Genomic DNA, 57,671 nt, shown 5'->3' on the forward strand with positions numbered 1-57,671 from the left:
ATGCCAGCTACCAGCGAGGCAACAATGTCTTTCAGGGCGAAGCCCAAGGCAACAGCAACAGCGCCGCCAACCGCAATCAGGAACTCCCGCGGAGGCTGCAGCACTCCGACTACCAAGCCGATAGTTCCAAAAATATACAGGGCAAAGCTCAACAGGGTAGAAATCTGCAGGATCAGAAAGCGCCGCGTGGGCATCTTATCCATTAGTTTCTGGCTGAATCTTGTCAGCCCGGTGTTGACCGCGATAATCAGCAAAATCCCTGCGATCAGTAGCACCAGCATGTAGATATTAAATATCTCAAACAGGCTGATCAGGTCATTGATAATGCCGTTATCATCATTCATGGAGCATATTCTTCCTGTTCAGATAGCTGATCACCGTGTTGTACCAAAGCGGTGTGATGCGATAGCGTCCTTCCTTGCTGCGCTGCATAAACTCTGCATCAAGTGCCGACTTAAGTGCATAGCGCACCACATTTTCCTGTTGGTTGGTTACTTTCAAAATCTCTTCGAAAGTGAGATTTTCGTGAGTAACAACCGCGGCATAGACAAACATCAATTTGGGGCCAAGCTTTTCCAGTACCCCGCTTCCAGGAACCTGCGGTAGCCCAACCGTAACAGTGCGCTCACCGGGACGGATAGAGGTGAGCCACATTTCCAGTGCGGTCATGGGAATGCCTCGGCAGCTGTCCCATAGAAGGCTGAAAAAACGCTGCTCCGCATTGCGTAGGTTGCCCGCATCAGGTCCCCGGGAAGTCAGCAGAATATCATCATACTGAAGCTTGAAGCCGCTTAGGTGATTGCGTGACAGGATCAATGAGCGGATCTCATTTTGACTCCAGCGCTTAACCCGGATTGCATTACGCATCTGGTATTCGCGCCCGAAAACGTTACATAAGTAGGCCCAGCTCTGGTTATTGATCGAGACAATCCAGAATAGATTTTCCACTCGCACGTTGGTCAGATTGAGCAGGCCTCGCCAGCCATCCAGATGCCCCACCTCCGCCAGAAACAGGTTTTGGGCTTCATCCAGCATAATGATAGTGGGAGTACGTTCAGCATCAGTACGGGCCAGCTCGCTGGGGCCATCACTCACATCCGTACCAATCAGGTCGCCAATTAGCTTGTACACTGCTTCGCGGCTTGTCGTTTTGGCTGGAATGGTTAGCCGATGAACTATCAGATCCGGCCTTTCCTTGCGGATAAATTTTTCCAGGCGGGCCAGGGCCGCACTTTTTCCGATACCCTTTTCGCCAGCAACCAGCAAGGCGTTTTCATCTGAGCGGCCATCGAGCCAAAGGTCCAGTGGCTTGCGCATTGCGTCCATCAGACCTGTGTCAATTACCGGGAAGTCCATTTCACCGTCACCCTCAGGGGTGAACCAGCGTTCATATTGCTGCGGTACTTCCTCGCTGCTGATTTCCTCGCCATCCTGCTCTACCAGTACCTTGGTGCGCATACGGAACCAGCGCGCGCTGAGGCTGCGATACCAGTCGAAGTCACTAAGCAGCATGTCCAGATACTGCAGCACAAAAAGCAGTATCTGCAGCGGCAGTAGCAAGGTGGCAGACCAGATAAAGCCTCTCGGCGATAGTACCCGTTCGACTATCGGATCAAAGCGCTGAGACAAAAGACGCTTCAGGTTAACCAGATAGTCCTGCCGGCGGACCTTCAGCAATGAAGCAATGGCAAACCAGTTCACCAGCCATGTAGCCAGCTCGGCGACCCGGTAGGTGAGTGAAGGGCCAATCCAGTGATCAATGATATACAGAATAATCCATGGCCAGATCATCCAGCGCGCATGACTGCGGGCATGGTTGGCAAGCTGCTTGTTTTGTTCACCGCCAAGAAATACTCCGGCACCGGTGCTGATACGTAGCAGCAGCCATTCGCCGCTCAGGCTAAGTAGTCCGTAGACGATGTATAGCTCAGCCAGCGGTGCCCACCAATGCAGTAGTGCCGCATTGCTGCCGGAGAAAAAGCTGGTAAAAGCAGTCAGTACCAGCCACAGAAGAATCCAGGGGGCCAGTGGAGCGATACCACTGAACGGTCGCGCCAGCGCTTTCACCCAGCGCTGCTTTGGCGCTCGGGCAATAATCAGGTTGTGGATATTGAGCAGTGTGGCGGTGCTGCGTTTGGCAAGTTTGTGCAGGCCGGCAAAAGCGCCGATGGCTAGCGCCAGAATCAGTATCGTGCTGATCAGATCGCGGTAGCGGCTCAGGCCTTCGCTATCGTCATCCAGGCGCGCCTGCCAGCGCTCATAGATGTCAGCCAGAGCTCTTCGGGCCAACCCATACTCAAGTTGCAACGTGTCTGGCAGGTTATCGCTGGCGGCTTTGTCGTTTACATATTGCAGCAGGGAGGTTTGCCGCCAGTAGTGCCGGTGCTGTACGTCGTGGCTGACAGCAGCTGGCGCAGGGGTGGTATTATCCGTGCCTCCTTCGATAGCCCTGTCTTCGGCCCATACGGAGGCCGTCCCCAGCCAGAACATCATTATTACCACCAGCAGCCTGCTGCAGACCATGTACTCCCTCCGTTGACGTCACTGCCAGCCTCAATCGGCCGCGCTGTGGTGCCATCATAACGCAGCAGCGCCGAATGAGAATTCTTGCTTTACGACCTTCTTCAAATAGTTAGGGAATGGCTATGGCGGGGCTTGTCCCGCCGGGCCACCCTGCTAGAATGCGCCCTCAGCAGCTTTCAGCCGCTGACGCCGCAATAGCTCAGTTGGTAGAGCAACTGATTCGTAATCAGTAGGTCGTAGGTTCGATTCCTATTTGCGGCACCAATAGATAAACGAAAAGGCCCGCATAAGCGGGCTTTTTCGTTATCTGGCTAAATTGGGGGCTGTTTCAGGAGTAGGTGGCTACATTCCCTGAGTCCGGCCATCACGCGCTTAAGTGCTATGCTCGGCATAGGTGTTATCTGATGGTTTGGTGCAGGAGAGCCGCAAGATGAGCAAGATCAAGGGTCCGGCCATTTCCGAGGATACCTTCAAGGTGTCTGGTCATTGTTGTGGGGTGCGCTTTGATCATATCGAGGCTGATCAGGGCTTCCCGTTTCAGTTGACGCCGGAAGCACGCAAGCAGCTGGAAGCGCAGGGCATGAGTCTGCCTCCGCAGAATGCTGCGGCTGTAGGGGCGAAAAAGAATTAACAAGGTATTCCGGTCTGCTTGTGTTACAGTGTGCCGCCAGCGTGGTTAACCAGTCTTCGCGCTGCCTCTCTATTCGCCCTTGTGCGTAACCTCGTCTGCCTTTGACTGGCGCCCCTGAAAAGCAGGTGCGACAGGCCGATGTTTTCTCGGAGTTCCATTTCTGATGTCTTTTGACACCCTCGGCCTGCGTGCCGATATTCTTCGTGCCGTTTCCGAACTCGGCTATACCCAACCAACCCCGATCCAGCAGCAAGCCATTCCGGCAGTGTTGAAGGGCGGCGATCTGCTTGCCGGTGCACAGACCGGTACCGGCAAAACCGCCGGTTTTACTCTGCCCATCCTGCAGCGCTTGATGGACAACCCTCGCACCACCACGGGCAAGCCGGTAATTCGCGTACTGGTGTTGACTCCAACCCGTGAGCTTGCCGCTCAGGTGGAAGAGAGCATTGCCCAATACGGTAAGTACCTGCCGCTGAAATCCATGGTCATGTTTGGTGGTGTTGGCATCAATCCGCAGATCGACAAGTTGCGTCGCGGCGTGGATATTCTTGTATCGACGCCCGGCCGTCTCCTCGACCACGTGTCTCAGCGCACCGTGGATCTGAGTAAAGTTGAAATTCTGGTGCTGGATGAAGCCGATCGCATGCTCGATATGGGCTTTATCCGCGATATTCGCAAGATTCTTGCGCTGCTACCCAAGCAACGACAGAACCTGCTGTTCTCTGCCACCTTTTCTAATGAGATCAAGGCGCTGGCGGATGGCCTGCTGAATAAGCCGGCATTGATCGAGGTGGCGCGTCGTAATGCCACCGCTGACACCGTGGCGCAGAAAGTCTATCCGGTGGACCGGGAGCGCAAACGTGAGCTACTGGCTAAATTAATTACCGACCATAACTGGTATCAGGTGCTGGTATTTACCCGCACCAAGCACGGCGCTAACCGTCTGGCCGAACAGCTGGACAAGCAGGGTATTCCGTCGATGGCAATTCATGGCAATAAAAGTCAGGGTGCCCGCACCAAGGCGTTGTCTGAGTTTAAATCCGGCAAGTTGCAGGTGCTGGTGGCCACAGATATCGCCGCTCGTGGTATCGACATCAATGAGCTGCCGCACGTGGTCAATTTTGAGCTGCCTAATGTGGCGGAGGACTATGTTCACCGTATCGGCCGTACCGGCCGCGCCGGTTGCGATGGTGAGGCGGTGTCACTGGTCTGTGTTGATGAGCTGAAACTGTTGGCTGGCATTGAGCGACTTATCAAGCGCTCTCTGCCAAAGGAAATTGTCCCTGGCTTTGAGGTGGACCCGCGCATTAAGCCGGAGCCAATCCAGAATGGTCGCAATGGCCCCGGTGGCCGTGGTGGTCAGCGTCAAGGTCAGCGTCAGGGTCAGCGTCGTGATGGCGCAGTGCGTGTATCTGCGGATGGCGGTGGTAACCGTCGTTCCAGCGGTAACGGCAATGGCAATAGTAATGGCCAACTTCGTCGCACTCCGGCCTGAAATCTGATCGGCTTTCAGTGAAAATTCCGCGACTGCACCACCAGCTGGTGTAGCGCGGCTTGTTGATCCTCGATGCGTCCTGCAACCAAATGAACAATGCCTTCCGGGCTGCGCTCAACTGTGCCGGTAATCAGCACCAGTGAGCTGCCAAGCAGTGGCCGGCGATACTTCTTCTGCACCGAGTCCCACACCACCACATTACTGTTACCGGTTTCGTCTTCAAGGGTGATAAACATCACCCCCGACGCTGTGCCCGGTCGTTGTCGGTTAGTAATTAGTCCTGCAACCCGGGCCAGCTGACCATGACGGGCGCGCTTCAAATTTGCTGCACTCATGGCGCGGTCGAAGGGGGCAAGATGACGTAGTAATGCCAGTGGGTGGCGGCCTGTTGTCAGCGACAGGGCGCGATAGTCCGCTTGCATGGTATCGAACTCAGAGGGTGCGTCCAGATACACGCCATCGCGGAGGTCCTGTTCATTAATCGCCTGCTGGTTAAATAGCGGTGGTGATTCTTCTACGGCCAGCACATCCCAGTAGCCCTGGTGGCGGTGACCGCTGAGACGTTTCACTGCGTTGGCGGCTACCAGACATTCACGCTCATGGCGGTTCAGATTTGCCCGGCCACACAGATCCTGAATGCTCTGAAAAGGGAGCTGTTGGCGGGCAGAATAAATTCGCTGCGATGCCTTGGTATTGAAACCATCAATTTGCCGCAGGCCGATGCGTAATGCAGGTTGTAGTCCAAGACTCAGCCTGTGCCTGTCTTCAAGTGTGTAGTCCCAATGACTGTGGTCCACATCCGGTGGGCGGATTTCTATGCCATGCCGATTGGCATCCTGAATCAGTTGCGAAGCGGAATAGAAACCCATCGGCAGGCTGTTTAGCAGGCCACAGTAAAATACAGCGGGGTGATGACGTTTCAGCCAGGCGGATACATACACCAGCAGGGCAAAGCTGGCGGCATGGGATTCGGGAAAGCCGTATCCACCAAAGCCCTTCATTTGCTCAAATATTCGCTGGGCGTAGTCATGGCTGTAGCCATTACGGAGCATGCCCTGAATCACTTTGTCTTCAAACTGCATGAGCTTTCCGGTTTTCCCCCAGCTGGCCATGGCGCGGCGTAACTGGTCCGCTTCGCCACCACTGAAGCCAGCCGCCACCATCACCAGCTGAATTACCTGTTCCTGAAAAATCGGCACACCAAGAGTGCGTTCCAGTACACCTTTTATTCGCTCATCGGGATAATCCACAGATTCCTTGCCGTCCCGTCGGCGCAGATAGGGGTGTACCATGTCACCTTGAATGGGGCCGGGCCGGACAATGGCAACCTCAATGACCAGGTCGTAAAACTGCTTTGGTTTTAGTCGCGGTAGCATGTTCATCTGGGCGCGGGACTCCACCTGAAAAACACCGACGCTATCGCCTTTGCAGAGCATGGCATAGGTGGCCGGGTCTTCCGCCGGAATATTCTGCAAAGTGAAGTTATCACCAATCAGAGACAGCATCTTATGAATGGCTGTTAGCATGCCTAGTGCTAATACATCCACTTTCATCAGGCCGAGGCTTTCCAGATCATCCTTGTCCCATTGGATGATAGTGCGATCCGGCATGGCCGCATTTTCCACCGGGACGAGGGTAAATAGTGGTTCATGAGTAATGACAAAGCCGCCGACATGCTGGGAAAGATGGCGAGGAAAGCCCAGTAGTTGCTCGACTAATGACAAGTAGTGACGGGTCAGTGATGTGTCGTGCAGGCCCGCTTCGCGAAAACGTTGTGGCAGCTCCTCCCGTTTATCCCACCAGGCAAGATTACTGCTGAGCTGGTCAAGTAATGCCTGATCGACACCCAGTGCCCGGCCGACATCACGTACCGCGGAGCGCATTCGGTAGCTGATCACTGTGGCAGTCAGTGCTGCCCGGTCACGGCCATATTTTCGATAAATATACTGCATCACCTCTTCCCGTCGGTGGTGCTCGAAGTCGACGTCGATATCCGGAGGCTCATCCCGTTCTCGGGAAATAAACCGCTCAAACAATAGCTGGCTACGTGACGGGTCGACCTCTGTGATAAACAGGCAATAACACACAGCGGAGTTGGCCGCAGAACCACGCCCCTGACAGAGAATGTTCTGGTTGCGGGCATACATGACTATGTCGTGTACGGTAAGAAAATAAGCTTCGTAGCGTAGCTCAGCGATTAGCTGGAGCTCTTTTTCCAGCAATGCCTGTACGCTGTCTTTTATGCCATCCGGCCAGCGTTGTAAGGCTCCCTGATAAACCAGTTGCCGTAGCCAGTCAGTGGCGCTAATTCCTTGTGGAATCGCTTCGCGGGGGTATTGATAGCGCAGCTCGGACAGAGAAAAAGTACATAGCCGGGCAATTTTCAGACTCTCGCTGAGAAGCTCTGCCGGGTAAATTTCTCGTAGTTTGGCAATGGGGCGCAAGTGGCGCTGATCATTAATAAATCGCCGCCGACCCAGCTCCTGTACGGTGCAGCGATGGTGTAGTGCGGTGAGCACGTCCTGCAGCGGCTGTCGTTCCGCAATATGCATATGTACGTCATTGCTGGCTACCAGTGGTAACTCCAGCTGGGTGGCCAATTGCCACAGGTATTGATAGCGAGCGCCATCGTTCTGTTCCTGCAATAGCTCACAGGCAATCCATAGCCTGTCGCCAAAGTGGGCCTTGAGTTTTGCGCCCTGATGGAGATCCTGTGCCATATCAAATGAAGGCAACCACAGACAAAGGCAGTGCTGTATCAGCCGACCGATATCCGCCCACTCAAGATGATACTGACCTTTCTCTGCGCGTCGCCGACCGCGGCTTATCAGGGCGCATAGTTCGCTATAGGCCTGTCGGTGCGGCACTAGTAGCACCATATGTATCGGCGTGTCTGCGTCGGGCTGATTAATCTGCAGCTGGCTGCCGATAATCAGTTTGACTGATGTGGCTTTGGCTGTTTGATAGGCTCTGACCACTCCAGCCATGGAGCACTCGTCGGTAATCGCCAGCGCCTTATAGCCCAGCTTTTCTGCCTGCAAGATCAACTCTTCCGGTTGGCTGGCTCCCCTGAGAAATGAAAATGCAGAACAGCAGTGCAGTTCGGCAAATGACATGGCGGGATTTTCTATGCCTGAGTAGTTCATGGTCAGAAGAAGCCATGCAGAAACCACGGGCCGCTTTCATCCGTGGTAAAGAATACCCAGCAGTGAATTCCAAGAGGGTGGCGGCCAATACGATAGTGACGCTTCAGTCCCTGTTGCCACCATGGTTCGTTTAACTGTCGAGCACCGGGCAGTAATTCCAGAGCGCTTCCCCGCCAGTAAGGCGTGCAATTCCGACAGCGCAGTGGTTGCGGTTGCTCCAGTAGCCACAGGGGAGCGTCGTCAAGTAATGCGGGCACGGCAAACTGCTGACGGGGAGGTGTGCCTAGAGGGTCGTCATTGATGTCGTTGTGTTCCGGTAGATGGCTGTCCGCCGGAGCTGGCCGATACAGTGATAGTCCTGGCAGGTTAGCCAGCTTTTCCAGTAGTTCATCAGCGGCAGGGCGTTCCAGCGATGCAAACAAATGCTCAGGGGGAGCATCCATAGGCAGGGGGCGACCGGTCTGCAAAGTTAGCTTGAGTACTGGTTGCAGAAGATGTTGCCGTTCCAGATGACGTAGCGACAGATCGAACCACTTGGCGGCCTGATGATTGGCGCTGGCACGACGTACCAGCAGGCGCTGGGCTTGTCCGCGTAACGGTAAGAAAAGCCAACGAATCGCTCTTACCTGTTGCTGATGATGCAGCAAATGCTGACTCATTTGCTTGAGCAGCTGCTGCATGGGGTGATGCAGGTGCTGGCTAACAGATACCGGTTCATCAAAAGATAGCGATGCAGTAAATCGTGGCTTGCTGACAATGGCCTGCCGCAGATCTGGCAGATCACCTCGTAGCTTTTCCAGCCAGACCGTAAGGCTCTTGCCAAAGCGGCGTTGTAGTGCATTTGTGGGCAGAGTGAAAATATCGCCGAGGCGGCGCAGGCCCGGGCCCAGAAGGGACTTCTTTAGTGCCGGGGGTAATGGCAAATCGGCAAGCGGGTGTTGCGCCAGTAGTGCCAGCATTTTTTGCCGGGTGTTGGCTTTATCAACATGGTGTGTGCGGTGATCAATAACCACGGCGGCCCGACTTTGCGCCAATGGGTAGTGACTTAGCAACTTGGCGGCAACAGGGGTATGGCCCAGACCGATCTGGTAAGGAGACTGGCTAGTGAACTGACCCCGCAGCTGTGCGATCAACGAATCGACACCGTGAAACAGGCGCAGTGATGGGCCAATCTCAAGCAGCAGGCAATCACCATCAATGCAGATCATTGGGGTGTAACTCAGTAGCGCCTGCGCATGGCGAGTCAGCAGGGACTGTTCGGCCTCGGCGTGGCGAGGGTAAATCTGCAGGCCTTCACATAACGCCAATGCGGTGCCGGGCCTCATGCCCGGTTGCACCCCCTGATCTGCCGCCGCTGTATTTACCGCCACCAGCCTGTGCTGATCGCGGATGGCACTGGGCTGAGGCGACTGTAATGCCGCTGCGTCTATCATCAGCTGCGGAAAACGCAGCGCCAGCCACAGGCTCATTGAACAGGCTCCGACTGGACATCACGGCGTTCAGAACGGCAGGTTCTGCAGGCCGGGGCGTGAGGGTGCCGGGCGCCTCCAGGCAAAACGACTATCCGGGTCCTGATAGTTTGCACCGCTGTCGCTTTTTGCCGGGATGGTCTGCTCGCGTTGTCTGGCTGGTGCCGGCATGTCGCGACTCGCGGCCAGTGGCTGACTGATGCGTGGTGGTAGTAGTGCCAGATTGACCTGTTGCCCACCCCAGCCACCAGGCTGCTTGATCACATCTACGGCCAGATGAGCCGGTGGCTGCATGCGCAGACGCAAGCGTAGTACCGCTGGAGAGGGGCGATCCGCCTGATTGACTGGACGTACTGCGATCAGTAGGCAGCGGCCTTCGCGCGCGGCCAGATGCAGGCGGCGCAGGGCAATCTGGTCGTCCATGTTCTCTGGTAGCCAGACCATCAGAGTGCTGACTGCGCCGCTGGCCAGGGCTTCATGGCAGGCCTGCAGCAGGGTGTCGTGGCGTTCGCTGCGCATGACTAGCAGCCGATGGCTTTTGATGCCCGCCTGTTGCAGGGTGTCAGCGCGGGGGCGGGCCGGCGGGTTGGCCAGAACCACCAGGCCATCCAGACGACCTGCCATGGCCGGCAACATCAAGCGCAGGGCCTGTGGGCAGGGGGCAGCGCATAGTAGTTCTACCAGACCGGCAGCTGGCCAGCCGCGCAGATGCAGAGTGTTGTTGAGATTATCAAAGCCACTGTCGATGGTTTCTTCGCAGGGGGCCGCAGGGCGCCCACGCCAGATACCAGGGCGCTCAAGCAAGCTATCCAGAGAGGGGGTGTGGTTGGCGGCAGAGGTAAGCGGAAGCATGGCGGCACCTGTACATAGGGTCAGTACAGGAGAGAATACTGTTCATCTGGACAGTATTGCAAGTGTTGTGTTGAAAACCAGCTCTAGCCTCCGCGGTGACGAGCCTCAAGCAGGCTGGCCCGGCCATACTGGCTCTCTGCGGCCAGCTTGCGGTAGCGGGCCAGCAGTTCACTGCTGAGTAGTTCCAGTTCTGTTTCAATGCGCTGCCGGCGCTGTTGGTTTTGCTGATCCAGCAGCTCAATCTGCTCGCGCAGTTGGTCATGGGCAAGGGCAGCCCCTCCGGGAAGTTGCTGCTGCTCGGCCAGCAGGGTTTGCCGGCGGTTGAGAAGGGCTTCCAGTTGCTGGCTGATTTCTGCGCGCTCCTGAGTGGCATCGGCCTGACTGTTACCCTCTAATTGAGCGAGGCGCTGCTCCAGCATTTCCTGCTCTCTTTTCAGCATGGTCAGAAATGGGGTGATGCGGGCTTGCTGGGCGGAGTTTTCAAATGCTGTCCGGGATAGCTGCTGCAGTTGTTTTTCAAGGCAGTGGCGTTGTTCGCTACTGCGGGCCAGAGCGCCAAGTTCGCTCAAGAGCTGGCTGTCGGTATTGTTGATCATCTGTTTGAGCATCTGGCTTTGCGCCGCCCGGCTTTCATCCAGACGGGTGCGTAGCAGCTGCTCAACCAGACGATCGGTGGCGCTGCGCAGTGAGTTGACCTGCTCTGCATTATTGAGGATCTGACCCTGAACCATGTTGTAGATGGCGAATGCTTGTGCCAGCTGCCCCTGCTGGCGCAATTCAGAGGCTTGCTCCAGCAGGCCGCGCAGGGCTTCCGGGTCGGCCCCATAGCGTTGTCCGGTGCGCAGTAACCACTGCGCTGCCCGCTGCGGATCCCCTTCGAGTCGGAAAGACTCCGCCAACAGCAGGGAAGCTTGCACCGCTACGGTGCTATCCAGTTCGATGGCGCTGAGCAGCTGACGTGCTTCGATAAACCGTGATTTGCTCAGGTACTCAGCTGCGAGAGTTAATCTGGCCCGGTTCAAGGCCACGCGATCAACGGCCCCCGCCGTCCCGGGAGGGGCTGCCAGATATTGCTCCAGCACGGTTTGTCGATCTGTTAGATCATCCTGAGTCAGTGCTTGCAGTACCTGACGACTTTGCGCATGACTGTGTACTGTTTTGCTGGTTTGGCACTGCTCTTGCTCTGCCGCCTGAGCAGGCTGCATTAGCAGGCAGCTGCTGAGCAGCAAGGATAGGCAAAGGCTGTGATGTGACATGGCGGATAAGTCTCCCCGGCTAAGTAGCTTTATGAGCTGCTTGAATTTTTATTGCACTGTTATAGGGATTTTCAGAAAGGTTAGGTGCGTGTTGCATCACAACAGTGAGAAATTGACCCCCTCGCCTGAGTCGACTGATCAGTAAAACCCATGAGTGCTGGGCTGTATCTGTCTGGCGATGACAAAAAATGCCGGCAAATGGAAAAACAACATACTTATTGTGGGCTTGGCAAAGTATTATCAGGTCATTCGTGCGTCACATGGCGCAGTCGGGGCGAATAGCAGGGCAGTGATGGAAAACCATTTTGAAGTCGTGATTGTTGGCTCTGGGCCGGCAGGTTTGAGTGCTGCTGGCCGCGCCGCAGAGCTGGACCTGTCCCATGTGCTGCTGGAAAGCACTTCCCATCTGGCTAATACCATTCAGCGTTATCAAAAGGGCAAGCACGTGATGGCTGAGCCTGGCTTCCTGCCATTGCGCAGTAGCCTGCCATTCGATGCTGGCTCCCGTGAGGATATTCTGGCTGCCTGGCAGCAAAACGCGGAAACCCTGTCCATCAATGTGGATTGGCAGGCGGATGTGGTGTCGATTAGCGGGCAGCGTGGCGATTTCACCTTGCAGACCCGCGCTGGTAAAACCATACGAGCCGCTAATGTGGTGCTGGCCATTGGCTTGCAGGGCAACCCCCGTAAGCTCGGAGTTCCGGGTGAGGATCAACCATTTGTCCAGTATCAGCTGGATGATCCGGATGAATATCAGAATGAATCAATCATGGTGGTCGGTGCCGGTGACTCTGCCATTGAGAATGCGCTGGCCTTGTCACGGAATAATCAGGTTTCCCTGATCAACCGTCGTGATGAATTTGCCCGCGCCAAAGAGGGCAACCTGAAACTGCTTGAGGATGCCATTGAGCGTGGCCGCATCAAGGTGTTCTTCAATAGTAGTTTGCGCCAGATCGAAACACTGACTAATGGCGATCATCTGGCTCAGGTGACATTGACCACCGGCGAAGGGGAAGTGCAAGTGCCGGTGGACCGGATTATTGCCAGACTCGGTGCTATTCCACCACGGGACTTTGTTGAATCTTGTGGCATTAATTTTCCTAATGATGCTGTCAATGCGGTGCCTGAGCTGACGCATCAATATGAGTCAAATGTGCCCGGTTTGTATGTTATCGGTGCTCTGGCAGGGTATCCGCTAATCAAGCAGGCCATGAATCAGGGCTACGAAGTGATCGAGCATATTCTCGGTCACGATATAAAGCCGGTGGATAATGATCTTCTGGCGGAAAAATTTTCTGGCTTGCCATTTGATCTTGATGTCGAACAGACCCTTGAGCTCATTCAGAATAATGTGTTGTGCTTTGGTCCGGTCAATAGTCTGCGTTTTCGTGAACTTATTCTGGAAAGCGAGATGCACACGCCGGCAGAAGGCGACGTGATCTTCTCCCGTAACGACTACACCAATTCATTCTATTCAGTAGTTGAAGGCTCGGTAGAAGTTGTTATTGATGAGGCTACCGGAAAACGAGTGCGTATCGGGGAGGGACACTTCTTCGGTGAGATGGGACTGATTTCCGGCCGCCGTCGTAATGCAACTGTGTATGCGGGACGCCACTGTGTACTGGTGGAAACGCCGCGGCGCACCATGCTGCGACTACTCGCATCAGCAGATGAAGTGCGCCGGCGTATTGATCAGGTGTTTATTCTGCGGGCTATTCATTCCCAGTTTGCTCCCAACTCCAGTCTTGAGGACCTGTCTGATCTGGTGAACTCGGCAGAGTTACGTCAGTACGCTCCAGGGGAGGTGCTGTTTGCAGAGGGAGAGAGTGGTGATGAGCTGCATCTGGTGCGGCGTGGCTCACTAACGGTGTCCCGCTATCTGCATGGCCGCGAAGTGGTGCTGTCCTATGTGCCGGCAGGCAAGTATGTGGGCGAAATGGGGTTGCTCGGTAATACCCGGCGTACTGCCTCGGTGCGAGCTGTGGTGCCCACTGAAACAGTAGTGATGAAGAGCGGGCCATTTCTTGCCCTGCTGGATAGAGATCCACAGTTGAAAGAGCAGGTGCAGCTACAGCTGCAGGCTCGGCTGCGCGCCAATGCCTCCATGGAGGCCTCAGAGGAAGGTGGTGAGTTGCTTTCGTTCCTGATGCGTCAGGGGCTGGGCGAAGCCACGGATGTGTTGTTGATTGATGAATCCCTGTGTGTGCGTTGTGACAACTGCGAAACCGCCTGCGCTTCAACTCACGGCGGCACTTCTCGTCTGAACCGTGAAGCAGGGCCAAGTTATGCTTCTATTCATGTGCCCACATCCTGCCGCCATTGTGAACATCCACATTGCATGAAGGACTGTCCGCCTGATGCGATCAGTCGTAATGCCAGCGGCGAAGTGGTTATTGCTGACAACTGTATTGGTTGCGGTAACTGTGAAAGCAATTGCCCCTATGGGGTTATCCAGATGGCTCAGGTGGGCGGTTCTCAGCCTGGCCTGTGGAGCCGTGTTCTGTTCGGTGCCGAGCATAAAAAAATCAAGGACAAGGACGCGCCCAAGCGGGCAGTGAAGTGCGATATGTGTACCAGTCTTAAGGGCGGGCCTGCCTGTGTGCGAGCCTGTCCCACAGGTGCTGCAGTGCGCATTAGTCCGGAACAGTTTATTGAGCTGGTGCAGGAGAACTGATTATGCACGGCTCTTTTCTTTCTCACCGTGGTGGCTTCTGGTTTTGGGTTGCATTAGTGCTGGTGCTGTCCAGTGTGCTGGCTTATGTCTGGCACGAACCACTGGGGCAGCCTAATGGTGGCACCTGGCTGGGCTACACACTGGGTACTGTGGCCGCCTTGCTGATTGTCTGGCTGACATTCTTTGGTGTGCGCAAGCGTGCCTATTACTCTCGCTTGGGCACTGTCAAAGGCTGGCTATCAGCTCATGTCTATCTTGGTGGCAGTCTGCTGGTGCTGGGAACCTTGCATAGTGGTTTTCAGTTTGGTCTGAATATCCACACCCTTGCCTGGCTGCTGATGGTCCTGGTGATTGTCAGCGGCTTTTACGGCGTTTGGGTTTACTGGCGTTATCCCGAGCGGATTACCCGTAACCGTGATGGCATGACCCGGCAGCTAATCTTTCGCGAAGTGGCTGATATTGATCGCAAGGCCAGTGTGATTGTTGAGGGGCTGGGTTCGCCTGCAGACCGGATGGTGATCTCGGCAATTCAGCTATTCAGTATTGGTGGTGGTGCCTGGCACCAGCTAACCGGTCGGGATCGTTCGCGCATCATGGTGGCTGCGAGCAAGGGCTCCGCTAAACGCTGGGTGCAGGTAGCCAATCCAACCCAGCAGCGCTTGCTTGATGAGCTAACCGGGCTGCTGTCGCGATCAGCTGATCCGCAGGAAGCGGCATTGTTGCAGGAGCTGATTGATTTAATTTCGCGCAAAGCCAAACTGATGCGGCAACTGCTAGCGGATATTCGTTTGCAGGGGCTGATGGAAGTCTGGTTGTACTGCCATATCCCGTTGACCATGGCTCTGCTGGCAACGCTGATGGCTCATATTGTCAGCGTGTTCTTCTACTGGTGACGCCATGTATGTATTGATCCGACGACTTGGCGCCGGTAGCGGCCCAACCAGAACTTTCAAAGACGAAGAGCTGGCCGTTGACAAGTTGTCTATCGGCCGCGGTACAGATCAGGAGCTGTTGCTGCCCGGTGATCGGGTGGCCTACCAGCATGCGGAAATTTCTCTTGCTGCTGGACAGTTCCGGATTCGCGCTCTGGCCAGCTCTGGCATCACGGTCAACGGTCGTAGTTGCAAAATGGCGGTGCTTAACAGCGGCGACCAGATTCTGATTGCCGACTACCGTTTGATTGTGTTGCCGGCGTCAGAGGGCGTTGATCTGGCGCTGAGTCTTGAAGTGCTGGAACAGCAAGACGCGCCATCAGTTGATCCTGCGAGTTTCACTATTCGTCTTGATGTATTGCAAAATTGGCGGCCGCGACGTTGGGCCTGGCTATTGTTTACCGTACTGCTGTTAGGTGGCTTGTTGCTGCCAGCGTTGGTGGCGATGGTTCCAGGCTGGCAGAACACTTTTCGTAGTACACCGCTGCCGGATGACAGCTTCTGGCTAAGTGGCCCGCTGCACTCCATGCATAGCACCATTGGTAAGGACTGTCAGGCATGTCATACCAAGCCATTCGCGCCGGTAACGAACGAAGCCTGTATGGATTGTCATGCTGATACGGCTGTTCATGTGTCTGAAGTTCATCCAGATACCTCCATGTTCGAAGGCGAACGCTGTGCTTCCTGTCATCATGAGCACAATGGCGAGCAGCGCATGGTGTTTGATGATCAGCGTTTTTGTTCTGACTGCCATGGCAATCTTGAGCAACGGATGAGCGATGCGCCGGCAGTTGAGCGTGCCACAGATTTTCATGCGGACCATCCGGATTTTCGTCTGAGCCTTTTGCAATGGCAGCCGCAGTCGCAAAGTCCGCGGCAGGCGGTCGATGCGTCTTTGCAGGAAAGCAGTCACCTGACATTTGACCATGCCACTCACCTTGATCCGCAAGGTATCAAGAGCGATGACGGCGACTGGCAAGTGCTGAACTGTGGCGATTGCCATCAGATGACCGTTGGTGGTGTAAACATGGCGCCGATCAACATGGATCAGCATTGTGCCAGTTGTCATGCCTTGTCATTCGATCTGCAAGACCCGCAACGGGTTGTGCCCCATGGCAAGCCGGATCAGGTGCTGGCCAGTTTGCGAGAATATTACGCTGCACAGTTTGTCCAGAATCGAGCCGGCGCGGGGGATATTCGTGCATCTCGTCCGGGTGGCCTGAACAACCTGAGTGAGCTGCAGCGCGAAGGCCTTGTCTGGGTGGAAAACAAGAGCAGGGCGGTAGCGGAAGATCTGTTTGAGCGCCGTGCCTGCGCGACTTGTCATGAGGTGGAGCGTAGCGCCGAGGATCCGGCTCAGTGGTTGGTCAAACCAGTACGACTCAATGAAGAATGGTTTGCTTCCAGCGAGTTTCCCCATGGGCGCCATACCCAGAGTGAGTGTATCGACTGCCATGCTGCAGATCAGTCTGCTCAGGCTGAAGATATCCTGATGCCGGACATCGCCATATGTCAGGAGTGCCATAAAGGCCAGCAGGCTAACGAGGGATTGCGTTCTGGTTGTATCAGCTGCCATAGCTACCACCAGTTTGATGTACATGCGGAGCTTGCGCCTTGAGTCGCGTCGGTGGGTTATGTCTGTCGTTGCTATGTTTGTTGCTTGGCAGCTGCGGTGGCGATTCACCTCCGTCCGGGGGATGTGATGGTAGCTGTGTTACCGGCACCAGCTTTCTTGCTGTGACGGATGTTGAAAATATTATTGCTGCAGCCGCGCTGGAAGCTGATCAGCGCGGTGTTGCCGCGACCATTGCAGTCTCTGATCGGCTTGGCAATGTGCTGGCAGTTTATGCCATGGCTGGCGCGGTTGATTCAGTCACTATCGCTTCTCCCTATCCGGTTAGCGGTGGGCTGGAAAATATCAGTTTTATTCCCGCCTCTCTGGCGGCCATCAGCAAGGCTATTACTGGTGCCTATCTGTCCAGTGAGGGCAATGCCTTTAGCTCGCGTACGGCCAGCCAGATTGTTCAGGAGCATTTCAACCCGGGAGAGCGTAATCAGCCCGGCGGGCCATTGTTCGGTGTGCAGTTTTCTCAACTTTCCTGTTCCGACCTGACCGTACGTCGTAGCGCTGGCCAACATGGCCCAAAGCATGCGCCACTGGGCCTGGCAGCAGATCCCGGTGGTTTTCCCCTGTATCGGGATGGCACCGTGATTGGTGGCATCGGCGTGGTGGTGGATGACCAATACAGTTTCGATGCCAATCCGGCGGATACGGATATTTCTCTGGATGAAGTGGTGGCATTGGCTGGCGGCCGTGGTTTGTTAGCGCCGGCTGATCGTCGTGCTGAACGTATCACCGTTGACGGTAAGCAGCTGCGCTACAGCGACATGAGTCCATCCATGGTGCAAAGCCGGGCTCAGCCCTTGCCCCCGTTTGCTGCTCTTGGTGGTGCGCTGCTAACCGTGCCCGGTTATTTCGATGCGGGTGTCGGAATTGTTTCCGGGCAAGTATTTGGTCAGGCAGTTTCTGGCATCAGGCCAGACACGGAGAACTTTTTCCCCGGCCGTGATGCATTTGTCCTGGTGGATGGAGCCAATACGCCACGTTTTCCACCAGTGGCGGCTAATGATGGTGTCGGCGCGCTCAGTCAGCTGGAAGTTACCACTTTGCTGGATCAGGCTCTGGCTGTGGCCAATCGTGCTCGGGCGCAGATTCGTCGTCCGCTGGGCAGTCAGGCGCGGGTGACTATTAGTGTGGTGGACCGCAACGGTGTGCCACTGGGTTTGGTGCGTACCCGTGATGCTCCGGTATTCGGCATCGATGTGTCGTTGCAGAAAGCGCGCACGGCGGCATTTTATTCTGGCAGTCAGGCTGCCGCCGAGCTGCAGTCATTAGCCACTGCGGATTATCTTGGCCCGGTACTGGTGGCGGGCGTACCCACCGTTGAGCGTAGTATTGATATTGGTGATTACGTCGATGCCTTACGCGCGGCACTGGATAATCCCAGCGCGCTGGCGGATGGTGCGGTAGCCTTTACTGACCGGGCAGGCGGTAATATGTCGCGGCCCTATTTTCCGGATGGTTTGCGTGATGCCCCGCCCGGGCCGTTGTCGAAACCGGCAGGAGAATGGAGCCCGTTTTCAACTGGTCTGCAGCTTGATCTGGTCTATAACCAGCTGATCGGCCATGTTGCCTTTGCCGCAGGCTTGGCTGCAGGTGACGTCAGCACAGGATGCAGCACCATCAGCCGTGTAACGCCGGGAGGAAATGCAGATCCTCTGGCAAATGGCATGCAAGTCTTTCCAGGTAGTGTGCCGGTGTACCGCGGCAGCACATTAGTCGGCGCCATAGGTGTGTCCGGTGACGGCGTTGATCAGGACGACATGATCTCCTTTCTTGCCATACATCAGGCCGGTGAGTTGCTCGGCACTATTAATAATGCGCCAGTAGCCATGCGCGCTGATCAGCTCACTCCGCAGGGAGTGCGGTTGCGTTATGTGCAGTGTCCGCAAGCACCGTTTCTGGATAGCGCAGTTCAGACCCCCTGTGGAGGCAAGTGATGAGGCGTTATCTTGCATCATTGCTGCTGGTGCTTCCGCTGACCTTGCAGGCTGCCTGTCCTCCGTTGGATGACACTCCACCGGTACGTCTGCCTGGCAAGCAGACAGTTGATCGCTATCAACAGCTGTGTGATGACGATGGTCTGCCTGCTGCGCCCCTGTTTCAGGATCAACCGTTGCAGGCGGTTCCGGATCGTTGGCGTATCGTAGACAGTCTGCCCGGGTATAGTCACAGTCTGTGGAATCCCTATCAACGCAATGTTCTCAAGGGGGATAAGCCAGTCTGGGGTGAGTGGTTTTTTGCTCTGGCGGCGGTATCCGATACGGTAATCGAATTACGTGAGTTGCCTACTCCGGTAGGTAACCAGACCACTGCCAATGCTGGTGACATTGATGTTTTTGGCAGTGGGGAGCAGAGCACTTTCAATCAGAATCTGCTGATCGAGCTGGTCTGGTTGCGGGGAGATACGGTGTTCCGCCCGCCGGACTGGGAATTTCGTTTTATACCAGTGTTCAACTTCAATCGTAGCGAAGTGGAAGAAGCTCGAGCGCTGTATATCGATCCCCGTGAGGGCACTACCCGGAATGACGACCATATAGGCATTCAGGGTGCCTTTATGGATTACCACATTCGTAATGTGTCGGACCGTTATGACTTTGACAGCATCCGCGTTGGTATTCAGCCGTTTAACGCAGATTTTCGTGGTTTTCTTTTTCAGGATAGTCCGTTCGGTATCAGATTGTTCGGCACCCGCGACAATAATATCTTTCAGTACAATCTGGCCTGGTTCCGCCGCCTGGAAAAAGATACCAACAGCGGCTTGAATGATATCGGCGCGCAGTTGCGTAATGACGATATTTTTGTCGCCAATTTGTATTGGCAGGACTTTCTCAAGAAGGGCTTTATTAGTCAGTTGACCCTGCTGCATAACCGTAACCGGGAAGATGATTTCTTTTATGACAATAACGGTTTTATTGCTCGGCCCGCCTCGCTCGGTCGCGAGGTGCCGCGTAGTTACGATGTCACCTACCTTGGCTATAACGGGGATGGCCATCTTGGTCGACTGAACCTGACGGCATCGCTTTATGCCGCTGCAGGCACCAATGAGCCTGGGGTAATGAACGATGAACGCACCGAGGTAAGGGCAACCTTTGCCGCCTTTGAGGCAGGCCTGGATATCAACTGGATTCGCCTGCGTGCCACCGCAGTGCATGCCTCCGGTGATCGTAACCCGTTTGATGATCTGGAAACCGGCTTCGATGCGGTGTTTGAGAATCCGATTATTGCTGGAGCTGATACCAGTTTCTGGATTCGTCAGGGTGTGCCATTTATTGCCGGTGGCGGGGTTACCTTGTCCACCAGAAATGGATTGTTGCCGAACCTGCGTTCCTCCAAGGAGCACGGCCAATCAAACTTTACCAATCCAGGCCTGCGTTTGCTTGGCGTTGGCGCGGACCTCGATCTGACACCCACCACACGACTCAGCTTCAATGCCAATCATCTTTCATTTGATCGCACCGAAGTGATTGAGGTGCTGCGTCAGCAGGAGAATATAGACCGGGAGATCGGCTGGGATCTTTCCGCGGCGCTGATCTGGCGGCCCATGGCGATCCAGAACATTGTCGCGCGACTTTCCGTGGCAACTTTGATGCCCGGTAACGGCTTTGATGAGCTATTCAAGACAGAATCGAATTACTCGGTTCTTGGCAACCTGATACTGACTTACTGAGGCGATATGGGACGGGGACTGCACCAACAGAGATTACTGCCGGCAGCACTGTTTATGTGGTTACTGTGTGGCATGTTGCAGGCTGCTGAGGCGCCGGTAGAGAAGATCGAAAATCGTGTTACTGCTCCCTCCGCTCCATCTTTCCAGACACTGCTGCAGGCGGAAGAGAAAAGTGCTGGCTGTGGTAGCTGTCACATTGAATCTGATAGCAAAACCATGCATGCCAATCCGGCGGTGGTGCTTGGCTGTGCGGACTGCCATGGCGGTAATGCCAAGGTCTTCAAGCCCGACCAGTCCGGGCGGGATGACCCTGCCTATATTGAGGCAATGAAGCAGGCCCATGTGATGCCGGACTATGCCGCCAAATGGCACTGGCCCAGCAGCGCCAATCCCAAGGGCAGTTATGCGCTGCTGAACAAGGAAGCACCGGAGTACCTGCGTTTCGTTAATCCGTCCGATTACCGTGTGGTGCGCGAAGCCTGCGGCGCCTGCCATATGCCGCAGATTCTTGCCGCTGAACGTTCCATCATGGCCACCGGGGCGATGCTCTGGGGGGGCGCCTCGTATAACAACGGCATCTTGCCGTACAAGCGCTACATTCTTGGTGAAGCCTATACACGCGATGGCCAGCCCGCTGCTATTACACCGTTGATGATGCCGACTGAAGATATGACCCACCGCTTCGGCACTTTGAAGACCCTGCTGCCCTTGCCAGCTTGGGAAACTATCAAGCCGGGGGATGTGTTTCGGGTATTTGAAGATGGTGGCCGCAATATCAATAGCCTGTTTCCAGAAGTCGGTATCCCCAACTCTCTTGGCCAGATTCAGCGCCTGGAAGAGCCGGGTCGACCGGATGTAAAGCAGTCCAATCGTGGTCCCGGTACCGGGGGGCGCATTTCTGTGCCGGTAATCAATATCACTAAAACCCGGCTTAATGATCCGCTGATGTGGTTTCTGGGCACCAATGACCAGCCGGGGGACTATCGCAGTTCAGGCTGTGCTTCCTGCCATGTTGTTTATGGTAATGACCGTGATCCGCGCCACAGCGGTAATTATGCAAAGCATGGTCATTGGGGCACCAGTGCCAGCAAGGATCCATTGATTCCCAAAGATGAACCGGGCCATCCGATTACTCATCAATTCACCCGGGCAATTCCAACCAGCCAGTGCATGGTGTGTCATATGCACCAGCCGAACATGTTTATGAATACCTACCTTGGTTACACCATGTGGGACTATGAGGCCGACGCGCCTTTTATGTGGCCGGAGAAGCAGCACTATCCCAGCGATGAGGAAATGCGCCGGGTTTACGATCGCAACCCGGAAGGGGCGGTGGCTCGTGGCAAGTGGCGTGATCTGGATTTCCTTTCCTCCGTCTGGGAGCTGAACCCGCAGTTAAAGGACACCCAGTTTGCGGACTACCACGGCCACGGTTGGAACTTCCGCGCAGTATTCAAACGCGACCGAGAAGGCAATCTGCTTGATGCAGAGGGTGGTCAGGTGTCCTCTGATGATCCGGAGAAATTCAAAAAGGCGGTGCACCTTTCCTCCATCCATGTGGATGTCGGTATGCACTGTGTTGACTGCCACTTCAGTCAGGACAGTCATGGAAATGGTCACCTATATGGCGAAGTGGGCCATGCGGTGGAGATTGGCTGCAAGGACTGCCATGGTACCGCCGATAATTACCCGTCCTTGCGCACCAGTGGTGCCGCCGCGCCTTCTGGTGGTCAGGACCTGTCGCTGCTGCGTAACCCGGATGGTCAAAAGCGCTTTGAGTGGATCAATGGTGAGTTGATTCAGCGGTCTCTGGTGACTCCGGGGCTGGAATGGAAGATGAGCCTGGTTAAAGACAGCGTTGACCCGAAAAGTGGCCACTACAACGCCAAGGCAGCGCGGGCCAAGTTGATGAGCAGTGACACCAATTCGCTGGAGTGGGGGCTGTCGGTGAAGGCCGATGGGCGAGCCCACAAGGACGATGAGTTTGAGTGCTATACCTGTCATACATCGTGGACCACGTCCTGCGGTGGCTGCCATCTGCCCATTGAGGCCAACTGGAAAACAGAGCGACATCACTACGAAGGCGGTGAGACGCGAAATTATGCTACCTATAACCCGCAGGTGGCCCGCGATGAGATGTTTATGCTTGGCAAGCGCGGGCCCGTACATGATGAGCGCATAGCACCGACCCGATCCACTTCTGCACTGGTGTTAAGCTCTACCAATGCCAATCGGGAGCGTATTTATATTCAGCAGCCGCCGGTTGCCGCCAGTGGCTTTAGCTCGCAGGCGTTTAATCCTCATTACCCGCATACCGAGCGTCGCACCGAGACGAAAACCTGCACGGACTGTCACCTTTCGCAGGAAAACGATAACAACGCCATCATGGCTCAATTGTTGATGCTGGGGACCAACTACATCAACTTTGTTGGCCGTTTCGCATGGCTTGGCGGGGAGGGTGGCGTACAGGCGGTTGCCGTCACTGAGTGGGATGAGCCGCAGGCTGTGTATGGCTCCTATCTGCACCGCTACGCTTATCCGGACTGGTATCAGGAGCATCTGAAGCGCGGTCTTGAGTTGCCGGAGCAGTACTCCCAGTCCGGTGATCGTGCCGGTTGCGTGCAAATGCGTGGCGAGTATCTGTATGTGGCAGAAGGGAAGAACGGTTTCCGTGTCTATGACATTGCCGGCATCGACAACAAAGGTGTGTCCCAGCGAGTTATTACCGCGCCATTCAGTCCACTTGGTCACAATGCCAGGGTGCCCAGTTCTAATGCCACCTGCATGGCGTTGGCGACTACCCAGCCGGTGGCGCCGCAACGTAATGTTGGCGACCTGATGCGTATCGAAAATCTTGAGCAGCCCATTCACCCGATCTACTCCTATGCAGTGATTACGGATGCCAAGGAAGGTTTGATCCTTACTGACATCACTACCTTTGCAGATGGAGAGTTCCGCAATAATTCACTGGAGCGGGCGGTGACCTGGAATGAGGGTGGCGTCCTTGATGAAGCCCGTCATGTCATTCTGGGTGGTTACTACGCCTATGTCGCCACGCCCAAAGGGCTGGTGATCGTCAATCTGGATAATCCGCTGGAGCCGCAATTGGTGACCACGATTGTCCTTGATGATGTTCGTGCCAGTGCTTTGCAGTTCCGCTACTTGATCGTGACCCATGGCGCGGGAGTCAGCGCGATCGATATCACTCTGCCAGAACAGGCCAGACTGATTGCAGGTAACACTATTGCTCTGGACGACGCCCGTGGCCTGCATTTGGCTCGTGGTTATGCCTACGTTGCTGCAGGTAAGGACGGGTTGGTGATCGTTGATATGGAAAACCCGGAAAAGCTTCAGCTGTTCCAGCGCTTTACCGCCGGCGGTGCGCTAGAAGACAGTCACGATGTGATTGTTGCCAGCACTAACGCTTCTGCCTTTGCCTATGTGGCGGATGGCGTCGGTGGCCTCAAGGTGTTGCAGCTGACATCACCTTCCAGTCAGCCCAATTTCTATGGATTTAACCCGTCACCGGTACCGCAGTTGATTGCTCGTGCTGACACTCGCTTTCCGGCGCTGTCGTTGTCCCGTGGTCTGGAGCGGGATCGCGGTGTGGATGAAACCGGGGGGCAGGTTGCCGTTTTTGGCCGCCATGGCTCGCGGCCTTTCAATCTTGAGGAAATGCGCAGGCTATTTCTGGATAAAGATAATAAGCCGTGGTTTGTCAGTGATGCCATTACCGACGGCCCATCTGCGGCGAAGGGAGGCAAGCAATGAACAGAGTATGGCTGATTGGTTTGCTGGCATTGAGTGGTGCCCTATGGGCTGCAGATAAACATATGGGCGTGGCCACCTGCGCTTCGTCCGTGTGCCATGGAAGCAGTTCGGAGCGCAGCGAAGCCAATATTCTGCACAGTGAATATGTGATCTGGGGGCAGCGTGACCCCCATGCGGGAGCCTATAAAACCCTGCTCAACGAGCAATCGCAAAGGATTGCGAAGAATCTTGGTGTCGGTCCAGCTCATGAAGCCAAGGCATGTCTTGTCTGCCACAGCGATTATGTTCCGCAAGCGGAGCGTGGACCTCGTTTCCAGTTAAGTGATGGTGTCGGCTGTGAGTCCTGTCATGGTGGTTCCGAGCGCTGGCTGTCGTCGCACACTGAGCGGGGTGTGACCCATGAAGACAATCTGCAACGAGGCCTGACCTTGTTGCAGGATGCGGATGTTCGTGCAGAGCTGTGTGCCAGTTGCCATGTTGGCGACAGTGAACGGATGGCGGACCATGACATTATGGGCGCGGGTCACCCACGACTACAGTTTGAGCTGGCGACATACAGCCGTCTGTGGCCATCGCACTACCGCGATGACGAGGCTTATAAGGAAAGAAAACATTCTCCTGAATCACTGGAGTTGTGGACGGCAGGGCAGCTGCGCAGTGCTCGTAATCTTCTGCAGGGTCTGGGCAGTAAGCGGTTTATGGCGACACCGATGTGGCCGGAGTTGGCATTTTTTGACTGTCATTCCTGCCATGCGCCGATGGACTCCGAAAAGTGGCAGCCACGGGCAGCGGGCAAGCTGCCTCCTGGGGCAGTGCGATTAAATGACAGTTCCCTGCTGATGGTTGGCTGGTTGCTGGATGCTTCGGATCCAGCCGCTGCAAGGCAGTGGCGTCAGGGCATTGCCAGCTTGCACGACGCCAGCCAGCAGGGCAGCGCGGCGGTTAAGAAAGCCAGTGGCAAGCTGCTTGTTCAGTTGGATGATTTTTCTTCGCGTCTGACAGAACAGCCGCAGTTGCGGCCGCAGCCGACAGTGTTATTCAAGCGCATTAGTGAGGATGCCTTGAGGGCTACTTTCAATGACTACATGACAGCTGAGCAGGTGCTGATGGTGCTGGCCTTACTGGCAGAGAAGCAGGAAGCAGATCCAGCCATGCTTGATGGCTTGTATAAAAGCATGGCGGACCAGCATCACTTCCGTTCAGCGGAGTTCCTCCGTGCGTTGCGACAGTATCAGAACAACGTTGCCGAATAAGACTAAATAGAAAAAGAACGCCCCGGTTATCGGGGCGTTCTTTTTTTAGGGCTGCGAACTGCAGAAGGAGACGCTGAGCGCCCGGTGGGGCGAGCAGGTCTGGCTTTGCCAGAAGTTTGTTCACGAGGCGGCAGGCCTGTGTGCTGTGTCAGAATTTTTCCTTTGCTCGCAGCGCTACTCTTGCCGGTTGTGCGGCGCTGATGAGCGTCAGCTGAGTTCTTGCGACGCGGCGCTTGATAGTCACGGCCATCGCTGGGTTGAGTTTTGGGAATTAACTGGTGTTTGCCATCACCAATCAGATCCGCTCGACCCATTCGTTTTAATGCGTCGCGCAGCAGTGGCCAGTTTCTTGGATCATGATAACGCAAGAAGGCCTTGTGCAGTTTGCGCTGTTCCGGGGTTTTCGGTGTTTCTATGTTGTCACTCTTGTAGGTTATTCGGCGCAGAGGATTCTTGCCCGAATAATACATGGCTGTAGCGCTGGCCATCGGTGACGGATAAAAAGCCTGTACTTGATCTGCGCGGAAGCCATAGCGCTTGAGCCACAATGCAAGATTCATCATGTCTTCATCGCTGGTGCCTGGATGGGCAGCAATAAAGTAGGGGATCAGATACTGTTCCTTGCCGGCTTCCTTGCTGAAGCGCTCGAACATTTCCCGGAACGTATCGTAGGAGCCGATGCCCGGTTTCATCATTTTTGACAATGGACCCTGCTCGGTATGCTCCGGAGCAATTTTCAGATAGCCGCCAACATGATGGGTGACCAGCTCACGGACATACTCGGGATCTTTTACCGCCAGGTCATAACGCAGCCCGGAAGCAATCAGAATTTTTTTCACACCTTTGATGTTACGTGCGTTGCGATACAGCTGGGTCAGATGCGAGTGATCGGTGTTGAGGTTTTCGCAGATGCCGGGATAGACGCAGCTTGGCTTGCGGCAGGCAGCTTCGATTTCCGGGCTCTTGCAGGCAATCCGATACATATTGGCGGTGGGGCCACCAAGGTCAGAAATTATCCCGGTAAAGCCTTTGACCTTGTCACGGATTTGTTCGATCTCTCGCAATACAGATTCTTCCGAACGGTTCTGTATGATGCGGCCCTCATGCTCGGTGATTGAGCAAAAAGTACAGCCACCGAAACATCCACGCATGATATTCACTGAGAAACGAATCATTTCCCATGCCGGGATTTTCGCATCGCCGTAGATCGGGTGTGGTGAGCGCGCATAGGGCAGGTCGAAGACGTAATCCATTTCTTCCGTGGTCAGTGGAATCGGAGGTGGATTCAGCCAGACATCAATTTCCGCATGGCGCTGAACTAGCGCGCGGGCATTGCCCGGGTTTGTTTCCAGGTGTAGCACCCGACTGGCATGGGCATAGAGCACCGGGTCGTTGCGTACTTTTTCAAATGATGGCAGCCGGATCACGGTGTGATCCCGCTTTAGTTTTGGGTGCGGCAGGATCTGCACTACCTGCTCACCTGCGTCATTAATGTCAACGCCAAGCATGGGGTTGTTACGTCGCTCGACTTCGCACTCGTCCAGTTCCTGAGTGTTAACGTAGGGATTGATAATCCTGTCGACCCGGCCAGGACGGTCAATCCGAGTGGAGTCAATTTCCCAGTAATCCTCTGGAGTATCGCGGCGAATAAAGGCGCTGCCGCGGATATCAGTAATAGAGTCCACTGACTCGCCCCTGGCCAGGCGGTGAGCCACCTCGACGATGGCTCGCTCGGCATTGCCATAAAGCAGCAGGTCAGCGGTGGCATCCAGCAGGATCGAGCGCCGTACCTTATCCTGCCAGTAATCGTAGTGGGCAATGCGGCGCAGCGAGGCCTCGATGCCGCCAAGAACAACCGGCACCTCTGGCCAGGCTTCTTTACAGCGCTGGGAGTAGACCAGTGAACTGCGGTCCGGCCGTTTTCCGGCCTCCCCTCCGGCGGTGTAGGCATCATCAGAGCGAGGTTTGCGGTCCGCAGTGTAGCGGTTGATCATGGAGTCCATGTTGCCGGCGGCCACCCCGAAGAACAGGTTCGGCTGGCCCAGTGCCATAAAGGCCTCTTTTGAAGTCCAGTCTGGCTGGGCAATGATGCCCACCCGGAAGCCCTGAGCCTCTAGCAGGCGGCCGATGATAGCCATGCCGAAAGAAGGGTGGTCAACATAGGCGTCGCCAGTGACAATAATAATGTCGCAGGAGTCCCAGCCAAGTTGGTCCATTTCCGCCCGGGACATGGGCAGGAACGGTGCGGTACCAAAGCACTCAGCCCAGTAACGTGAATAGCCGAACAGGCTGGTGCGGGGACGGGGAATAGACAGGGCAGACATGGGGTATCCGGAAACTGCTGAGTGGCGCATTGTACTCTCTGCAAGGGCCAACAGCGACCGGCCAGCCGCTGATAGGAGGGCGGTTGCTGGGGCTGGTAGCGCCGCCAGCCCGGTGACTGCTCCGTCATTTGTAAAAACAAGTGTTATTCGGGCTGCGGGCAGGGGTTACCTGATACAAGTCATGAAATGTGAGCCGCATCACGCTAAGATAATGTCACCATGAGATTGTTAAAGGGAAGTCGGCCATGTCCATGATCAGCGCTGCCGCCATTGACCTTCAGTCAGACGAGAGTCTGATCTGGAGCTTGAGCGAGTTCGACGATCATCGCCGGGCGGTTGAGTTTGTACGTCACTTTCGTGACTCTCTTTGCATTTACTCCAATAAAGTCGGCCAGATATATGCCTGCTACGACGTCATTGTACCGGCCGGTGATGTCCCGGACTTGGTAGTTGTGCCTGATCTTGAAGCATTTACCGAAACCTGGTACGAGGTGGCGGAGAAGGCCATTCTGCCGACGGGCTATACCATCGTCCCTGGTGGCGTGGTTGGTCGTTCTGGCCTGTACCTGCATATGAAAGATGCTGACGGTAAAGGTAAAGCCGTGCCGTTGGCCGCAGGATTGCAGGCGGCGGCGGAGGAGTTTGAGGCCCGTGGTGAAGAGTTTCTGCCCATTCTGACCAAGGGTGATTTGCGGGCCTTCAAGAAGCAGGCGCCGATGTTGCATCTGCACCGCCTTGACCCGCATATGATGTCGGAAAAATCCCGATTTGAGCTGAATGACATTCGCAGCAGCATGAAGAAAAAGCTGCGCGCTTGTTGTTAAGCATTGCTGGAAATAGAAAGGGCGCCTATTGGCGCCCTTTTTTATTGCTTTTTTCAAGCGGCAGCGGGTTGATCCAATATCTGCCGCCATTCATTTATTAATGCACTGTTGTCATGTTGCCAGGGGTGGAAGTCCGGGCGCAGATACTGCAGATATTCAGGTATGACGGGTAGCAGCAAGCCGTTGATGCCGAATAATTTCCACAGCCCTTTGGCCACCTTTAGTGGTCTGCGATGCATTTTGTCATGTTTCAGAAAGGCAGCTGTGTAGGTGGTGGTGTAGCTGGCTAAAGCAAAGCTGGCGCTGAGGAAAATGCGCACGCGCGTGGCGTAGTCACCGGATACATCCTGATAGAGGTCGTAGGCCACGCCTTTATGTTCAGTTTCTTCGATTGCATGCCAGGCCCACAGGTCACGCACACTTGGATCGATTTTCTCGAGCAGCGCGGGATCACTCAGCAGACGATGGGCCAAAATGGCTGTGATGTGTTCCAGACCAGCAGTAGCCGCCAATTGCTGCAATTTCGACAGTCGCTTGCGGCCAATGGCGATAAATTTCTGGGCCAACGCTTGGCCGCCTTCGGCTTCTTCTTTGTAGCCCTGAGTGGCGAGCATTCTGTTGAAGCTGTCATGCTCCAGCGAGTGCATGGCCTCCTGACCGATGAACCCGGATATTTCTTGCTGACGAGCCTTGTCGGTCACAGTGTCTCGGAACTCGCGTACGGAATCCACGAACATGCGCTCGCCATCCGGGAAGGTTAGCGACAGCGCGTTGAGAAAGTGGCTGAGTACCGGGTCATTATCAAACCAATAGCGGGGCACATCGGCGAAGCCAAAGTCCTGACGCTGAGGAGTGATCTGCACATGAACTGGCTTGCTGGCGGTCTTCTTGCGCGTATTAAGAACCATGCTGCATTCCTCGGTTGACTGCGGCGCCGGTTGGTCAGGGCACTGGGGGTGCCGACCAAGCGCCTGCTTGGTCTATGCTTGGGGAGTCTGACAGTCGTGGCTGTCATCGTCTCGTCGAGGAGGGCCAGCAATTGGTGAGTATGGGCCACAATAAAAGCACCGGTCTGCCTCAGGTAGGGGTGCCGGGAATCTACATGCTGCTGCTTTGCGATGTCCTGCGAAGGTTTGGTCATGATGACAGTCGCATGTTGGCGGAGCTGAACATCTCACGCTCTGGCCTGTTATCACCGGAAAGTCGCATCCCGGTGTTATTTGCCCATAGTGCTGCCCGCTACGCTATTGCTCGGTGCGGTGATCAGGGGCTGGGGCCTGCCTATGCGGCGGCTTTGAAGGTCACGCTGCATGGCCCGCTGGGCATGATGGCGCTTTCCAGCCCTACCATTGGTGCGGCGGTCGATGCGGCCGGGCGCTACCTGGTCCTGCGGGCACCATTTCTGGCCATGAGCCACCGTATCGATGGCGACCGTGTGCGTATCCGCTTCGAGGCTCGTGATGACCTTGCTGATCTGAATGACTTTGTTATGGAAATTATGCTGTTGGGGCTGGCGCATATGGCCGAGCAGTTACTCGGCGGATCGTTAAAGGGGGGTATGATCAGCATGCCGGGAGAGCCGCCCGCATGGTATCAGCGAGGCCGAATCGCCTTGCCCGTACCGATTCACTATCGGGCGCAGGATCATGAGCTAATCTTGCCACTGCAGGTGTTTGAAGCGGCGCCACAGCTGGCCGATCCGGCGGTGGCTGCGGTGGCGAGGGAGCAGTGCGAGCAGGAGTTTCGGCAACTGTTCCGAGAAGTTAATCGGCTTAGCGATCGTATTAGCAGTTTGTTGGCGGCCTGTCCGGATGCCACAGCTTTGCCAGATCTGGAAACTATGGCACGTCAGCTGCACATGTCCAGCCGGACCATGAAGCGACGCTTGCAGGAAGAGGGTAGTCAGTGGCGCTGGCTGCTGGATGCCGAACTATGCCGGCGTGCGTGTCAGTCATTACGCCATCCAGATGTTCATATCAGCGAGGTGGCATTCGAGTTGGGCTATCAGGATGTGTCTAATTTCTCTCGGGCCTTTCGCCGCTGGACCGGCAAGACACCAAAGGCCTGGCGGGACAATCCCCCTGTTTCGGGGAGTGTCCACTGAACTACGCTAAAGGTAGGGTTCAACGGCGGATCACTGCGTATCGCCAACACCCTTTCTTTACGGAGATGTTCATAATGCACGTCAGGATGAAACCATCATTACTCGCCGCTTCACTGTCTGCTGCTGCTTTTTTGGCAGGTTGTGTTACTGCACCACCACCGCCGCCGACCTATAACCCCGCAGATGCCGCGGCCAATCAGGCGGCAACTTTTGTTGGCAGTAATAAGCCGGCCAAGAACATGCAGAAGGTCAAGAAGGTGGCTCTGACCGGCTGCAACGTAATGTTTGCAGATAAATCCAGTGGCAGCGCGTCTACAGGTGCTGGCATGTTCGGTGACAGGGCGACTAATGATACCCGTCGTGTGGACGAGAAAGTGATTGTGGTTTACAGCATGACTGGTCTGGATGAGCCGGCCATGCAGAAAATGACCGATGATATCTGTCAGGATGCTGAGAAGCGTATGGCTGCTTCTGGTCTGGAGGTAATGCCCCGTTCGGAGTTGGCTAAAAGCGAAAGCTACCAGAAATTGCTCGAAGCTGGCCGCAAGAGCCCCTATGAATTCAAGGTCGGGCAAAGCACCTATAAAGTCTTTTCCGCCTCCGGCAGCTCCATTTTTGATCCTCGCTATATCGGCACCGTGTCTGGCCTCGGTCAGGCTTTCAAGCAGGCTGGCGGCAACTCAGCGCTGATGCTGGAAACCCGCGCGATGAACGAGCTGGGCGTGGATTCCGTGCAGATCAACATGCTGGTGGATTTCGCCCAGATTCAGTCCGATGGCCACAGCAAAGCTTTCCAACTCAGTGATAAGGACACTGCCAGAGTAGATGCCAAGGTGCAGCTTGCTGTCAGTGGTGATATCAAGATTCAGCCGGTCAGCGAGCTGAAGTGTTGGAAGGCACTGGGTGGTCGCACCGATTGCATGATGAAAAACAATGCCACCCCGGTGTTCTTCACCAAGATTCCGGTGCTGGCCGAGGAGCCGTTCTACAAGCAGGTGCGTGAGGCGACCAAGACCAGTGACAAGGTTGCTTCTGGTCTGACCAAAGGCCTGGCCATGCTGTCTGCAATGGGAGGCGTATCCAGCACCTCCACCAGTATCACCCGTTACGAGGTTGTTGTTGAGCCTGCCCAATTTGCGCAGGTCAGCCGCAAGTACATGGACGGCTTTATGGATATGCTGTTTATCAGTGCTAACAATGCTCGCAGCGCTACCAAGTAGTATCAGTAGCGGTTAGACAGTTGGGGGCGGCTTCGGCCGCCCTTTTTCTTTCAGGGTGCTGGCCCTTGACGGTCATGACCCGGTATTGACCGGCATCCGCTATACTTCCCGCTCTTTAAGGGGAGAATGCCATGAAGTATCGCGGTGCCAGCCAGTTTCGTCATGACCAGCCGTCCCGTGTCGGCCTGTTGATCACCAATCTTGGTACCCCGGACGCACCCACCACACCGGCGCTGCGTCGATATCTGGCTGAGTTTCTGTCTGATCCGCGGGTGGTGGAAGTGCCACGGCTACTGTGGATGCTGATTCTCCATGGCATCATTTTGCGTGTTCGCCCGCGCCGTTCTGCCCATGCCTATCAAAGTGTCTGGACTGACGCCGGCTCGCCACTGATGTTGCACACTGTGGCCCAGCGCGATGCGTTGCGCGCAGCGCTGAAGCCGAAGTGGGGTGACGACCTGATAGTGGAATGCGCCATGCGCTATGGCAATCCGTCTATTACCAGTGTGCTTGAGTCCATGCAGCAACAGGGTGTACGTCAACTGCTGGTATTACCGCTTTATCCGCAGTACTCCGCAGCGACCACGGCATCAACCTTTGATGCGCTGGCAGCGGATTTTAGCCAACGCCGTTGGTTGCCGGATCTGCGCTTTATCAGCCACTACCACGACTTTTCGCCCTACATTGAGGCGTTGGCCAGCCAGGTCGAGTCACACTGGGCGCAACATGGCCAGCCAGATAAATTAGTGCTCTCTTACCATGGTGTACCGCAGCGCTATCTAGACAATGGTGATCCCTACCATTGCGAATGCCACAAGACATCGCGACTGCTGGCCGAACGATTGGGTTTGAGCAAGGATCAATACATCACAACCTTCCAGTCCCGCTTTGGACGTGAGGAGTGGTTGAAGCCCTATACCGATGAAACTCTGAAGTCCCTGCCCGGTCAGGGTGTCAAACATGTGCAGGTGGTCTGCCCGGGCTTTTCTTCGGATTGCCTGGAAACCATTGAGGAAGTTGATATCGAAAACCGTGAATACTTCATGGCAGCGGGAGGAGAAAAGTTTCACTACATCCCGGCATTAAATGCTCTGCCATCGCATATTCAAGCATTGCAGGCGTTGATTGAGCAGGAGCTATGCGGCTGGCGAGCAGCAGATAATTCGGGCCAAGTGCTGCAGGCTAGAAAGGAGAGGGCAGAAGCGCTGTCCTGATTTAGAGAATGCTTTTCAGTACCTTTCTTACTGCGCCCCAGCGATTCACCAGCAGCGCGGTAAAAATCAACAGGCATCCGGCTAGCTGCATGGGTGCCATGGTTTCACCAAACCAGAGTGCTGCCAGTAGTGCAACCCAGACTGGTTCGACAATCATGATCACTACGCCGTGACTGGTAGTGGACAAACTCTGAGCCCAGGTTTGGAAAAAGAAACGGGCTGATGTGCCGATAATGGCACTGGCCGCAATCCAGACATATAGCATCGGTGCAAAATTGTTAAAGGTGGGTTGCCAGGGCTCCAGCACTAGTGATGCCAGCCCGGTGACCATGGATACGGTCAGAACCATAAGTGTGGTCAGTGCCAATGGCGGCACACCCTGACGCTGGCGTACCTCGCCGCTTTTGTTGGTTGCCGAGCTGGTGTTGGCTGCCCGGGTGTTGAGGGCGTAGTAGAAGGCAAAGCCGAAAGCCGAGGTGAAAAAGAAAATCTGGCCGATCTCAGGGCGAAAGCCATCTTTCAAAGCCAGTAACGCGAGACCGACCAAGGCCACCGGAATGGCCAGCCAGGTGCTTATTGGTGGCGTTTCGGCAAACAGAAAACGGCCAATAAGCGGCACCATCAGCACCCCGAGAATAGTCAGAAATGCACCTTCACCGACATGGCTGGCGTGGGTCAGGCCGAGCACCCAAAAGCACATGGCAAAACCAAACACCAGTCCGACCCGGATTGCTCGCCAGGTCTGCTCGCCACTGATCTCCATAAGTTGACGTCGAGCCAGAATTGCCAGCAGGGTGCCAGCAAGCATGAAGCGCAGGCACATAAACAGCAGTGGTGGCATCAACTGCACGGCCTCACGGGAAAAAATCCAGCTGAGTGCAGACAATACGGTGACCAGCACCAGCAATAGATCAGATTGACTAGCCTTGGACAACGGCACAGTAATAGCTCGGCGGCAGGACAGTAATGGCCGCGCAGCATAGCATGGGGCACAATCCACTGGCAGGCATATAGAGGCCAATAGATGACGGAAGCAGGGCAGCCAGAGAATCGCTTTCGACTGCTGGAAGGCAGTATGGATGCGCTCGGTATGCGAGCGCATCTGGCGGATACTGCCCGCCATACACTGGATATTCAGTACTACATCCTGCATGACGGTCTGACTACCCGAATGCTGATCCAGCGCCTGCTGGATGCAGCAGATAGAGGGGTCAAGGTCAGGCTGCTGCTGGATGATATGACCAGCTACGGACATGACGCGCGTATTGCCGCACTTTCCTGCAATGACAATATCGAAGTTCGTTTATTCAACCCGATTGAATCCGGTCGCCGTCTGGCAATTACCCGTTTTCTGGCCTTCATGGCACGAATACAACGTATGCATCGGCGAATGCATAACAAGCTATGGATTGTTGATGGAGATGTGGCTATTACCGGGGGGCGTAACCTCGGTGATGAGTACTATGGCGCTTCCAGTCAGATGAACTTCAGCGATCTGGACCTGCTCTGTCGTGGCCCGCTGGTTAAGGAAATGAGGGACAGTTTCGATCGGTACTGGAATAGTCCCTTTGTACTGCCTGTGGCAAAACTGCGCCTTTTCAACCCCAGCGTTGAGGAACACCGGCTTTGGCGTCTGCGGGTGGTGGACCGCATGATGAGCGCAATGCGTGAGCGCGAGGACTATGTTTCCTCTCTGCGCCAATGGCAGCGTGATGGCAGTGGTGCTCGCCTGCTTGACGGGATGTTGCCGGCAACAAGCAGACTATTGGTGGACAGTCCGGAAAAGATTGGTACGCCAGAGCCTCCCCCTGTGGAAGAGTTGGTATTCAGTCCACTGATTGACCGGGTTCGTGCAGTCCGTAAGGAGCTGACTTTGGTCAGCGCCTACTTTGTCCCGGGAGAGCTCGGTATTGAGCTGCTTGGTGAGCTTGCTGCGCGAGGTGTGCGAGTGAGGGTTCTGACTAATTCATTAGCCGCCACTGACCTGCCATTGGTGCACGGTGGCTACGTGGCATTTCGTCAGCGGCTTTTGCAGGCTGGTGTTGAGTTGCATGAAATGCGCGCTCACCCGGATCAGAAAGGTCGCTGGCGTCACCCCTTGCGGGGTAGCGTGAGCCTGCACACTAAAGCGATGATATTTGATCGCCATAGTGCCTTTTTGGGCAGCTTCAATATGGACCCTCGCTCAGCATTCTGGAATACGGAGATCGGCGTGTTACTGGAAAGTCCGGCGCTCGCTGAGCAGTTGCTCACGCTGGCGGATCAGGCCATGGATCCGCAGATCAGTTATCAACTGAAGCTGGATGATGGGCAGGTACGTTGGCACTTTACTGGGCCTTCCGGGCCTGCGATCCAACGGTTCGAGAGCGGCACCCCATGGCGTCGCTTGCTGGCCTGGTTCAGTGCTCGTTTTGCACCATCAGAATGGTTGTAAATTCGCCGAAAGGTATTTTTAACGGAGTTCGTTTTATGTTGTGGCTAAAAGCGTTCATTGCAGGATTCATCGCGACTATTGTTTTTCATCAAGGCGTTGTCGGCTTGTTTTGGCTAATGGGTGCGATACCAAATGCCCCGTGGAATATGTCAGCAGTCCCGCCTTTAGGGGTGCCCCAGGTGATCTCGCTGGCTTTTTTTGGCGGTCTTTGGGGAGTCCCAGTGTGGTGGCTGATTCGTCGCTGGCATGGAGCCATGCTGTGGCTGTCTGCACTTGTTGCTGGAGCCGTGGGCCCCACGGCAGTGGCAATGCTGGTGGTATTTCCCTTGAAGGGTTTGGCCGTTGGACTGACAACAGTCGTCGGTGGGCTGATCGTGAATGGTGCCTGGGGGATAGGCGTGGTCTGTGTGATGCGCTGGCTTTTTAAGGTTCGCTGACGGGGGCGCTGCCCAGATAACGATTCATGATTTCATCCAGTGAGCCATCGGCCTCTAGCTGTGCCAGGCCAGCGTTAAACTGATCGCGCACTGTCGCATCCAGAAAAGCGGCATAGCGAGGAGCCGGGTTAAATATGGGGTGAATCACATAGTCACCACCAATCTCCCCGGTGCTGGAAAGTTGACGGTGAAAATATTCGAAGATCCGCCTCTCCATAATGATAACTTCAGCGCGTTCCCGGAACAGCATTAAAACCTGTGAGCGTTGATTGCTCACTTCCGGAAAAACATGGCCATCTCTTATTAGATTCTTGAACTCTGTACCAAGAAATTTCTCTGAGTTCTGGAAAACCACTACTCGAAGATCCGTCAGGTCGGTGAGGCTGTTCAAGGTGAGCTGGGACTTCTTTAGAGAAATAGCCACGTTTTGGTAGTCGATGATGCGGTGGCTGTAATGAACATTCGGCAAAGTGTTGGCAGCCAGGTTATAGACACCGTCAACCTGCCTTTCCTCAATCATGCGCTGCACACGACGGTTTGGTGCGTAGACAAACTCTACCTGATAGCCCGATGGCTCCAGAGCTTGCTGAATGATTTCTACAACAATGCCGCGATGCTGATCGGTAATAACGTAAGGCGGAATGGAGGAAGATGTGGCAATCAACAGTTCGCGGGCATGCCCCGCGCTGCTGAGCAACAGGCCGCTCAGCAACAGGTAAAGTGCCACCATGCAGAAGGTGCGGGTGTTTGTTACTGAGGAGCTATGCATGCTCTGAGGCTATCACAGCTATTCAGTGACCACACCAAACTGTTCCAATAGTTCCTTGCCCGGGAAGCCATCGGCAATCTGCCCGTTCGATTTCTGGTAGCGACTGATGGCTGCGCGAGTCCCTGGACCCAGCACGCCATCTGCATTGCCTGCTGCAAAACCCTGCTCATTAAGTGCCTGCTGCAGTTGCATTACCTGATCACGGTTTAACCGTGGCGACTGAACAGGTTCACGGGAGAGTTTGCCGGCACCATTAATGCGGTCCGCCAGGTGGCCAACCGCCAGAGCATAGGCCTCGGCCCGGTTCCAGCGCATGATGACATGAAAGTTTTCATATACCAGGAAGGCTGGCCCCTGATGTCCGGAGGGCACCAGCAGCGACGCTTTCATGTCGACTCTGGGCAGTGCGCTGCCATTGGCCTGACGAACGCCCAGCTTGCTCCACTGGCTCAGGCTCAGGGTTTGGCCCAGCCCCGCGTTCTCGAAGGCGAAGCCGTTTGGTAATTTGACCTCTCGACCCCAGCGTTCTTCTTTACGCCAGCCGATGCCGCGAAGAAAGTTAGCGGCGGACGCCAGTGCGTCAGGCAGGCTGCCCCACAAGTCGCGTTTGTCATCGCCGTCGTAGTCAATGGCGTAGCGTAGAAAGACCGATGGCATAAATTGGGTATGACCCATGGCACCGGCCCAGGAACCTTGCATCCTTGAGGCTGTGATTGATCCTTCATCGATAATCTTCAGTGCGTTGATCAGCTCGCCAGTAAAGTACTCACTGCGCCGTTGGTCGCAGGCCAGTGTGGCCAGAGAGTCAAGCACGGGCATTTTGCCGAAGAAGCCGCCGAAGTTGGTTTCCAGCCCCCAGAATGCCACCAGATATTGAGGAGGTACGCCAAACTCCTTGCTTACCCGGTTTAGCAAGCTGCGGTGCTCGGCAAGCAGTTCACGTCCGCGGACAATACGGTCTTCGGTGACTCGCCTTTCAAAGTAGGTGGCAAAGCTTTCACTGAACTCAGGTTGGCGGCGATCCAGCTCAATCACTCGTTCAACGTAATTGACTGCAGCAAGATCCCGTTCTACCACGGTATTGCTAATGCCCTGTTGCAGTGCAGTGGACTTTAGTTGTTCCACGCACGTAGCGAATTCCGCCGGATTTTCTGCCTGTGCGGTGGCAGGAAAAACAGCTATTAGTGATGGATAAATCAGGGTCGATAGCAGCAACTTCCGGGAAAGCATTTTTACTCCGGGGAAACAGGTCATGCGGTGTTGGAGCCTGTCAAAGTGGCGGGGTTCCGTCAATCGGGTTTTTTCCTTCTTCGCTGGATCTTTCGGCGAAGCGACTGGGCGGAACCTGATAGTGTCGCCGAAAAGCACGGGTAAAGTTGGCCGAGTCACCGTAACCAAGCTGATAGGCGATATCGGTAACCGACCACCCCTGATCAAGCAGTTGGGCTGCTTTACTCATGCGTGCGGAATTGGCCAGATCACGAAAGCGTTGGCCCTCCGCTTCAAGACGGCGATGCAAGGTCCGTGATGACATCTGCATCTGCTCCGCCAGTTGTTCCAGCGATGGTATGGCTTCTTCGCTGAGCAGCAGTTGCTGATAAAGTCTTGCAGAAATACTGCGCCGGGCCTCCAGCGCGGATAGTTCCTGCTCACATCGCGTGATTGCTTGATGGTGAGCGGCGGCGTCGGCCAGAGCAAAAGGGGTGTCGAGAATCGCCAGCGGTATTCGGATGCGGTAGCCGGAGCAACCGAAGCGCAGGCCGTCACGGACTTCTGCCAACCCCGCCAGAATGGCATCGTCGGGCTCTCCGGGCATTTCCAGCCGCAGGCTGGCCGCCTGATTGCCGAGCAGAAAACCGGCCATTAGCGAGATGCTGCTAAACAAGGTCTGAATCATAAAGTCTTCGCAGCGCTGACTGAGACCGGGCAGCGGGGTGACCTGGACACTGGCAAACTCCTGATCTTCCGTTACCGACAGCTGTACCAGCTGGCTAATCAGAGGGAAGAAGCGCACTGCTACCTGTAACGCGCTGCGGGCATTTGCAGCGGTCAGACCGGCATATCCGGCGCTGCCATGGGCGCTGATATTCAGGCGCCGCCCCAATGCCAGCCCTGGCTGGCGGTTTGCACCCAGGCGGATAGCGTTGGCCAGAAACCGGTCCTGATCCTCCAGTCCGATAAAGCCCCCGGCATCACCGAGCAGGCCCTCGCTGATGCTGGTTCCCTCCAGCAGGGAGCCGACCGGCACGCCGCGCTCGGCCAGCATTTGCTGGACTCCGGCGAAGTAGCGGCTGGCGGTGAGCGCTTCAGTAGGTGTCATGGTGATACGCTAACGCAAATCAGGCTGTCTGAAAATGACAGATTGCTGGCGGTCTCTGACCTGCGCGCCAGCGCTGCTCGGGGCACAGTTGTTTCAATGTCATAAACCTGGAGTCTGATGATGTTCTCCCGTTTACCTCCCAGCGTGATGATTGCCCTGAAGTCTGTGTTGTATCTGATGGTGTATGTGGTGGCCTGGCTACCCTACAACGCCTGGCAGAACATGCAGGAGAGCGGTCAATACAACCTGTATGCCTGGTGGCCCCTGTTCCTGATCTTTGCCGTGTTGCCGATTGTCGATCATCTGGTTGGTCAGGATCCCGCCAATCCGACCGATGAGCAGGTCGAAAAGATGTCCACGCAGTGGTGGTACTCTGTACTGACGGTGCTGGTCGTGCCGACCCAGTTCGTTGTGCTGGCTTTCGGGGCTTGGGTATTTGTTGAGGCTCAGCAGCAGTTTTCCCTGCTCGGCCAGATTGGCTGGATTCTTTCATGCGGCATCGTCAGCGCAATTTTGGCCATTAACGTTGGCCATGAGCTGATCCACAAGCGTAATCGCATCGAGAACTGGGGCGGTGGACTGCTCTATGCGTCGGTCTGCTATCCGGGCTTCAAGGTGGAGCATGTGCGCGGCCACCACGTAACCGTATCTACCCCGGAAGATGCATCATCCTCCCGTTACGGTCAGAGTCTTTATGCATTCTTGCCGCACGCCTATAAGCATAATTTCCTTAATGCCTGGAAGCTGGAGGCAGAGCGCCTGCGCCGCAAAGGTCTGCCTGCGTTGCATTGGCGCAATGAGTTGATCTGGTGGCATGCGGTCAGCTTGCTGATGATGGTGGCATTTGCCACCGCCTTTGGCTGGTTGGGATTGGTGTTCTATCTTGGCGTCAGCTGGATGAGCTTTACTACGCTGGAAATTATCAACTATGTGGAGCACTACGGCCTGCATCGACGCAAGTTGGAAAACGGCAAGTACGAGCGCACAACTCCAGCGCATTCCTGGAACAGTAACTATCTGTTGACCAATATGGGCCTGTTCCATCTGCAGCGTCACTCGGATCATCATGCCTTTCCTAATCGCCGTTATCAGGTTCTGCGTCACTATGATGAATCACCGCAGCTGCCCACTGGTTATGCCGGTATGTATCTGCTGGCACTGGTGCCGCCACTGTGGTTCCGGGTAATGAATCCGCGTGTGGAAGCCTATTACAAAGGCGAAGAGTGGCAGCTTTCCGCGAAGCAGTTCGAGCAGGCGGCCAAGGCACACACCGTCTGATTATCAAGCCATGGGCAAATGGTCGACAGGTCGATTTTTTGTGCCATTGACTGATATCAATTGGCAACAACCTTTTGCCGCTATCCTGAACGCTGATTTTGTGCGAAGACAGGAGATGGCAATGCTGGATAAGCAGCTCCGCATACTGCTGGGATTTTGTTTTCTGGTTGTGGGAGTGCCTGCCGGGGCTGAGGAAAAACAGTGTCCTCAGCCCCGATTTACTGAACAGGCGCCGGCAGAGTATCTGATCAAGGAAAATCCACTGAACGCCAGCCGCTCAGTGCTGGGCGCAGGCAAGCGACTTTATCTGGGGAAGGTGAAGGGCGTCGGTCCGGGCTGTGCGGTTTGTCATGGCAGCAAGGGGGATGGCCAGGGTCCACTGGCAGCCAGTTTTAACCCACCGCCGAGGGATTTTACCTGCGCACAAACCATTAACGGTGTTCCGGACGGCCAGCTTTTCTGGATTATCCGCCACGGCTCGCCGGAAACTTCAATGCCACCTCATCCGCAACTGGACGATCAGCAGATATGGAAACTGGTCCATGTGCTGCGTAATTTGGCCCGCTGATATCCTGCGCCCTTGCGTTCACTCCTGTGTCGCGCCGTAACCAGCTAGAATGATGGCTGATTTGTGAGAGATGCCGATGACATCATTCAAGTTTGATAATAGCTATGCCAATTTGCCCGAGGCGTTCTGCCGGTCATGTTCTCCCACAGCGGTTGCGGCGCCTGAGTTAATTTCCCTGAACACTTCTCTGGCAACGGAGCTTGGGCTGGATTTGCACGGCCTGGATGCAGGTGCTCTGGCCCGGATTTTTTCCGGTAATCAGCTGCTCACTGGTTCGCAGCCAGTGGCCACGGTTTATGCCGGTCATCAGTTCGGTGGTTTTAATCCACAGCTGGGTGATGGCCGGGCAATCCTGTTGGGCGAGATCGTCGATATTCACGGCCGGCGACGTGATGTCCAGCTCAAGGGAGCGGGGCGGACGCCCTATTCAAGGGGCGGCGATGGCCGTTCTCCCCTCGGCCCGGTGATACGTGAGTATCTTATTAGTGAGGCTATGCATGCTCTGGGTGTGCCGACCACTCGCGCACTGGCGGCAGTGGTCAGCGGTGAAAACGTGTACCGCGATGAGGCCCTGCCCGGTGCCATTCTGACCAGGGTCGCTGCCAGCCATATCCGTGTCGGCACTTTTGAATTTTTTGCAGCTCGGGGAGATATGGAAAATCTGCGCCGACTTGCGGATTACGTGATAGACCGTCACTACCCCGCAGCACGGGACAGCGACAATCCGTATCTGGGTTTGTTGAATGCAGTGACAGACAATCAGGTGGCTTTGATTGCACAGTGGATGAGCATTGGTTTTATTCACGGGGTGATGAATACCGATAACGTGCTGGTCAGCGGTGAAACCGTTGATTATGGTCCCTGCGCCTTTATGGATGCCTATCACCCGCAGACCGTGTTCAGTTCCATCGACAGGCGTGGTCGCTATGCCTACCAGATGCAGCCTGCTATCTGTCAGTGGAATATGGCACGCTTTGCCGAATCGTTGGTGCCGTTACTGGATGATCAGCAGGATAATGCGCTGGCCATGGCTACTGAGGTGATTCGCTCGATGATGCCGCGCTATGAGCAGGCGTGGTTGGCGCATATGCGTGCCAAACTTGGCCTGTATACCGAGCAGTCATCTGATAAGCAGCTGGTGGACGATTTGCTGGCGGCGATGGATGCCAGCGAGGTGGATTTTACTTTGCTGTTTCGCAGCCTGTGTGATGCTGTGGAGAATCCGTTGCAGGCTGCAGCTCCGGCTCAGCTGTTTGCCTCCCCGCGGGACTGGCTTGGTTGGGCCGAGCGCTGGGCGGCAAGGTTGGCCGCTGAGACTCAATATGCTTCAGAGCGGGCGCAGCGGATGCGTTCGATCAATCCTGCAGTGATTCCCCGCAACCACCGAGTTCAGCAGGCCATCGACAAGGCCACACAGTCAGGCGACTTCAGCGATTTTGAGCGACTCAAGCGGGTGTTGGCTACACCCTATGAAGATCACCCGGCTGATGATCCATGGCTTGGACCACCGCCGGCGGGTGAAAAAGTCTGCCAGACCTTCTGTGGCACTTAACCGGCACTATGGCCGCCTGCCAGCTTAAGGCTGTACGTAGATCAGTGGGCGGAAGCTTTTCAGGTAGGCGGGGAAGCCGTCAACATCCTTGGTGCCACTGAAAGGACCGACGAATAGTCTGAACGGGTCCGCGCTAACATCCATAAACAGGACCTGCAGTAACGCAGTCTGCGGTAACGGAGAGGCAATGCTGCCCACATCGGCGCTGCCAAATTGCCAGGTTACTCGGCGAACATCTGGCTGAGCGGGCAGGGCGCCCAGATTGTCCTGGGACACCGGGGCGCCGCCATTCAGGGTCTCGACATTGTTGATGTCTGCCCAGCCCAGAGCCACCTTGATGTTGTTGTCTTGGGCGGCGCGATAGTTGTGTCGCCACATCAGGGTTGAGCTGCCGGTACAGCTGGCATCACCACTATCGTGCTCATGCTCGCTTAGTTTCAGGGTGTCTTCGCCAAAAAGCCAAAGCTGGCGAATGTGGATGTTATTGGCTGAGTCAAAGTGACACGATTCCCAGCTGGAGTCCTCCACCGAAATGGGTGTGTTCCAGGTATAGGCCGGCACATCGTAGTAGGCCGGTGGATCGACTTCGATTTCACAACCCTGCAGGGATAGGGTAAAAGCAGCCAGAAGGGGCAAAAAAAGGGGGCGCAGCGCGGTCATAGGGTGATTCTCAGGTGTTTTTTTACAAGGTTACTCGTTTAGCCGCTGTGCAGCGACCTGCGAATCATAACCAGTGGCGGGCTGGCAGGCTCAAATGCCCTTGCGATCCGCCATGTATCATGGTGATATCCGTTTTTTAATGCTTGCTCTGAATAATAACAAGGGTTTGATTTCATGAAACATCTGCGCACGATTCTGGTTCATTTTTTGGTGGTTGCCCTATTGGCACCGGCGCTTGCGGCAGCGGACTCCTCCATCGCCATCTATCGCCAGCTGTTCGGCGACGTCAACAAGCAGCTGGAAGCAGCCCGAGAAGCCAACGCTGAAGTGCTGTCCCCGGACCATTTTTCCCGGGCGATGAAGTACTACAAAGAAGCGGAGACCAATTATAACCAGCGCCGCAATCTGGATGGTGTGCGAGAGGACATTGCCAAGGCACAGGATTGGCTGAGCAAGGCCATGGAATCAACCAGTGTCTCCGCGATCGCCTTTGCAACAGCCATGCAGACGCGCAAGAACGCTTTGTCAGCGGATGCGCCGACCCATGCAAGCCAGGCTTGGGGGCGCGCCGAGGAAGCAATGAAAGATGCCACCCGCAGAGTCGAGGACGGTGATATTCGCCGTGCTCAGGAGCAGGCGCGCAGTGTCACCGAGCTGTACCAGCAGGCGGAGCTGCAGGCAATCAAGACCAACTACCTTAGCGGTGCTCGCGGACTGCTCAAGCAGGCAAAAGAAGAAAAAGCTGATCGTTACGCTACCAAAACCTTTATCGATGCCAAGCTCCTGCTGGAGCAAGCTGAGCGCGAGCTTACCGAAAACCGCTATGACGCAGATTACCCTCGTGACCTTGCCCGTCGGGCACGCAACGAAGCCCAGCATGCGATCACTATTACCCGGCTGGCAATTGGTGTGAATAAGAAAGACTTTGCTGTCGAGGACATTATTACCAACTACGAAAAGCCTTTAATCGCCATCGCCGACGAGCTGAATATCGTTCCGTCTTTGCATGATGGTTATGAGCCGACTCGTGATGCCATTTTGCAGCGTGTGGATGTCCTGCAGAAGGAATCCCAGGAGCTGGGCCAGCTGCGTCTGGTGGTAGATGACCATGCCGCTGAGATCGCCCGCCTGGCAGCCTTGGTGAAGGACTATGAGCTCAAGTTGGGTATCTATAACGAGCAGCTTAGCCAATATAACGAACAGCTGGCGGCGGAAGAACGCTACAGGGCGTTGCTGGCTGAGCTGGAAAATATCTTTACCGCGCAGGAAGCGGAAGTATTCCGTCAGGGCAAAACCCTGATTGTGCGCATGGTTGGTCTTAACTTTGACAGCAACAAGTCGGATCTGAAAACCGAGCACAAGAGGCTATTGGCGAAAGCGGTCTATGCCATCCAGCTGGCCAAGTCCGAGGCCGCCACCATTGAGGGGCATACGGACTCCCACGGCGGCGATGACTTCAACATGAAGCTGTCAGAGGCGCGAGCTAATGCGGTGGTTGAGTATCTGAAAGGTGAACCGACCCTTGCTAACACTCAGCTGCAGGCGGTGGGTTATGGTGAAACCCGTCCTATTGCAAACAACGAGTCTGAAGCTGGTCGTACCAAGAACCGCCGTATTGATGTGGTCATTCAGCTGGAAAGAGAGTCTGCCAGGGCGGCAGCCTCCGCAGCGACTGAGGCCGATACTACGGCTGCTGAGCCTGTCGCCACTGACTCGGCGTCCGCCCCGTCCACCCCTTGAAGGCGCGGGTAAAATTCGCCGGGTCAGTATAGCCAAGCAACTCACCGACCTGGCGAATCTCCAGCTCCGGCTGCATCAGCAGCCGGCAGCTGTCCCGCCGTCGCGCTTCTTCCAGTAGCTGCTGATAACTTTGCCCCTGTTCCTGCAGGCGGCGTCGGAACGTTCGTGGTGTCAGATGCAGGGTGGCGGCGAGCTGTTCGGGCGTCGGGTAGCCGTGGCTGTCCGGTGTCATGGCAGCGCGGATACGACGAACGATATCACTGTCATCTGCCATCATGGCGCTTTCTCGTTCGCATTGGCCAAGAGCCTGTGCCAGTGCTTCCGGATTGGCGGTGGGTAGGGGCTGATCCAGCACCGACAGGTCCCCCTGCAGGGAAATGCCGGCGCGAGGCATTGAAAAACGCACTGTTGGCAGTTGCTCCCGCCAGCGGTCAAAGCCGTCTGGTTCTGTGCCCTGTAGCCAGATTTCATCATCGCTGCGCTGCATCGCCATCATGAACTGCATGGCCTGATACATGCTGGTCAGGATGGCATTCAGCTGCACATCACGCAGTGTCGGCGGTAAAGCTGCCTCTACACTGACCTCGAAGAATAGCTCGCTGCCCGACTGCTCTACGGTAAGAACAAAGCCACGTCCACGCAGATGCCAGAAGCGCTCCAGAATATTGATGGCCTGCCGTGGGGTGTTGGCGCACATCAGGGCATAGCCAAGGCTGCCATGGGCGGTGAGCGGCATGCTTAACCCGGCCTCGAAGGCCAGTGTGGTGGGGCAGCCCAGGGTCAGGATGGCATCCAGTATTTGCCAGATTGCCTGCAATGAGAGTCGACCGGCGGGGTCGTCGAGTAGTGTTTCCGGAAGGCCCGCACTGGCCAGTATCTGTGCGCGGGACAGCCCGTGACGTTCGGCAACCTGAACAAACATGCGTGGGTAAGTGGCGGACTGATTCGCCTGCCGCGCCCATGAGGGCAGGGCGTTCAAGGCATCCGCATGCAGGGTTGAGGACAATCTGGCCACCAATGACAACTACAATGTCCGCGCAGCCTCTCACGGCAGAGCCCTGTGTGCCAGTACTGTATGGGCCATACTGACCTGAAGTATGAGGACAACAACATGACTGCAGCTGCTTCCATTTCCCGCTCCCGTAGCAATAAGCGCACAGCCCCGGTGACAGTGATTCCCGAGGTTCGCCAGCCGAACTTTGATCTTGCAGACGATGTGCCCAAGTACTGGTGGGACAACGACCCGGCCAAGACCCTGCTGTTGGCAGCCATGTCGGCCAGCTTCCCTGCGGGCGAGCGATTCTTTATCGATTCGGTTCGCCATTATCAGAGCCAGATCACCGACCCGGAACTGCAGAAAGCTATTCGCGGATTTATCGGTCAGGAGGCGCATCACTCGAAGGAGCACCAGGCTCTGAATGGCTACCTGGAAGACAAGGGTATCGGTCTGGCTCGACTGGATCGCGAAGTGCTGGCGTTTATGAACTGGATGCGTAAAAACCTGAGTCCGGAGCGGCAGTTAGCTCATACCGTGGCAGTGGAGCACTTCACCGCGCTGATGGCAGAAGAGTTTTTGCTCAAGTATGACGCACTGGAAGAAATGGACCCGCGCATGGCACCGATCTGGGCGTGGCATGCCATTGAGGAATCCGAGCACAAGGCAGTGGCCTTTGATGTCTACAAGGCCATCGGCGGTAGTGAGTTTGTCCGTGTCACTGAGATGATGGCGGTAAGCATTCTGTTTCCGGTATTCACTAGCATTCATCTGGCTCAGCTGATGAAGGAAGATGGTCAGCTGTTCAATATCAAGTCCTGGGCTGGTGCGGTGAAGTACATGTGGGGCAAGCCTGGTGTGTTCCGCAAACTGCTGCCATCCTACTTCAAGTACTACAGCCCGAACTTCCATCCGTGGAATCACGACGCGCGGCATCTGGTGGAGAAGGCGAAGAAAAAGTGGCTGGAAGCCATCATTTCCAAGAAAGTGTAGCTGTCTGAATCAGCCCCTGAAAGCGGGGGCTGTTAACTACTCAACACCATCTGGGCTCCTCGTTCCGCAATCATTACCGTCGGTGCATGAATATTGCTGCCGGTAATGGTGGGCATAATGGATGAGTCAATCACCCGTAGTCTGTCCACCCCATGCACTCTTAGCTGTGCATCTACCACTGCCATCGGGTCATTGCCCATCTTGCATGACCCGGCCGTGTGGTAAACGGTTTCCACATTGCTGCGGATAAACTGACGAATCTGCTCATCTGATTCTACGCCTGGACCCGGAACTTCTTCGCCACCATTGAATGCCTGCATGGCTGGGCTCGCCAGAATTTTTCTGGCGATGCGTACGCCTTTAACCAGAGCGTCAAGTTCCGTTTCGTCATCAAAGTAGTTTGCTTCAATTCTTGGTGGAGCGAACGGGTCGTTACTGCGCAGAGTTATTCTTCCGCGGCTTTTTGGTCGCAGATGACAAATATGCAGCACATAGCCGGATTTCATGGGTGTAAACAGCCCATGGCCATGGGGCCGCATTCGTATGGCGGCAAACTGCAGCTGCAAGTCCGGAATCGGTTCCGACGGGTCAGACTTGATAAATCCGCCAGCATCCGTAGGGGTAAATATAAACGGTGCTTTGTTGCTGAAATATCCGGACCAGAACTTCAACAGGTGGCGATTAGGCGACAAGGAAAAGCAGCTATTGCTCTTATCCAGGTGGCGCAGGATCACATCTGGATGATCCTGTAGATTTTCACCTACCCCCGGCAGGTCATGCACTAGTGGGATATTCATGGCAGACAGTTCATCGGCGGGGCCGACACCGGACAATTTGAGAATCTGTGGCGAATTGATTACACCGGCACTAAGGATCACTTCCTTGCGGGCGAACAGGGTGACGCGCTTTCTGTTGTCGGTAAGATCGAAGTACTCCACGCCGGTTGCGGTTTTGCCTGCAAACGTAATTCGGCTGACATGGGCGCCGGTAATGATTTTCAGGTTCGGGCGTGATTCCGCCTCATCGAGGAAGGAGGTGGCCGCATTGCAGCGTTTACCTTGTGGTGTCTGGGTTATCTGGAAAAAGCCGCAGCCTTCCTGATCGGCGCCGTTCATATCCGGATTAAGGGGCAGGGCGGCTTCCTCGCAGCCACGAACAAAAGCATGGCTGACCGGGAAGTGAAAATTGGTATCGACCACATCCATGCTGCCCTGATCGCCATGGAAGGCATCGGCGCCTCGATGCTGCCGTTGGCTCTTTTTGAACCATGGCAGTACGGAGTCATAATCCCAGCCCGGATTGCCAAGGGCTGCCCAATGATCAAAGTCCTGACGGTGGCCACGGGTATAGATCATCGCATTGATAGAACTGGATCCCCCCAGTGCCTTTCCGCGTGGCCAGAAGAAGCGGCGGTCTCCCGTGTTGGTTTGTTTTTCCGCTTGATACAGCCAGTTATATTTTCGACTGTTCATCAGGTAGAGCATGTTTACCGGGTTGCAGTCTCTGACCCAGTAGGTTTTGTCTGAAGGGCCTGCTTCCAGCAGACAGACCAGATTGTCCGGGTTCTCGGAAAGGCGATTGGCAAGCAAGCAGCCCGCCGAGCCACCGCCAATGATGATGTAGTCAAACAAAGGGCAAGTCTCCGGAAATCAGTCAGTGCCGTAATGTACTACGATATTCTCTGCAGTAGTCAGGCTCTGCTAGGATGGCTGCTCTGATTTATCTACCCAGCCAGGAGTCCCCTGCTCATGCAACATATCGAAATTCATCAGGACTTTGCTATTCCCGTCGAGGAGCTATTTGCCTACCTGAGCGAGCACGAGAATCTGGAAACCATTTTTCACCCGACTAAAGTGCGGCGGCTCGCAGACGGGCAGGGCGCCCGCAATGGCGTCGGCTCGGCTCGAGAGATGCGTGCTCTGGGTGGCCCCGCCTTTGTCGAAACAGTGACGGCCTATAAAGAGAACGAGCTGGTTGAATACCGTATTACCCGTGGTAGCCCGTTAAAGAATCACCTTGGCGTGATGCGTTTTTCATCCACGCCCACCGGATCGCACCTGCACTACACGATCCAGTTTGAAGGCAAGTTGCCGCTGATTGGCCCGGTTATTCGGGCGGCGCTGGATCGAGGTATTCGCAAGGGCCTGAGCAAGATTAAGGCCTGATGGCGGGGCTGTAGAGCCCTGCAGGTAGTTCTGATCTGCATACTCGTGCTGTTTCCCCCTGACGTTGTCACACCGCCGTTGACCATGCCTAAATAGCCTGAGTCAGAACTAGCGGGTTTTACGTCATGCAGCAGATCCGGATCAGCGACACCATTCCTGAGATCCCCCACCGGGCCAGCCCCCATGGGCCTGTGCAGTCGCGCCTGCGGCGGCGGGCATTACTGGCCTATCTGCTGCTGGCGGCGCTGGGCTCTGTGCCGGTTGCGTTGCACGGGCTTGCTGGCGCCCCGGTACCGGTGTCATTGCAGGTATTCGGTTTGGGTATCTGGTTTCCCGGTGCAGGCTTTCTTGCCCTGGGAGTTAGTGCCTGGTGGATGGCGGCACTGTCTTTCAGTCTTTTCGTTTTGCTGCGCGTCGGTTGGTCACTGACCGGTATGCTGGCGCTGCCAGTGGCGGGTTGGCTTTTGCCGGCGCTGATCGCTGCCATGATGGCGGGCGAATCTGTTAGTGCAGATATACGCTGGATTCCATTGGTGGCACTGACCATTGGTGCGGCCAGTTGGTTACGTGAGGCATGGACGCGCCGTTGGCGGCATGCCCGTGCGCAGCGGCGTCGTGCGTTCCTGCCGCAGGCGCTGCAGGAACTGGATCAGGCCAGTGAGGCGGAACCGGACCCAAGCACTCGGGAGCTAACCCCGGAGGCGCTGGCCGCGGCCCGTTATGTGTTTGACCTCGCGCTGCAACCGGTGGGGCAGTTCGAAGGTTTCAGCCGGCGTGACAACTTTCAACTGGCGGCGCTGCGTTATCAGCTCAACTACATCAGCTATGGCTTGGCCATGATGCAGTGCCATTACACGCCAAACTTTCATGGCTATCTGAGTCAGGCCCAGCGTTACGCCATCGAGAGTCTGACAAGCCCCGAGGTATGTGGTTACTGGAAGTGGGAAAGCCGCGGCTCTTTCCGGCTGGACGTTGACCCTGCCGGCCGCGATAACGTAATGCTTACCGGCTGGTCCTTGGTTGGGATCACCGCTTATGCAGCCAACACCGGCGACACCCGCTACGAACAACCCGGTAGTTTGGTGTTCAAGCCATTCCATCATGGCGGTAAAACTTTCCCGCACGATTCCGGTAGTTTCATTCGTTCGCTACTGACCAATTGGCGCAGCGCGCCGTACACCATGTACCCGTGCGAGCCGTACTGGACCTTCCCGCTGTGCAATGCATTCGGTATTTGCGGAGTGATTCCGTTCGATCGCCAGCACGGCACCCAGCACATGAACGAACACTTCGACACCATGCTGACCCGTTTCGAGCAGGAGTTTCTGTTTGAAGATGGCGATATGGTGCCCATGCGCAGCGATCTCACCGGCCTCGATTTCGCCACCCGCACGCTGCCTCCCCAATTCGGCATGCTCAGCCAGCTTAGTGTGGCGATCTACTTCAATGCCCTGCATGCCGGCCATGCGCGGCGAGCCTATGCCATTGCCAGACATGAGTCGCTGCATCTGGAAGATGGTCAGCTGGATCTTGGCATACCGGCGAACCTGATGCTTGATGTTGGTGATTACTCGATTAATCCCTGCCTGAATCTGGCGCTGGTGGCACTGGCCGCGCATGAGCAGGGAGATGAGAAAATTGCCGAGGCAGCGTTGCGCCAGGCCGAGGCGGCACGACCGCGGCGCGAAGGCGCGGCCATGGCGCTGGATGGCGTTTCCTGTGCCACCAATGTGATGCTTGCCACGGCCCGCTGGGCACGACGCAATGACTGGCGTCATCTGATCAACCGCGGCCCACAGCCGGGCGCGCTAAAAGGCCCGCTGCTTGCTGATTGTCGCTACCCGGACGTGCTGGTGGCACGTGCAATTAGCGACGGAAGTAATTTGCAGTTGGTGTTATACAACGGCGCTGATGCGGGCCTTCAATCGCTTGCCATTGAGCGCTTGCAGCCTGGCAGAGAGTACCGTCGTAGTGATACTGGTGAAGCTCTGCATGCCGACAGTAATGGCTGCGCTGTTGTAGATATTCATCTTGATGGTCGTACCGAGCTAACCCTGCAACCTGCGGGGGCCTCCGCATCATCTGCTGTGCTATCGGCCTGTTCCTGATCGCCCAATGGCTTGCCTGGTTTCGCGCCGCGCGGCGCGTGCTGGCTCGCTGGCGTTGGCTTGTTGTCGCGACCATGCTGCTGGTAGGCGTTCAGACCAGCGCGTTTGCGTGGCACCTATGGCAGCCAGAACCGCCCTTCGAGGAGATAACTGCAGAGCAGCTGGCGGATCGATTTGCTGCTGGTCCGCTATGCGGAGCACGGGGCTGAGGGTGGGGGAGCGTCGCTGCCCCTCCGGCTACAGCTGCTCGCCACTTAATTTTTGCAAAAACTCTATGCGCTGCTGTGTTGCCGCATCCTGATAGGGCTCTTCGCTGTAACTGGTCAGTGGAAATCCAGCCACCGGGTAGCTGGTTTCACTTGCACTGCCATACTGTGTCTGCTCGCCCGGCGCAGATGGCATGCGCATTACATTAATGTCGGTGAGTACATATGGCCCGGCGATACCTTTTTCCCTGAGCGTGGTGGCATGGACTTTCATCAGCCCTATGCCGTTGTCGCTGGATAGCAGAAAGGAGGCATTGAGGTGGCTGACGGGTATGCCTGACTCCGAGAATAGATTGGCCTGCACTCGGTAGTAACCCGGGCTAATCACATCAAAGTGCGCCGGTATAACAAGGTGTGCGCCATCAACGTAGGCAGAGCCAAGATAATCAAGATTGGCCGTGCTTTGATATAGCTGTGCGACGGCGGTGACAGTGGAGCTTTGCCCGTCAGACAGTTTTAGCTGGGCGGCCACTGTCACTTCGGTGTCCACAAAGGAGCTCAGCTCAGTGGCCGGGATTGTCGCGACAAATGTTTCCACATTACCTTGCTGGGTTGCGCTGGCAAGCGGAACGGCTGCGGTGGTTCCTGCGCTGTGCTGGATCAGCACCTGACCACCGGTTGCCTTAATCATCGGCGAGTTACTGCTATCTCCTTCGCTTGCCACCACTACGGTTACTGGCAGGTCACGATTTCTGTCTAGCACATATTGGGGTAACTGAATTGCCACTTTTAACGAAGGCGCGTTGGACAAAGGTCTTTCCGAGGGAGTGAAGGCGCGAGGATTCAGGGCGCTCCAGTCACTTTCTGCCAGCGGCTGCGAGTAGGGTGGAAAGCGCGCATTGTAGCTATAGGCTTCGGCCACCTCAGCCAGCTGGTTTTGCATCGGACTTCTGAGGTCTTCAGCCATTTCAGCGGGTCTGTCTGGATAGCTCTGCTCTGGGTAATTTTCCGTCTGTTGGAACGACTCTTCAGCCTGGGAGTTGTCGCTCTGCGAGGAGCGCTGTGAGGAGTTCTGCGAGGTAAGCACACTTGCGGATTGATTCTGCCCGGCTACATCACTGGATGTGACGTCGTCATTTCTCGGCACCAATATCAGGGCGATAATGAAGGTTACGATGCCGATGGCGGGGATATATTTATGCATGCAGTTCGCCCTGGCAGAAACATGTAACCATGCTAATGTCCCAGCACCTTATCAGAGCTGGGACATTAGCGCGCTGTTCAGTCGTTCAGCGCTTGATAGATCAGGCTAGAGAACGAGGTGCTGTCAGATCCGGCCACATATTGCCAAGTGCCGGTTTCCTTCCACACCTGCCACCAGCGACGAGTTACCGTGCGGGTGTTGGTGGCGAAGTCAACGTTCAGCCCTGCGGAGAAGTTGTTCAGCACATAGGTAGCATTGCCTTTGTGCTGATCGGCAACCAGAGTGAAGTGGTCATAGTCAGAGGCCATGAGAACCGGGAAATGGTTCGGCATCAGACCGCGCGGGCCAAACTGCCAGGTGCGCTTGCCGTCGTAGGCGATATTGGATGAGCAGCTTTGTATGGCATCCGGCGCGGAGGCACCACAGCTGGAATGGGCCGGCACCACGGTGTCATCGGCTCCGCGAATAAATGGCTTTGTCACAGCATTGGCGCCATCGGCACCGCTCACGGAGAAACGCAGGCGAGGAATACTGTTGGGCCAGTTGGCATGATTGCGTGCCCCTGATGTTGTCAGATCAAGCACCACACCCAGATCTTTGTAGTCGGTGATGTCCAGATCCATACCCAGTACAGCGCCGGCGGCCAGCTTCATTGGCAGGGGAACGTAATCACTGTTGGCTGCTCCCACCGCTATGTCGGCGAGATCGGTACCACCACCGGCCCCAGCAAAGTCAATGGTGGCAATAATGTTCAGTGGCGCATAGCCGGCACTGGTTAGCCATGCTTCCTGATGGGCGAGAAAATACCGACTGACCAGATCACCTGTGCTGTGAGTTACCAGCACGCAGCCGTTGGTGCACAAGCCTTCAGCGGAATAGCGCTTGGCCTGCTCGAAAACGAATTCAGCGATACCGCCTTCCAGACGATCGGCGGCGGACCAGTTAAAGTATCCCTCCGCACGGGACTGCCAGAAAGTGGACATCTTGCGCCGCGTCAAAAGCTCTTCTCTAGTAGGTGCCTTGATCAGATCGTCACTAACCAGTCCATGGACAAGAATCACGTTGTGGCCGGCAAGCTGTGCATTGGCCATGCCCGGAGCGATTAGGGCCGAAAGCATCAAGCCCAAGGTGGCGAAAACCGACATAAGGCGTTTGTTATTATTCATACTGATTAGTCCTTTTGGGTTAGCTGACTAGCGCTACTGCTTTTTTAGCTGGCCCAAACTAGCCTGAGTGCGGCAACCATACTGGCCACAATGTGTACAAAAACCGCCAGTGGTGTGGCTATATTAGTGCACTTTTTGAGAACGCCTGTTCACGAACTATTCGAGAAAAGGCCTATCTCCATTTGCCAATGAGCCGCATTAGCATGAGAATCAATGGCATCCCGGCTAATGTCGAAAATAATGAAAATAACGGGTACAGACAGGAAAGAGCTGCGCTTCCCTCGAACGGTGCTGGAGCCTATCCGGCATGTTCTCGGTAGCCAGACCCCTGAGGTGTCCTTTGATGACCTGCTCATTCACCTTGGCGCCTCGCCTGAGCAGTTCGAAGACCCGGCGTTTACGGTGGATGGTGAGCAGCTATATAAGCTGTTCAAGTGGATCGGCAATGCCACCCAGAACCGGGTTTCCCTGAAGAGCTGGCTAAGTCACTTTTTCTGCCACCAGCGCTGGCTTGACCGGCATGGCTGCTCTTAGCGCCAATAACGTGCGTGAATCTCTGCTGGTGGCGGTGCGCTACTTGCCATTGCTGGTTCCTGTGATGCGGGCGGAGTTGTTTGAGGAGCCTCCCCGGGTTCGATTCTGCCTTGAGATGACAACTGACATGGGGGAGATGAATAGCTTCCTGCTCGAAATGGTCACTGCCGGAGTGCATATTATTTCCAATGATGTGATGTCGGCGGAGGTGCCAAGGGTGGTTCATTTTACCCATGGCTATGGGGAAGGCAGCAGAGCAGAAAAGCACCAGCAGGACCTTGAGGAGCTATTTGGCAGCCGGGTTATTTTTAATAGCTATTTCAACGGCATGGAAGGGCGCGCGGAAGATCTGAGTGTGATGACCCGAAGCCCTAACGACGCCACCTTTAGTGCAGTCAAACGGATACTCGAAGATGAGCTCTCCATCGGCAGTGACACGATGTCGTTTGCCACAATGGTGCATCACGAGCTGGTCAAGCTGGCCAATACAGGAAAGTATCCATCGCTGGAAGAATTCGCCGATCGCATGAATATGTCGCCGAGGACCCTGGTCCGCAAGCTTGGTAAAGAGGACACATCATTCAAAAGCATCACCAATGAAGTCTGGCTAAGGCTGGCAAAAGAGCTACTGCTTAAAACCCGTTACTCGATCAAGAAGATCGCCCTGCAAACGGGATTCAATACCACCAACTCCTTTAGTCGTGCGTTCAAGTCGTTGGTGGGAGAGACCCCACTTTCATGGCGTAGCCGCAATGAAAGCGGGAAGCCTGGAAAAGGGTGAGCCGCCGGCATTTTTATTGGCCTTATCCATTGATCTGAGTCAATTTTTCAGGAAAGGCACCAACTCCCGTTGCTATACACTGGAAGGGTATCCAGATAGTCCGTTGTTTCAGGCAAAGCACCCTGTGCTATGGCCGCGGCGGGCTTTACCACAGGGGGACGCGAAACTGATGAATGACTCAGTAGCAAAGGCAGCAAAAGCACCTAAGACAGCCAAGGCAAAGCGCAGCAGGAAGAAACAGCCATCGGTTATCGAAACCTTTACGGTTCTGCAGCAATCTGCCGAGGCGCAGGACGCTCAGGCTGCAGCCGTGGAAGATATTCTTGAGCATTCTGCTCCTCGGCCTAAAGAAGTGGATATGGCGCTCAGCGAAGTTAGTGCCATTCTTGATGGGGCGTCACCGGATGATGTGGCGGCGCTAAAGAAGGTGGTGCTCAATTGGCGTCAGTTCGGTGCCAAGCTGCCGGTAAGTCGTGATGACGAGCTGGTCGAGGATTGGCGATCTTCCGCCTATCCCTACAAGAACAGGTTGTCACGGAAAAACTACGAGCAGCAGAAGTACCACCTGCAGGTGGAGCTGCTTAAGCTGCAGTCATGGGTCAGGGAGACGGGCCAGCGTATTGTTCTGCTTTTTGAAGGTCGTGATGCGGCTGGCAAGGGCGGCGCCATTAAACGTTTTATGGAGCATCTCAACCCACGTGGTGCCCGTGTGGTTGCACTGGAAAAGCCCACCGAAGAGGAACGCGGCCAGTGGTATTTTCAGCGCTACCTTAACCAGTTGCCCACCAAGGGTGAAATCGTCCTGTTTGATCGCTCCTGGTATAACCGCGCTGGCGTCGAGCGTGTAATGAACTTCTGTTCAGACGAGGACTATGAGCTGTTCCTGCGGCAGACACCTGAGCTGGAGCGCCATCTGGTCAATAGCGGCATCCATCTGATCAAGTTCTGGTTTTCCGTTAGTCGCAAAGAGCAGCACAGGCGTTTTGAGGAGCGCCGCATCCACCCCCTAAAGCAATGGAAGCTAAGCCCGATTGATCTGGCTTCGCTGGATAAATGGGATGATTACACCGCGGCTAAAGAAGCCATGTTCTTCCATACGGATCATGCCGAGTGTCCATGGATCGTGGTTAAGTCGGATTGCAAGAAACGGGCGCGCCTGAATGCCATGCGCTATGTGCTCAATTCCATGGATTACACCGGCAAGGATATTGCTAACGTTGGTCCTACTGATCCGTTGATCGTCACCCGGGCCAGCTTGAGCACGTCATCCTGACCCAGCTAGCCGGCGGTAAGGTATTCACTGTTGCCGCCGGCTGCTTTGGTCAGGTTACTGCGCAGACCAATCAGGAAATACGGTAGCGCTCGGTCTCCGCCGAATAGACTGACAGGAGGAAGCCAATCAGCACGGGTGTGAAGACTGCCCCGATGGTAGCTAACTCGTAACCGGCGCCTTCAGCAAGGTATAGCGGCGGAACTGCGCTGGTGACATCAAGCAGCCAGAGATTGATCAGTATCAGTGCTGGCGAGGTCGCGCTCAGCAACAGAAATTGCAGCCACTCCACAGCTTTTCCACGCGCACCCTGACGCTGTGCTCTTGTTTTCTGCAGCATGAAAAAGATCAGCAACAGGCCGAGTAGCGCGAAGCCACCACCGGCCAGAGAGCGGGAGTGATTTGGCATTCCCAGCTGATAAGCCCAGTGAAGAGAGATTGCGGCCACGATAACGGCGCTGATGCTGGTCAGATGTGTTGCCATTGATCGTTCGTTAATACCGTTGCGCAAGCTTGCCAGCTCGGTCCAGGCCGCTAGCATCAATACTTCCAGGGCCAGAGCGAACAGCACCAGCACGCCACCATCCACTACGGCGCTAAGCCAGCTTAGCGGTGCCGCTGGAATCATGCGCGAAACCACAGGCATATCAGCAAGACTATTAAGGGTCATGGCGGGCGTTAGCCACACCAGCGCCAATGCCGCCAGCAGCACATAGCCGATGCGTTGGGTTGCCAATGAGAGTGGAGCCAGTGCCAGCGTTGCCGACGCACGTAGCGGGCTGCTGCTACGGTTGACCCGGAACAGCCAGTAGCCGGCAAGAGACGCCTGCACAAACAGAATGGTGTTCACCAGAATATTCATCTCGTTGAAAGAGGCGTCACCGGCTATGGTCGAAAGTGCCAGCCAGTCGATGCGCTGCAGCGGCGCTGTCATCAGGAAGCCGAAGCCAAGTGCCTGCCAGCCCATATGTCTGGCAATGTCCTTGCGTAGCAGCGCCAGGCCTGCCATGGACACGCTAACCACCACCCCCACCAGCATAATCCAGAGGCCAACGTGGAACACGAAGGTGTTGTAGGTGTTGGCGATACCACTATTGACCAGATGAATGCCGCTTAAGGTCATTGAAGCAAAAGCGGCCAACACATAGACCACACCGACCACTCGGTGGGCTTTGCGAAAACGGCGACGGAACGCTGGCCAGAATTGCAGAAAGCCGGCAGTCATCAATACCAGGCCGAGCATCATGTGGGTGCTCAGTACCGTGCGACGGGTTTCTGACATGCTGAAGTAATAGACTTCGGTTTCCTGGAGGCCATCGTCACCATAGGCATAATCGCCGGAAGAGAGCCGCGCCATTAGATTGACCCAGGCGGGCATGGCCTGCCGGACTTCCTCGGTGCCGGTCATGTCGATGCCCTGATTGGTCTGTTTCAGGATGTAGGAGGTCACCTCGGCGCCATTGTCGGTGCGACTGGTTACTGGAGAGAGCGTGGTTCCCGAATTGAACGCCAG

The 57,671-nt window shown here is 55.6% G+C and carries 42 protein-coding genes, 1 tRNA gene and 1 pseudogene (1 of these 44 running past the window's edge); 26 read left to right on the top strand and 18 right to left on the bottom strand.

What is annotated here, in order from left to right; genetic code table 11:
- Together J1C54_RS13300 and J1C54_RS13305 are read right to left on the bottom strand one after the other, a co-directional pair.
- Window positions 1–344: pseudogene (locus J1C54_RS13300) on the bottom strand (mechanosensitive ion channel); the annotation flags it as partial.
- A complete protein-coding gene (locus J1C54_RS13305; RefSeq protein ID WP_229148699.1) occupies window positions 337–2,523 on the bottom strand; it encodes an ATP-binding protein in 2,187 nt (728 codons plus the stop codon). The pseudogene J1C54_RS13300 and the gene J1C54_RS13305, both read right to left, overlap by 8 nt.
- Before the next feature lie 188 nt (window positions 2,524–2,711).
- Between J1C54_RS13305 and J1C54_RS13310 the strand changes: the two genes are divergently transcribed.
- From J1C54_RS13310 to J1C54_RS13320, 3 genes are all read left to right on the top strand, one after another.
- Window positions 2,712–2,787: transfer RNA gene (locus J1C54_RS13310), tRNA-Thr, on the top strand.
- Window positions 2,788–2,953: 166 nt separating this feature from the next.
- Window positions 2,954–3,154, top strand: coding sequence for a hypothetical protein (locus J1C54_RS13315; protein WP_229148700.1), 201 nt, complete (start codon window positions 2,954–2,956; stop codon window positions 3,152–3,154).
- Window positions 3,155–3,317: 163 nt separating this feature from the next.
- On the top strand, window positions 3,318–4,649 hold the full coding sequence (locus J1C54_RS13320; protein ID WP_229148701.1) for a DEAD/DEAH box helicase: 1,332 nt from the start codon (window positions 3,318–3,320) through the stop codon (window positions 4,647–4,649).
- 14 nt (window positions 4,650–4,663) lie between these two features.
- On the opposite strand, the gene J1C54_RS13325 is transcribed toward J1C54_RS13320, so the two are convergent.
- From J1C54_RS13325 to J1C54_RS13340, 4 genes are all read right to left on the bottom strand, one after another.
- A complete protein-coding gene (locus J1C54_RS13325) occupies window positions 4,664–7,822 on the bottom strand; it encodes an error-prone DNA polymerase (protein ID WP_370635662.1) in 3,159 nt (1,052 codons plus the stop codon).
- Entirely contained in the window at window positions 7,798–9,264 is a 1,467-nt protein-coding gene (locus tag J1C54_RS13330) for a DNA polymerase Y family protein (RefSeq protein ID WP_229148702.1), read from the bottom strand. The genes J1C54_RS13325 and J1C54_RS13330 overlap by 25 nt, the downstream gene beginning before the upstream one ends.
- 30 nt (window positions 9,265–9,294) lie before the next feature.
- The gene (locus tag J1C54_RS13335) at window positions 9,295–10,116 is read right to left on the bottom strand and encodes a hypothetical protein (protein ID WP_229148703.1); all 822 of its coding nucleotides are present in this window, start codon (window positions 10,114–10,116) and stop codon (window positions 9,295–9,297) included.
- Between the two features lie 83 nt (window positions 10,117–10,199).
- Window positions 10,200–11,372 carry a hypothetical protein gene (locus J1C54_RS13340; protein ID WP_229148710.1) on the bottom strand — a complete coding sequence of 391 codons (1,173 nt, stop codon included), beginning with the start codon at window positions 11,370–11,372 and terminating at the stop codon, window positions 10,200–10,202.
- Between the two features lie 292 nt (window positions 11,373–11,664).
- Here J1C54_RS13340 and J1C54_RS13345 point away from each other — a divergent pair, with 292 nt between their 5' ends.
- From J1C54_RS13345 to J1C54_RS13375, 7 genes are read left to right on the top strand one after another with little or no spacing between them, the layout of a single operon-like run.
- Window positions 11,665–14,046, top strand: a complete 2,382-nt coding sequence (locus J1C54_RS13345; protein ID WP_229148728.1) for a cyclic nucleotide-binding domain-containing protein — start codon at window positions 11,665–11,667, stop codon at window positions 14,044–14,046.
- Window positions 14,047–14,048: 2 nt separating this feature from the next.
- Window positions 14,049–14,939 (top strand): hypothetical protein, encoded by an 891-nt coding sequence (locus tag J1C54_RS13350; RefSeq protein ID WP_229148730.1) that lies wholly within the window; start codon window positions 14,049–14,051, stop codon window positions 14,937–14,939.
- 4 nt (window positions 14,940–14,943) lie between these two features.
- A complete protein-coding gene (locus J1C54_RS13355; protein WP_229148735.1) occupies window positions 14,944–16,596 on the top strand; it encodes a cytochrome c3 family protein in 1,653 nt (550 codons plus the stop codon).
- Window positions 16,593–18,539 (top strand): heme-binding protein, encoded by a 1,947-nt coding sequence (locus J1C54_RS13360; protein WP_229148739.1) that lies wholly within the window; start codon window positions 16,593–16,595, stop codon window positions 18,537–18,539. The genes J1C54_RS13355 and J1C54_RS13360 overlap by 4 nt, the downstream gene beginning before the upstream one ends.
- Window positions 18,539–20,269, top strand: coding sequence for a hypothetical protein (locus J1C54_RS13365; RefSeq protein ID WP_229148742.1), 1,731 nt, complete (start codon window positions 18,539–18,541; stop codon window positions 20,267–20,269). Before J1C54_RS13360 ends, J1C54_RS13365 begins: the two co-directional genes overlap by 1 nt.
- Window positions 20,270–20,275: 6 nt before the next feature.
- A complete protein-coding gene (locus J1C54_RS13370; RefSeq protein WP_229148744.1) occupies window positions 20,276–24,040 on the top strand; it encodes a hypothetical protein in 3,765 nt (1,254 codons plus the stop codon).
- A complete protein-coding gene (locus J1C54_RS13375) occupies window positions 24,037–25,293 on the top strand; it encodes a cytochrome c family protein (RefSeq protein ID WP_229148746.1) in 1,257 nt (418 codons plus the stop codon). Before J1C54_RS13370 ends, J1C54_RS13375 begins: the two co-directional genes overlap by 4 nt.
- Before the next feature lie 26 nt (window positions 25,294–25,319).
- Here J1C54_RS13375 and J1C54_RS13380 read toward each other — a convergent pair whose 3' ends face one another.
- Window positions 25,320–27,617, bottom strand: coding sequence for a YgiQ family radical SAM protein (locus J1C54_RS13380; protein WP_229148749.1), 2,298 nt, complete (start codon window positions 27,615–27,617; stop codon window positions 25,320–25,322).
- A gap of 245 nt (window positions 27,618–27,862) precedes the next feature.
- Here J1C54_RS13380 and J1C54_RS13385 point away from each other — a divergent pair, with 245 nt between their 5' ends.
- Window positions 27,863–28,441, top strand: a complete 579-nt coding sequence (locus J1C54_RS13385; protein WP_229148752.1) for a hypothetical protein — start codon at window positions 27,863–27,865, stop codon at window positions 28,439–28,441.
- Between the two features lie 53 nt (window positions 28,442–28,494).
- On the opposite strand, the gene J1C54_RS13390 is transcribed toward J1C54_RS13385, so the two are convergent.
- Window positions 28,495–29,349 carry a metal-dependent hydrolase gene (locus J1C54_RS13390; RefSeq protein WP_229148755.1) on the bottom strand — a complete coding sequence of 285 codons (855 nt, stop codon included), beginning with the start codon at window positions 29,347–29,349 and terminating at the stop codon, window positions 28,495–28,497.
- Between the two features lie 140 nt (window positions 29,350–29,489).
- Here J1C54_RS13390 and J1C54_RS13395 point away from each other — a divergent pair, with 140 nt between their 5' ends.
- The 3 genes from J1C54_RS13395 (at window position 29,490) to hemH (ending at window position 32,979) form a co-directional block, all read left to right on the top strand.
- Window positions 29,490–30,545: an AraC family transcriptional regulator gene (locus J1C54_RS13395; protein ID WP_229148758.1), complete on the top strand. Its 1,056-nt coding sequence runs from the start codon at window positions 29,490–29,492 to the stop codon at window positions 30,543–30,545.
- Window positions 30,546–30,619: 74 nt separating this feature from the next.
- Window positions 30,620–31,765: a hypothetical protein gene (locus tag J1C54_RS13400; protein WP_229148761.1), complete on the top strand. Its 1,146-nt coding sequence runs from the start codon at window positions 30,620–30,622 to the stop codon at window positions 31,763–31,765.
- A 131-nt stretch (window positions 31,766–31,896) separates the two neighbouring features.
- Window positions 31,897–32,979, top strand: a complete 1,083-nt coding sequence (gene hemH / locus J1C54_RS13405) for a ferrochelatase (RefSeq protein WP_229148763.1) — start codon at window positions 31,897–31,899, stop codon at window positions 32,977–32,979.
- Window position 32,980: 1 nt separating this feature from the next.
- On the opposite strand, the gene J1C54_RS13410 is transcribed toward hemH, so the two are convergent.
- The gene (locus J1C54_RS13410; RefSeq protein ID WP_229148764.1) at window positions 32,981–33,919 is read right to left on the bottom strand and encodes a DMT family transporter; all 939 of its coding nucleotides are present in this window, start codon (window positions 33,917–33,919) and stop codon (window positions 32,981–32,983) included.
- An 84-nt stretch (window positions 33,920–34,003) separates the two neighbouring features.
- Here J1C54_RS13410 and J1C54_RS13415 point away from each other — a divergent pair, with 84 nt between their 5' ends.
- Both J1C54_RS13415 and J1C54_RS13420 read left to right on the top strand, forming a co-directional pair.
- Entirely contained in the window at window positions 34,004–35,413 is a 1,410-nt protein-coding gene (locus J1C54_RS13415) for a phosphatidylserine/phosphatidylglycerophosphate/cardiolipin synthase family protein (protein WP_229148765.1), read from the top strand.
- Window positions 35,404–35,850, top strand: a complete 447-nt coding sequence (locus J1C54_RS13420) for a hypothetical protein (protein ID WP_229148767.1) — start codon at window positions 35,404–35,406, stop codon at window positions 35,848–35,850. The genes J1C54_RS13415 and J1C54_RS13420 overlap by 10 nt, the downstream gene beginning before the upstream one ends.
- Here the strand turns inward: J1C54_RS13420 and J1C54_RS13425 are convergent.
- From J1C54_RS13425 to J1C54_RS13435, 3 genes are read right to left on the bottom strand one after another with little or no spacing between them, the layout of a single operon-like run.
- Window positions 35,837–36,619, bottom strand: coding sequence for an ABC transporter substrate-binding protein (locus tag J1C54_RS13425; RefSeq protein ID WP_229148770.1), 783 nt, complete (start codon window positions 36,617–36,619; stop codon window positions 35,837–35,839). The two genes, J1C54_RS13420 and J1C54_RS13425, sit on opposite strands and share 14 nt — an antisense overlap.
- A gap of 18 nt (window positions 36,620–36,637) precedes the next feature.
- Entirely contained in the window at window positions 36,638–37,849 is a 1,212-nt protein-coding gene (locus J1C54_RS13430) for a lytic murein transglycosylase (protein ID WP_229148772.1), read from the bottom strand.
- 40 nt (window positions 37,850–37,889) lie between these two features.
- Window positions 37,890–38,939: an AraC family transcriptional regulator gene (locus J1C54_RS13435; RefSeq protein WP_229148775.1), complete on the bottom strand. Its 1,050-nt coding sequence runs from the start codon at window positions 38,937–38,939 to the stop codon at window positions 37,890–37,892.
- Between the two features lie 120 nt (window positions 38,940–39,059).
- Here J1C54_RS13435 and J1C54_RS13440 point away from each other — a divergent pair, with 120 nt between their 5' ends.
- From J1C54_RS13440 to J1C54_RS13450, 3 genes are all read left to right on the top strand, one after another.
- Window positions 39,060–40,217, top strand: a complete 1,158-nt coding sequence (locus tag J1C54_RS13440) for an alkane 1-monooxygenase (protein ID WP_229148818.1) — start codon at window positions 39,060–39,062, stop codon at window positions 40,215–40,217.
- Window positions 40,218–40,338: 121 nt separating this feature from the next.
- Window positions 40,339–40,785 carry a cytochrome c gene (locus J1C54_RS13445; RefSeq protein WP_229148777.1) on the top strand — a complete coding sequence of 149 codons (447 nt, stop codon included), beginning with the start codon at window positions 40,339–40,341 and terminating at the stop codon, window positions 40,783–40,785.
- Between the two features lie 76 nt (window positions 40,786–40,861).
- Entirely contained in the window at window positions 40,862–42,337 is a 1,476-nt protein-coding gene (locus tag J1C54_RS13450) for a YdiU family protein (protein WP_229148779.1), read from the top strand.
- A 24-nt stretch (window positions 42,338–42,361) separates the two neighbouring features.
- Here J1C54_RS13450 and J1C54_RS13455 read toward each other — a convergent pair whose 3' ends face one another.
- Window positions 42,362–42,997: a hypothetical protein gene (locus J1C54_RS13455; RefSeq protein WP_229148781.1), complete on the bottom strand. Its 636-nt coding sequence runs from the start codon at window positions 42,995–42,997 to the stop codon at window positions 42,362–42,364.
- A 174-nt stretch (window positions 42,998–43,171) separates the two neighbouring features.
- On the opposite strand from J1C54_RS13455, the gene J1C54_RS13460 reads away from it, so the two are divergent.
- Window positions 43,172–44,737: an OmpA family protein gene (locus J1C54_RS13460; RefSeq protein ID WP_229148783.1), complete on the top strand. Its 1,566-nt coding sequence runs from the start codon at window positions 43,172–43,174 to the stop codon at window positions 44,735–44,737.
- On the opposite strand, the gene J1C54_RS13465 is transcribed toward J1C54_RS13460, so the two are convergent.
- Complete coding sequence (locus tag J1C54_RS13465) at window positions 44,682–45,752, bottom strand: helix-turn-helix domain-containing protein (RefSeq protein ID WP_370635664.1); 1,071 nt, start codon at window positions 45,750–45,752, stop codon at window positions 44,682–44,684. The two genes, J1C54_RS13460 and J1C54_RS13465, sit on opposite strands and share 56 nt — an antisense overlap.
- A gap of 96 nt (window positions 45,753–45,848) precedes the next feature.
- Between J1C54_RS13465 and J1C54_RS13470 the strand changes: the two genes are divergently transcribed.
- Window positions 45,849–46,724 (top strand): metal-dependent hydrolase, encoded by an 876-nt coding sequence (locus J1C54_RS13470; protein ID WP_229148786.1) that lies wholly within the window; start codon window positions 45,849–45,851, stop codon window positions 46,722–46,724.
- A gap of 32 nt (window positions 46,725–46,756) precedes the next feature.
- Here J1C54_RS13470 and J1C54_RS13475 read toward each other — a convergent pair whose 3' ends face one another.
- Complete coding sequence (locus tag J1C54_RS13475) at window positions 46,757–48,355, bottom strand: GMC family oxidoreductase (protein ID WP_229148789.1); 1,599 nt, start codon at window positions 48,353–48,355, stop codon at window positions 46,757–46,759.
- 117 nt (window positions 48,356–48,472) lie between these two features.
- Here J1C54_RS13475 and J1C54_RS13480 point away from each other — a divergent pair, with 117 nt between their 5' ends.
- Window positions 48,473–48,889, top strand: a complete 417-nt coding sequence (locus tag J1C54_RS13480) for an SRPBCC family protein (RefSeq protein ID WP_229148791.1) — start codon at window positions 48,473–48,475, stop codon at window positions 48,887–48,889.
- 125 nt (window positions 48,890–49,014) lie between these two features.
- Window positions 49,015–50,997, top strand: a complete 1,983-nt coding sequence (locus J1C54_RS13485) for a hypothetical protein (RefSeq protein WP_229148793.1) — start codon at window positions 49,015–49,017, stop codon at window positions 50,995–50,997.
- Between the two features lie 237 nt (window positions 50,998–51,234).
- Here the strand turns inward: J1C54_RS13485 and J1C54_RS13490 are convergent, their stop codons facing one another.
- Complete coding sequence (locus J1C54_RS13490) at window positions 51,235–52,407, bottom strand: hypothetical protein (protein WP_229148795.1); 1,173 nt, start codon at window positions 52,405–52,407, stop codon at window positions 51,235–51,237.
- Between the two features lie 77 nt (window positions 52,408–52,484).
- Complete coding sequence (locus tag J1C54_RS13495) at window positions 52,485–53,573, bottom strand: hypothetical protein (RefSeq protein ID WP_229148797.1); 1,089 nt, start codon at window positions 53,571–53,573, stop codon at window positions 52,485–52,487.
- 213 nt (window positions 53,574–53,786) lie between these two features.
- Here J1C54_RS13495 and J1C54_RS13500 point away from each other — a divergent pair, with 213 nt between their 5' ends.
- The 3 genes from J1C54_RS13500 (at window position 53,787) to ppk2 (ending at window position 56,161) form a co-directional block, all read left to right on the top strand.
- The gene (locus J1C54_RS13500) at window positions 53,787–54,107 is read left to right on the top strand and encodes a hypothetical protein (RefSeq protein ID WP_229148799.1); all 321 of its coding nucleotides are present in this window, start codon (window positions 53,787–53,789) and stop codon (window positions 54,105–54,107) included.
- On the top strand, window positions 54,094–54,888 hold the full coding sequence (locus J1C54_RS13505) for an AraC family transcriptional regulator (RefSeq protein WP_229148801.1): 795 nt from the start codon (window positions 54,094–54,096) through the stop codon (window positions 54,886–54,888). Before J1C54_RS13500 ends, J1C54_RS13505 begins: the two co-directional genes overlap by 14 nt.
- A 169-nt stretch (window positions 54,889–55,057) precedes the next feature.
- Window positions 55,058–56,161, top strand: a complete 1,104-nt coding sequence (gene ppk2 / locus J1C54_RS13510) for a polyphosphate kinase 2 (RefSeq protein WP_229148804.1) — start codon at window positions 55,058–55,060, stop codon at window positions 56,159–56,161.
- Window positions 56,162–56,231: 70 nt separating this feature from the next.
- On the opposite strand, the gene J1C54_RS13515 is transcribed toward ppk2, so the two are convergent.
- Window positions 56,232–57,671, bottom strand: partial view of a DUF2306 domain-containing protein gene (locus J1C54_RS13515; protein ID WP_229148806.1) — the 3' portion only. It continues 102 nt past the right edge of the window; 1,440 of the gene's 1,542 nt are visible here — the last part of the coding sequence; its start codon lies beyond the right edge, outside the window; it ends in the stop codon at window positions 56,232–56,234.

It is taken from the genome of Alcanivorax sp. 1008 (genome assembly GCF_020667895.1).
Lineage (GTDB): Bacteria > Pseudomonadota > Gammaproteobacteria > Pseudomonadales > Alcanivoracaceae > PGZG01.

Bases quoted from the DNA above. Each gene is read 5' to 3' on its own strand.
- J1C54_RS13485 (WP_229148793.1), top strand. From the start codon at position 49,015: ATGCAGCAGATCCGGATCAGCGACACCATTCCTGAGATCCCCCACCGG.
- J1C54_RS13455 (WP_229148781.1), bottom strand. From the start codon at position 42,997: ATGACCGCGCTGCGCCCCCTTTTTTTGCCCCTTCTGGCTGCTTTTACC.
- J1C54_RS13370 (WP_229148744.1), top strand. From the start codon at position 20,276: ATGGGACGGGGACTGCACCAACAGAGATTACTGCCGGCAGCACTGTTT.
- J1C54_RS13450 (WP_229148779.1), top strand. From the start codon at position 40,862: ATGACATCATTCAAGTTTGATAATAGCTATGCCAATTTGCCCGAGGCG.
- J1C54_RS13460 (WP_229148783.1), top strand. From the start codon at position 43,172: ATGAAACATCTGCGCACGATTCTGGTTCATTTTTTGGTGGTTGCCCTA.
- ppk2 (WP_229148804.1), top strand. From the start codon at position 55,058: ATGAATGACTCAGTAGCAAAGGCAGCAAAAGCACCTAAGACAGCCAAG.
- J1C54_RS13365 (WP_229148742.1), top strand. From the start codon at position 18,539: ATGAGGCGTTATCTTGCATCATTGCTGCTGGTGCTTCCGCTGACCTTG.
- J1C54_RS13495 (WP_229148797.1), bottom strand. From the start codon at position 53,573: ATGAATAATAACAAACGCCTTATGTCGGTTTTCGCCACCTTGGGCTTG.
- J1C54_RS13435 (WP_229148775.1), bottom strand. From the start codon at position 38,939: ATGACACCTACTGAAGCGCTCACCGCCAGCCGCTACTTCGCCGGAGTC.
- J1C54_RS13440 (WP_229148818.1), top strand. From the start codon at position 39,060: ATGTTCTCCCGTTTACCTCCCAGCGTGATGATTGCCCTGAAGTCTGTG.
- J1C54_RS13500 (WP_229148799.1), top strand. From the start codon at position 53,787: ATGGCATCCCGGCTAATGTCGAAAATAATGAAAATAACGGGTACAGAC.
- J1C54_RS13340 (WP_229148710.1), bottom strand. From the start codon at position 11,372: ATGTCACATCACAGCCTTTGCCTATCCTTGCTGCTCAGCAGCTGCCTG.
- J1C54_RS13320 (WP_229148701.1), top strand. From the start codon at position 3,318: ATGTCTTTTGACACCCTCGGCCTGCGTGCCGATATTCTTCGTGCCGTT.
- J1C54_RS13305 (WP_229148699.1), bottom strand. From the start codon at position 2,523: ATGGTCTGCAGCAGGCTGCTGGTGGTAATAATGATGTTCTGGCTGGGG.
- J1C54_RS13390 (WP_229148755.1), bottom strand. From the start codon at position 29,349: ATGGTTCTTAATACGCGCAAGAAGACCGCCAGCAAGCCAGTTCATGTG.
- J1C54_RS13335 (WP_229148703.1), bottom strand. From the start codon at position 10,116: ATGCTTCCGCTTACCTCTGCCGCCAACCACACCCCCTCTCTGGATAGC.
- J1C54_RS13380 (WP_229148749.1), bottom strand. From the start codon at position 27,617: ATGTCTGCCCTGTCTATTCCCCGTCCCCGCACCAGCCTGTTCGGCTAT.
- J1C54_RS13375 (WP_229148746.1), top strand. From the start codon at position 24,037: ATGAACAGAGTATGGCTGATTGGTTTGCTGGCATTGAGTGGTGCCCTA.
- J1C54_RS13400 (WP_229148761.1), top strand. From the start codon at position 30,620: ATGCACGTCAGGATGAAACCATCATTACTCGCCGCTTCACTGTCTGCT.
- J1C54_RS13490 (WP_229148795.1), bottom strand. From the start codon at position 52,407: ATGCATAAATATATCCCCGCCATCGGCATCGTAACCTTCATTATCGCC.
- J1C54_RS13330 (WP_229148702.1), bottom strand. From the start codon at position 9,264: ATGAGCCTGTGGCTGGCGCTGCGTTTTCCGCAGCTGATGATAGACGCA.
- J1C54_RS13420 (WP_229148767.1), top strand. From the start codon at position 35,404: ATGGTTGTAAATTCGCCGAAAGGTATTTTTAACGGAGTTCGTTTTATG.
- J1C54_RS13445 (WP_229148777.1), top strand. From the start codon at position 40,339: ATGCTGGATAAGCAGCTCCGCATACTGCTGGGATTTTGTTTTCTGGTT.
- J1C54_RS13355 (WP_229148735.1), top strand. From the start codon at position 14,944: ATGTATGTATTGATCCGACGACTTGGCGCCGGTAGCGGCCCAACCAGA.
- hemH (WP_229148763.1), top strand. From the start codon at position 31,897: ATGAAGTATCGCGGTGCCAGCCAGTTTCGTCATGACCAGCCGTCCCGT.
- J1C54_RS13385 (WP_229148752.1), top strand. From the start codon at position 27,863: ATGTCCATGATCAGCGCTGCCGCCATTGACCTTCAGTCAGACGAGAGT.
- J1C54_RS13470 (WP_229148786.1), top strand. From the start codon at position 45,849: ATGACTGCAGCTGCTTCCATTTCCCGCTCCCGTAGCAATAAGCGCACA.
- J1C54_RS13415 (WP_229148765.1), top strand. From the start codon at position 34,004: ATGACGGAAGCAGGGCAGCCAGAGAATCGCTTTCGACTGCTGGAAGGC.
- J1C54_RS13345 (WP_229148728.1), top strand. From the start codon at position 11,665: ATGGAAAACCATTTTGAAGTCGTGATTGTTGGCTCTGGGCCGGCAGGT.
- J1C54_RS13425 (WP_229148770.1), bottom strand. From the start codon at position 36,619: ATGCATAGCTCCTCAGTAACAAACACCCGCACCTTCTGCATGGTGGCA.
- J1C54_RS13315 (WP_229148700.1), top strand. From the start codon at position 2,954: ATGAGCAAGATCAAGGGTCCGGCCATTTCCGAGGATACCTTCAAGGTG.
- J1C54_RS13480 (WP_229148791.1), top strand. From the start codon at position 48,473: ATGCAACATATCGAAATTCATCAGGACTTTGCTATTCCCGTCGAGGAG.
- J1C54_RS13350 (WP_229148730.1), top strand. From the start codon at position 14,049: ATGCACGGCTCTTTTCTTTCTCACCGTGGTGGCTTCTGGTTTTGGGTT.
- J1C54_RS13395 (WP_229148758.1), top strand. From the start codon at position 29,490: ATGGGCCACAATAAAAGCACCGGTCTGCCTCAGGTAGGGGTGCCGGGA.
- J1C54_RS13505 (WP_229148801.1), top strand. From the start codon at position 54,094: ATGGCTGCTCTTAGCGCCAATAACGTGCGTGAATCTCTGCTGGTGGCG.
- J1C54_RS13430 (WP_229148772.1), bottom strand. From the start codon at position 37,849: ATGCTTTCCCGGAAGTTGCTGCTATCGACCCTGATTTATCCATCACTA.